Origin of the sequence: Streptomyces sp. NBC_00210 (assembly GCF_045160975.1) — a bacterium.
Taxonomy (GTDB): domain Bacteria; phylum Actinomycetota; class Actinomycetes; order Streptomycetales; family Streptomycetaceae; genus Streptomyces.
Genome location: NZ_CP108120.1, coordinates 914947 through 971513, shown reverse-complemented (window position 1 = coordinate 971513; position 56567 = coordinate 914947). Strand labels below are relative to the sequence as shown.

The following is a 56567-nucleotide window of genomic DNA, read 5'->3' as shown; positions in this document are numbered from 1 at the left end:
TCGTCCCGTACCCCTGTACGCCTTCCCGGCCGAAGACGTCCGGATGGATCTGCTGCGAAGGACCGAGCGGCCCGCCAACCCGCGGCGTCACGGGGGAGCGACGGTCTTCTGCGACCTTGCGCTCGCCGAACGGACCGTCCAGGCGGCGGCGTGGACCTATCCCAGCAAGGAGCTGGCCGGTTACATCAGCTTCGAATGGTTCGGGCGCGAGGTGCTCGACCACTGGTACGAAGAGGACGAGGAGATCTTCGTGCACCCGCGTGACCCGTACAAGCGGGTGGACGCGCTGCCCAGCACCCGGCACGTCCAGGTCGAGATCGAGGGCACCGTCGTCGCGGACACGCGTACGCCGGTTCTGCTGTTCGAGACGCACCTGCCGGTCCGCTACTACATTCCGCGGGAGGACGTCCGCCTCGATCTCTTCACCCCAACCAGTGCGCGAACCCGCTGCCCGTACAAGGGTGTGGCGACCGACTACTGGTCGTGGGCGGGCGACGCCGACGTGCGGCCCGACATCGCCTGGAGCTATCCCGATCCTCTGCCCGCCGTGCGGATCATCAGGGACCGGGTGGCCTTCTACAACGAGTCCGTCGACATCGTCGTCGACGGAGAGCGGCAGCAGCGTCCGGTCACCTTCTTCAGCAAGCCGTCGCCCTAGAGTTCTGGATGACAACTCGGTTCCACATTTCAGCCGGTGGGCCGCCGGCGGGCCCGGTTCGTGGAGTACCGGATCACCGGGCTGGGCATCGCGGCGCTCGCATCGTCAGGGACTGCTGGTGCCGGCGGCGCCGAGGTGGGCGGTTTTCGTGCGCGTCTGCCTGGTGCTGCGCCCGATCCGTCGGCGCTCGACGATGTACGCGAGCGCGTTGAGGGCCAATATGGCCGCGGCGAGTGCGGGCTGAGGGGCGAAGGTCCTCGGCGGGTCGACGAGCGCCGTGCCGGGGTAGAAGATCGCCGACAGCTGAGTGATCCAGTACAACGATGCGACGCCGGCGGCGAGTTGGAGCCGGGAGTGCGACCAGGCGCCGCGGCGCATCCACAGGGCGTACAGACCCACCAGGCCGAGCGCAGCGCCGAGGCTCATGGTCTGGGCGTTGTGGAACTTCGCGTGCGGCGTCCAGCCGGGGTTGTAGATGTGCGTTTCATTCCAGTCCGCCACGTACGCGAGGCTCATCGTGGCGAGCGAGGTCAGGGTCAGCATGGCTCGCCCTGTACTGATCTTGGGCATGGGATTCCTCCGCAGGGATGCGGCAGGCCGGCCAGTAGGCTGCCTGCCGGTCAGGGGCCACTTCACGTGGTGTGCCTCGATGAGCGCGGCCGCGCTGCTGTTGTCAGGCGGCCTGGGCGGTCATCGCGCGGCCGCGGGCGTAGATGAGTGCCTGCCGGAGGCGGTGCCCATGTAGGTGGGGGAGCCGAAGATGATGGCGTCGGCTTCGTCCAGGAGCGCCCACTGCCCGTCCGTGAGCGCGGTGACGTCGAGCAGATGGACCTCGCTCCCCTCCACGGAGGCAGCGCCGGTCTGGACGGCGGTGGCGAGCTGGGCGGTGTGGCCGTAGCCGGAGTGGTAGGCAACGGCGATCGAGACAGCGGACACGGTCAATTCTCCTTGAAACTCGGGCGGTTGGGGTAGCGGCGCCTTCAGCGCGCCGCCATGCAGGCAGGTGGCAAGGTCAGGCCGCAGCGGTCGTGACGGTCAGAGCGCGGCCGGTTGCGTACTGGTAGGAGGCCGCGATGACCTTCTTGGCCACCTCGAGCTCGGCCTGGTCGCGGGGGGCGTAGAACATGACGACATTGACGCCGCGGTCGTACAGAGGGTGCTTCTCGCCCCACCCGGAGGCCAGGAACGCGGGGTGGTCGGCCGGGTCCAGAGCCAGGTGGAGGCTGCCGTCGGCGTGCAGGTGCGCGAACTCCGCGTTCCCCCGGGGCAGGAACAGCCGGGCGCCCTCGGCCGGGGCGACGTCGCTGAGGAACACCGCCCAGGTGCTGGGGACGGATATCTCGCTGCGGCCCGGGACGATGCCGGGCAGCGCGGTGGCCATCCACTGCCGCAGTTCTTCCTTGATCTGCCGCTGGCTGGTCTGGGTGAACTGCAGGTGCGGGACCTCGGGCCCGGTCTCGGGCCGGTCGCCGTCACGCTCGGGGAGTGCCGGGAACGTCATGGTGGTGCCTTCCTTCCCGTAGGAGACCGTGCCCCAGGAAAGGGGCTTGGTCCGGTTCGGCGGGAGTGCCGGGCTGCTGTCTTCAGCAACACCACCAGGCTACTTTCCTCGGTATAGTGGTTACCTCAGGGATAGTGCCCCGCGGGTTCGCGGGCCGGGCGGTAAGGAGACGGTCATGGCCGAGCCGGTGGATCAGGCATGCCCGATCAATCCGGTGGTTGACCTGGTGTTCAGCCGCTGGACCACCCCGATCCTGTGGGTGCTCGAACACCATGGGCGGCTGCGTTTCAATGAACTGCAGCGGCTCGTGTCGACCATCACCCCCAAGGTCCTCACCCAGCGTGTGCGTCAGCTGGAACGTGACGGCATGATCGTGCGCACTTACCACGCGGAGATCCCGCCCCGGGTGGAATACGAGATCAGCGACCTGGGCCGAACCCTGGTGCCCGTCTTCGACACCCTCGTGGGCTGGTCCGAGGCGCACCTGCCACAGGTTGCCGCCGCCCGACGCGCCTATGACGCCGCACGGGAGGAAGAGGAAGCCTGGGCCGAAGGCTGACTGCGGTTCCTCTCCAACCCCGCGGTGGCGCAATCCGGTCGTCCTCTGCCTCTGCCCGTGCCGCGAGGGCATCTGCGGCACATGGCCGGCGACGGGTGATCCCTCCTTGGAAATACCGCGGTATCGGCCTCAAGATCGTGCGCATATGCATAGTTGGTGATTTCGAAAAGGGAATCCCGAAGCGCGTTCGAATTCACCGTTTCTTCACGGGTGCTAATGCGGGGCGTTCGGTGGAGCTGTCCGTTCTCACAGGGAAGACAGGTGTTGAGAGAGGGGTATTGCACCCCCGATTAACTGACGCGTAGTGCCGGGGAATCGTCGCACCGCTCCACTCCTTCGCATCGCAACTCATGTGACCACGACAGGAGTGCCCATGCCCTTCATTCCCAGGGCGTCATGGCCGGCTGATCACCGTGACGAGGTCGTCGCAGGTGTGCTTGTCGCGGCGGTGGTCGTTGTCCTTGGCTACGCCTCCGGCATCGGCGCTCCCGGGGCCGGGGCCGTGAACAGCGCTTCACCGCCGACTACCTACCCGTCGGCGCCGCCGTCCGTCTCGCCGCCCGCGGCAGGCGCCGCCGAGGCGGATACCCCCGCAACAGACGTGCCCGGCACCGGTAGTGGGTGGCAAGGCGGGGGCGTAGGCGGGATGTTGCCGGTGACGGACAAGCCCGACGGGGGATCCGCGCACGATCACAGTTCTCAACCTGGGGGCCACGCAGGCCACCCGACTGGTCCCGGCGCGCCGTCGTGGCCCAGTCCCCCGCCGTCCGAGTCGCAGGCCTGCCAGGACGGCGAAGTGCACCTCGTGCAGCCCCTGCTCAATGGTGTCGTCGCGCCCGTGAAGGGGTTGCTGGACAGTCTCCTTGTGCCGGGCGCCCCTTCAGCTTCGGCCTCGCCCGCGGCGGCGGCCTCCGCTCCGCCCATGTGCACCGGCCTCATGCCCGGCGTCGTGTTCCCTGGCGTGCCGAGCGCCGGCGTGGAGGCGACGCCATGACCATCCGCCGGGCGAGCGTCGTCCTGCTTGTGCTCATCGCTGTGCTGCTGTGCGCGCCAACGGCCTCCGCCCACACCGAACTCACCTCCTCCACGCCCAAGGACGGCGCGCGGCTCGACCACGTCCCACCCATCGTGCAGCTCACATTCAGTGAGCCGGTCGATCCGGCGGAAGTGCGAGTGACGGCAGGCGGCAGGAAGCTGGCAGTCACCCGGCCCGACGCCCGGCATCCCCGAGCCGTCGCAGTGGCCGTCCCGAAGTCCGTGGGCGCCGCGGGCAAGCGGCTGACCCTGGTGTGGCGAGTCACCGACGAACACGACGGCCACGCCACCGCAGGCAAACTCTCCTTCCAGGTACGCGCCGTCGCCGCGGGGCCCGGCGACGAGGATGCTGTCCCGGCGCCCTCCCGCATGCTGCGGGAATCCGTCACCGCCGCACGCTGGGTCGAATACCTCGCCCTCGCGCTGTTCGTCGGCGGCCTCGGATTCCTTACGTTGCTCTGGCCGCAGGGCAGCGAGGACCGTCGCGCCCGCACCGTCCTCACCCTCGCCTGGGTGTGCGGGCTCGCCGCAACGGTGGCCGGTACCGGGCTGCAGGGCGCGTACGCCGCCATGGGGTCACTCGGCGACGCCCTCGACCCGGCGACGTACGCCGATGCGCTGGCCGGAGAGGCGGGGATCGCACGGGCCGCGCGAGCACTGCTCTGGCTGCTGGCCACCGTCGTACTGGCCGCCGTTCTGCAGGGCGGTGAGCGGACCGCCCGCTCGCCGGGCTGGCGGGTGGGCGCAGCCGTGGTCTGCCTCGGGCTGCTGCGCACGGTCGGCATGTCCGGGCACGGCACCGAGGGCACCCACTCCGGCTGGGGTGCCGTCGCCGATCTGGTGCACCTGCTGGGCATTTCGTTGTGGATCGGCGGCCTCGTGCTGCTGCTGACCGGCGTACTGCCGCGGCGCCGACCGGACGAGCTGGCCGCGGTCGTGCACCGTTACTCCACGCTCGCGGGGGTGTCGGTGACGGCTGTCGCGGCGGCAGGAGTGGTGCTGTCCTGGCAGGTCCTCAGGTCCTTCGGGGCGCTGTTCGACACGTCGTACGGGCGGCTGCTGCTGGTCAAGGTCGCGCTGCTGGCCACCGTGCTGCTCGTCGCGCAGCGCAGCCGGAGCTGGGTGCGCACTCGGCTCGACATCGCCGTACTGCTGCGGGGCGACCGCACCACCGTACGGCCCTTCGTCTACTCGGTTGCGGCTGAGACGGGCCTCGTGCTGGCCGTCCTCGCTGCGGCGAGTCTGCTCGTCACGGCCGCCCCCGGTCGCTGACCGTCCCAACTGCCCTTTCTATGCGAGGAGTTCGTGCTGCTATGCAGGATGAAGACACCCGGCGCCGCAGGGCGCCATCCCGGCGAGGTAATCGCGCGCTACTGATCGGCGGCCTGGCTGCCGCAGTCACCGCCGTGACATGTCTGGCGCTGCTGCAGTCGGCGAGCGGAACCCCGGTGGCGGACACCGCCGCCCCCGCCGCCGCGCAGGCGGCACAGCCCGCGGCGGCAAAGCCGGCCGATCACACCATCGTGATCAAGAACATGGCCTATGCACAACCAAAGCTGACGGTCACCGTCGGCCAGACGGTGAAATGGGTCAACGAGGACTCGGCGCCACACACGGTCACGATCACCAGCGGCCCGGAGAAGTTCGACTCCGGCAACCTGGACAAGGGCGAGAGCTGGTCGTTCACCTTCACCAAGGCCGGCACGTACTCGTACTACTGCGCCGTGCACCCGGACATGAAGGCGCAGATCACTGTCGTCGACAAGAGCTCCGGCAGCTCCGGTGGATCGGGCACGGGTGGCTCGGGCTCCGGGGGTTCGGCCTCCGGCGGCGGGTCGACCGGCGGGAGCGGTACGGGCGGTTCAACTGGTGGCCACACCGGTGGCACGTCGGGCGGCTCCGACTCCGGCGGCAGCCACTCGGGAGGTGCGACGGGCGGCGGTGGCTCGACGGGTGGCAGCGGTTCCGATGAGCAGTGCCACAGCGTCCAGCAGGTCCTGGTGCCGATCCTTCAGCACCTCAAGTCCGCCCACCTGGAGGAGTCGCCGGGCGAGCAGATCCAGGACGCGCTGAATCTCGACAGTTACATCAAGATGCACACGGTCTGGCTCGAATCGATCCTCACACCCGCGGTCGACGGCGGTGGCGCCACCGCGGACGGGACGCTGAGCGTGCTGCTGCAGCACGTCAAGTCAGCCCACCTGGAGGAGTCGCCCGGCCAGCAGATCCAGGACATCCTCAACCCCGACGCGTACGTCAAGACGCACACCGTGTGGGCCGAGCACCTGTTCGCTCCCACCGAGAAGTACCTCACACAGTCCTGCTGAGGGTCACCGAGCCCGGCTGAGGGTCACCGGGTTCTGCCAAGAAACACGCCGGTACGACGAGTGGCGGGCCGGCCGAGTCACAGTCGGCCGGCCCACCACCCCGCCATTGTCCCTCCGCCGCCTACAGAGGTACCCGGATGACCACCGAAACCTTGCCCCTGCCCCCCGTTCCGCACTCTGGCGAAGGCACGCGCCGCCTTCCCCGCCCCGGCACCTACACCGCCGGTCCCGGCCGCTGCATCGTCGAACTCACCGCCCGGTACGGCCCGTTCGTTACGCTGCGCCGCCGCCTCACCTCGTCCGACGCAACCCTGACCGTGCCCGCCGACACCGACCACTGCGCCCTGCGCCTGGAGCTCAGCGGCGGACCGCTGCGGCCCTCCGTACTCGTCTTCGAAAGCGACGGTGGCGAACCGGCCGACGACGGATCCCGTCTCGTCTGCCCCGGCGAGCTGACACTGCGCGGCAAGCCCGTCCCCGCCGGCCTCCCGCTGCGCATCGTCGATTGCACTGCCGAGCGGCTGCTCGTCACCGGCACCACCCAGGTGTCCTACCGCCGCCTGCGCGCGGCCACTGGTTTCACGCTGCCTCGTACCCGTCCCGCAGACCGGCTGCGTCTGCTCGTCGCCGCGGAGTTCACATGACCGCCCACCCCACGACCACCGCTCTTCTGCGCGCCTTTCCGACCGGCATGCTCCTGATGGCAACAGCCCTCATCGGCCTCCCGTCCACCGCAGCCCACGCCGCAGGCCAGTACCAAGTCCGCATGTCCGGCTACGCGTTCACCCCACGCACCCTCACCGTCACCGCTGGGTCCACCATCACCTGGACCAACCAGGACACCGCACCCCATGACGTGAAGACCACCTCCGGCCCGCACTCCTTCCACTCCCCGATGCTCGACAAAGGCGACAGCTGGAGCCACACCTTCACCAGCCCTGGCACGTACGGCTACCTCTGCACTGTCCACCCCGGCATGACGGGACAGCTCGTCGTGAGGGCGGCCGCTGCGCCGAGCCCCGCGGCCACTCACTCGCACATGCACGAGCCCGCCGCGCAGCACCAACACGCCAAGACGCCCGCTGCCGCACCGGCCGCCACACCCCGCAGCAGCACCCGCCCGCCCTCCCCCTCCGCGGGCTCATCACCGCCCCCCACGGCTTCATCGGCACCGGCCCAGGCGCAGCCCGCCTCCATCACCCAGCCCGCCGCTTCCGCCAACCCGCTCCGGCCACTGCTGATCCTCACCGGAGCCGTCGCCGGAGTCGCAGTTCTTTGCCTGCTCCTGGTGGGCTCCCGCTCGGCAGCCGCCCGCCGGATGGAAGTGAGCGAAGACGTGTGAGCCGTCTGGCGCTCCTTGCCGTTGCTCGCTGGGCCTGGGTGGCCAGGGAGGCGGGTCAGGCTGCCCTCACCGCATCGGCCTGGGCCGGGGCTCAGGTCTGCCCGCCAGGGTTTCCCGCGCGAGTGGAGAGTCGTCCGCGGTTGGCCAGCCGGGACAGACGCTGGTGTTCCCGGGTTGCCCAGCGTCGTACACGGTCGGGGTCGAGCGCGGTTCCGTGGCCCACGTGGAGGCGGGTGGGGTTGAGTGCGAGCATCTCGCGCAGGCTGGCGAGGTTGCGCAGGGGGTCGTCGTGGAAGGGCGGGTTGGCCGGTTTTCCGGGGATGACGCCCATGAAGGAGTTGGCTATGAGGTCGCCGGCGACGAGGTCACCGGTGTCGGTGAGGACGGAGACCGAGCCGGCGGTGTGTCCGGGGGTGGGCATGATGCGGGCCGCGATCCCGAAGTCGTCGAGGTTCGTCTCGCCGCGGACCAGCACGTCCGGTTCGAAGGGGTCGGTCTGGACGTGCAGATTCTTGTTCCGGTCCAGGAAGCGGCCCATCGGGCCGGTCGGCAGGTACGGCTCGCGGGCCCGGCCGGTGCGGAACGGTTCAAGGTCGGCGACGTGGCCGGCGACCGGGGCGCCGGTGAGCCGGTGCAGCTTGGCTGCCGAGCCGAAGTGGTCGATGTGGCCGTGCGTGATGACGATCAGCGCGATGTCCGTGGGATCCACTCCGTGCCGGGCGACCTGGTCGTAGATCGTGCGGGCGCTCCCGGGCATCCCGGCGTCGACGATGACGGGACGTCGGCCCAGCAGGAGGTATGCGTTGATGGCTCGCTTGCCCAGGATCGGGATCGGAATGACCTTCGTGTGAGGCATGGTGTCCTTCATCGGGTGGTTGCCGGTGTGCTTTCGGGCAGTTGCGGTACTCGCCGCGAGTCGGCGGACGCTCCCAGCCAGGGGGTCGTGCGTACGGCTGTGATCGGCCGGGGCCGGTCCGGGAGATGACACTCGACCGGGGCTGCCGGACGCCGCGCGGCGATCTGTGTGGGTCGGTGTGCTGGCCCGCCTAACGGAAGCGGCGGCGGTACTCGGCCGGAGTGGTCCGAACCCGGCGTTGGAAGGATCGGTGCAGGGTTTTCACGGAGCCGAGGCCGCTGGCGGTGGCGATCTCCGGCAGGCTCAGGTCCGTCTCCTCCAGCAGTCGGCGGGCTGCCTCAAGCCGGGCGGTCTCGACATAGGCGGCGGGAGTGCTTCCGGTGCGCCGACCGAACAGGCGCGAGAAGTGACGCGGACTCAGGTGCATCCGTGCGGCGAGGGCTTCGGCCGAGAGGTCCTCGTCGAGATGCTCGCCGATCCACCGGCACAGCACCTCAATCCGGTCACCTGCGGGAGCCTGGACGGAAAGGGGCACGCTGAACTGGCTCTGCCCGCCGGAGCGCTTCACATACATGACCATCATGCGGGCGGTGGCGAGCGCGAGTGCCTGGCCGTGGTCCTGGGCCACCATGGCCAGGGCCATGTCCATCCCCGAGGTGACACCCGCGCAGGTCCACACCCGCCCTGACCGGATGAAGATCGGATCCGGGTCGACGCTGATCTGCGGGTGCTCGGCGGCGAGTTGCTCGGCGGTGAGCCAGTGGGTCGTGGCCCGAAGGCCGTCCAGAAGCCCTGCCGCGGCCATCAGATGCGCGCCGGCACAGATCGACCCGATCCGGCGGGCCCGGGGCTCGGCCCGGCGCAGCCAAGCGGTGACCCTCATGTCGACCACCGCCTCGACGCTGCCTTCGACCTGGGTGATCGCACCGGAAACCAGCAGGGTGTCCACCCGGCCGTCCACCTCCTCCAGGGTCAGATCGGACATCAGCCGAACGCCGCTGGAGGTGCGTACATCACCACCGTCAGCCGTCGCGATCTGCACCTGGTAGCCGGGACGGCCCTCTCCGGCGACGCGGGAGGCCACCGAGAACACCTCGGCCGGCCCCGTGACGTCCAACACTTCGACGCCGGGGAAGGCGACGATGACGACTCTGTGCGGTGCGGGCATGTGCTGATGATTTCGCCTCGCCGCTGCGGTCCGCAATGACGAGCTTGTCTCAGATCCGGCCATCGGGACAGGCCCTGGGGCTGTCCGCGACTCCGTACACCGCATAGGCTGGCCGGGCAGCTGGTTCGCTCCCCGTCAGCCAGGCGGGGTGCGTCGCAAGAGGGAACCCGGTGGAAATCCGGGACTGCCCCGCAGCGGTGAGCGGGAACGACCGCCGTCATACGCACTGGACCCGGCCGGGTCTGGGAAGCGCCGGCAAGTAGGTGTCTGCCCCTGGCAGATGTGCCCGCGAGTCCGAAGACCTGCCCGTTGCCCCGCGCGCGACCGTTCGTGCGCGGAGTTCCCGGTGACCTCGAGGGCGGGTCGGCGCACACATCAGGCGATCACGCGCGGCAGCAAGCACGTGGTTCGCCCGGTCTGCCATCCCCTTCGCGTCTTCGACCCGTCCCGGGCCGCTTGACCAAGAGCTCGCGAAGGAGAGTCTCATGACCAGCAAGTCCACAGCCGCGGCAGCACGGGCCACCGTGCACGGCTACCCCCGCCAGGGCCAGGGGCGGGAACTGAAGAAGGCCATCGAGGGCTACTGGAAGGGCCGCGTCAGCGCCGCCGAACTCCAGCAGACCGCCTCCCAACTGCGCGCCGCCAGCTGGCGCCGGCTGGCCGACGCCGGTATCCACGAGGTCCCGACCGGAGACTTCTCCTACTACGACCACGTTCTGGACACCAGCGTCATGGTCGGCGCGATCCCCTCCCGGCACCGCGCTGCCGCGGCGGCGGACGCCCTCGACGGCTACTTCGCGATGGCTCGCGGCACCCAGGACGTGGCGCCGCTGGAGATGACCAAGTGGTTCGACACCAACTACCACTACCTTGTTCCCGAGCTCGGCCCCGACACCCTCTTCACCGCCGACTCGACCAAGCAGCTCGCCGAACTGAAGCAAGCCCTCGCCCTCGGCCACACCGCACGCCCGGTCCTGGTCGGCCCCATCACCTACCTCCTGCTGGCCAAGCCCGCCCCCGGCGTCACCGCAGACTTCGTCCCGCTCACCCTGCTCGACCGGCTGCTGCCCGTGTACGCCGAGGTACTCACCGACCTCCGTGCGGCCGGCGCCGAGTGGGTGCAACTGGACGAGCCCGCCCTGGTCCAGGACCGCACTCCCGCCGAGCTGAACGCCGCGGCCCGCGCCTACCGCGATCTCGGCGCCCTCGCCGACCGGCCCCAACTGCTGGTCGCCTCCTACTTCGACCGGCTCGGCGAGGCACTGCCCGTCCTGGCCAAGGCACCCATCGAAGGCCTCGCCCTCGACTTCACCGAAGCCGCCGCCGCCAACCTCGACGACCTCGCCGCTGTCGGCGGACTGCCCGGCAAGCGGCTGGTCGCCGGCGTCGTCAACGGCCGCAACATCTGGATCAACGACTTCGAGAAGTCCCTCGCGACCCTCGGGACCCTCCTCGGCCTCGCCGACCGGGTCGACGTCGCCGCCTCCTGCTCCCTGCTGCACGTCCCGCTGGACACTGCGGCGGAGCGGGACCTCGATCCGCAGATCGCCCGCTGGCTCGCCTTCGCCCGCCAGAAGACCACCGAGGTCGTCACATTGGCCCGGGGTCTCGCCCAGGGCACCGGCGCCGTCACGGCCGAACTCGCCGCCAACCGTGCCGATCTGGCATCCCGGGCCGGCTCGGCGATCACCTACGATCCTGCGGTCCGCGCCAGGGCTGCCGCCGTCACCGACGCCGACGGCCGCCGCTCCCAGCCGTATCCCGAACGGGCCGCGGCCCAGCGTGCCCATCTCGGGCTGCCGCTGCTGCCGACGACCACCATCGGCTCCTTCCCGCAGACCACCCAATTGCGCCTGGCCCGCGCCGATCTGCGTGCGGGACGGATCGACACCGCCGCCTACGAGGAGCGGATCAAGGACGAGATCCGCGACGTCGTCTCCTTCCAGGAGAAGGCCGGCCTCGATGTCCTGGTGCACGGTGAGCCCGAACGCAATGACATGGTCCAGTACTTCGCCGAGCAGCTCACCGGCTATCTGGCCACCCAGCACGGCTGGGTCCAGTCCTACGGAACCCGCTACGTCCGCCCGCCGATCCTGGCCGGCGACATCTCCCGCCCCGAGCCGATGACCGTGCGCTGGACGACGTACGCCCAGTCGGGGACCGCCCGCCCTGTCAAGGGCATGCTCACCGGCCCCGTCACCATGCTCGCCTGGTCCTTCGTCCGCGACGACCAGCCACTCGGCGACACCGCACGCCAGGTCGCGCTCGCGCTGCGCGACGAAGTGAACGATCTGGAGGCAGCCGGGACGTCGGTCATCCAGGTCGACGAGCCGGCCCTGCGCGAAACGCTGCCCCTGCGTACCGCCAACCACACGGACTACCTCGTCTGGGCAACCGAGGCATTCCGCCTCACTACCAGCGGCGTTCGGCCGGACACCCAGATCCACACCCACATGTGCTATGCCGAATTCGGCGACATCCTGAAGGCCATCGACGACCTCGACGCCGATGTCATCAGCCTGGAGGCCGCCCGCTCCCACATGCAGGTCGCGGGGGAACTCGCCGTCGCCGGCTACCCCCGTGAGGTCGGTCCCGGCGTCTACGACATCCACTCCCCGCGTGTGCCCAGTGCGGACGAGGCGGCCGTCCTGCTGCGCAAGGGACTTGAAGCCATCCCCGCCGAGCGACTCTGGGTCAACCCCGACTGCGGCCTGAAGACCCGCGGCTGGCCCGAGGTACGGGCCTCGCTGGAGAACCTGGTGACGGCAGCCCGCAAGGTCAAGGGCGAGGTGCCCGCCGTGACCTCCTGAGACGGCAGTGGCCGGGGCGAACACACGGGGTGTCCGCTCCGGCCGCGGTACGGGACGCGAACCGGGAGGTGCCGGCTACAGAAGCAGATATCTGGAGCAGCACATGGCGGCAGGTGTCATGGACCGATCCGCTTGAGGATCCGCTCGTGTTCCTCGTCGGGTACCCGGGCCCCGGAGGAGGGAAGCAGCTGTGGGATCCCGTCGATGATCGGATAGCGCCGGCGCAGCCGCGGGTTGTAGAGGACCTCCTCGGGCAGGAGCAGCGTCAGCTGCCCCTTGTCGATCGGGCAGGCGATGATCCGGAGCAGCGGATCGTCAGGCTTCATGGGCCAACTCCTTCGCCGGGGTGGGGGGTTCGTCATGACGCGGAAGCATCAGCAGTACGGAGACGGCGAGTGCGGTGCCGCCGAGCCGCAGCGCAAGCCGCAGCGGGTCTTCCGGCAGGGACTCGCCGAAGGCGAACGTGCCGAGCGCGGCGGTGAACAGACAGGTGACGGTGGTGCACACGGGCACGATCAGGGATGCCCGGCAGCGCTGCAGCGCGGTCTGGGACAGGATCAGTCCGGTCACCGAGGTGACGAGCAGGAGGTACGGATAGGGGGACTTCAGCAGGGCGAGGACCGAGTGCCCGATGCCGTGGGTCGTCAGATGGCCGGAGACACCCTTGATGGCGAGCGAGCTGACGCCGTACAACAGGCCGACGGCGACGCCGTATTCGACGCCTGCTGTCGGCAGCCGGTGGCGGCGGCGGGTCCGGCGTTCCACGGAGCGGTAGAGCCACAGCCCCGCTGCGAGGGCGGGCAGGCAGATCAGCAGGACACGGCCGGCCGCGGCATGACCGCCCACGGCGTCGGAGCGCTGCAGGGAGGCCACGACCATCAGCAGGGCGAGGGTGATCACGACCACGCCGCGTCGCTCGCGGCCGCTGGGGCGCTCGCCGAGGACGACCGAGGAGAGCAGCAGGAGCAGCACGAGACCGGAGACGAAGATGCCCTGCGCAGCCGCGATGGGAAGGGTGCGGTAGACGGCGAGCTGTGCCGCGAAGCCGGCGGCGAGCGCGAGCGAACCGACGAGCCACAACGGGCTGCCGATGAGCAGCCGTACCACTCGGGCCGGTTGTCCCGTGCTCAGTCTCGGCAGGCCTGACAGTGCCCGCTTCTCGAGGACGAAGCCGGTGCTGTAGAAGACGTTGGCCAGCAGAGCCGATGCCACCCCCCACCACATGGCGCTACACCCGCCTGGCGTGCACCAGGAGGATGGAGGCCAGGGATGGTGTGGCACAGGCGGCGCGGTCCACCAGGCGCAGGGGGCGCGGGACACCGTGGAAGGGCGCGCCCGCCAGGGTGACCACCTCGAAGCCCGCCGCGGTGAGGAATTCCCGTAGAGCGCGGGCGGTGAACAGGCGTAGATGCCCCACCACTTGGGATCCCGGGCGGCCGTGAATGCCGCGCAGGCTGACCTCCGAGAACACGGGCTGCACCCCGAAGGCGAGCAGCACCCGGTTGTGCCAGGCGGCCAGGTTCGGGGTGGAAAGCATCAGATGGCCGCCCGGTTTGAGGATGCGGCGCAGTTCGTCCATGGCACTGTCGGGATCCACCAGATGCTCGATCACCTCGCTGAAGAGCACGGCATCGGCGCTCGCGTCGGCCAACGGCAGGCCGCCCGAGGTCAGTTCACCCCGCACGACATGGTTCATCCGGGTCGCGGCCCGGCGCAGCGCGTCCTGGGACCAGTCGATACCGACGATCCGGTGATCGCCAAGCAGTGGACCCGCGGTGGCCGCCGCGGTGCCGTCGCCGCAGCCGACGTCGACGACGAGGGCGGACTCGGGGGGCAGTACCCGGGCCAGCATCACTGCCTGGCGGCGGCTGCGCTCGTCTCCGGAGGCGACGGGGACTGCCGGGTTCTCGTAGAACTCGCGCAGTCCCGCGGGGAGAGTTCCCGTCATGGCCTGTCCCCTCCTGAAACGGCCGGCAGAGCCGCCATGGCGGCCAGACCGTCCGTGAAGAAGTCGCAAAGCCGCTGCCCTGCCGCGTCGTCGAGCAGAGCGCGCGACCAGCGCAGCGCCAGATGCAGCCGTCCTCCCGTGCTGGCGGTGGTCACGGTCAGCCCGCGCGGCATCGACGCGGGAGCCGAGAACCAGACGGCCTCCGCCCGGCCCGCCTCCGCGAAGTCCAGCGGGTACGGAATGCGGCCGATGTTGCTGAGCAGCGTCGTCGAGGTCCAGGGAGCGGCAGCCCACCGAATGCCACGGGTCAGGGCGGCCCGCATACCGACGGGCAGGGCGGGCGCGGTGAGGAGGGTGGCGGCATGGCCGAGTTGAGGGCGGGGTGCCGACTTCAGGGCGCGCGTGCGCTCCGCGGTGCGGTGCAGCAGGGCGGCGAGACCCTCGGGGCCGGGCTCCGGCGCGCACTCCTGCGCCCCGAACCCGACTTCCACGAGGCGGGTGCCGTTTCCGATGGGCATGTCGGCGCCGCGGGGCCGGTCGTCGACGGGCATGGTGATGCGCATCGGGCGGGGCGGGGCATCGTGCAGCCGGTTCCAGCGGGCGATCATCAGGCAGGTGGCGACGAGGAGTTGGTCGTTGACGGTGTAGCCGGCCCCGGCAGGCCGGCGAGGCACCGGCAGATCGGCGAGCAGCAGGCCGTTTCCGCCGGCTCCCCGGACATCGGTCGCCGGGGCCACACGTGCGGGCCTGGTCGGCCCGCCCGCGCGGCCGGGCGGCGGAGGCCCCGGCCGCCCCGTCGAGCCGACGGGATTGCGTACGGGGGCGGTGGGACGGACGGCGTCGCCGCCGTACAACTCGGCGGCCGTGGCCAGTACGCGCAGACAGGCGGGCCCGTCCAGGGCGGTGTGGTTGAGCGTCAACAGCAGCACACAGGAGCTGCCCGTCGACGACGGCCGGACCACCTCCAGCCGGACGGGTGGGGAAAGGGACAGCGGCGGAGCCTCGGCCAGCGCTCTGGCCCTGGCCCGCTCCAGAGCACCGGGCCCCGGTGCCGGGAAGCCGACCGGATCCACGTCCGGGATGGCCGTCAGCTCCCATTCGTAGCGCCGTCGGTACCAGGGGCCGGGTGCCTCGCGCACCAGAATCCGCGGGTGCCGGAGCAAGGCCTCGCCGAACGCGGCCCGAAGCCGCTGCGGATCCGGCTGCCGGGGCAGGTGCACCTCTATGTGTACGGTCTCGGGCTCCTCCTCGCGCAGACAGTGCCGGGAGATCTCGTCGACGACCGGGAACGGAATCCGGCCCGGAGCAGGCTCGGGCGGCCGCCCGGGCCGGGCGGGTTGCAGGGCGGTCATCTCGGCGGAGCCTCCCTCGGGTTGAGCGGTGCGCTGCCCGGCGGATCGGCGTGGGGCGGTGCGTTGCCGGGTGGTTCAGCGTGAGGCGGTGCGTTGCCCGGTGGTTCAGCGTGGGGCGCAGGGCCCGGAACGGGGCGCCCGGCAGGGCCGTTTGCCGACCGCACTCGCTGAGGCAGGGGCTGCGGGCCCGGTGCCGCGGAGCCAGGCGTCGCCCGTACCCGCCGGTCCACGGTGACCACGGCCGCGCACAGCGCGATGAGCGCCAGCAGTTGGGCCGTCGGGCTGAACGCGCCCTGACCGGCGGAGACCGGATCGCCCGCCCCGGTCGCGGTCGTGATCCCGGCGCCGGCCATCGCCACCAGTGCGATCGGCACCAGCAGCGCATGCCGCAGGCGGGCAACTACCGCAAGCGCGGGGACGATCAGAGCGAAGGGACCCGCCACGACCGCGACCACGAGAGTCAGTGCGACGCAGCCCAGAACCCATCCGGGCGCCGGTGGGGCCGTCGCCGCGGAGGCCGGAGTTGCGCCCCGGCGGCGTATGAGTGCGAGAGCCGCCAGCAGCGCCAGCGCCACCGCGCCGCCGATCATCCCGACGTCGTAGAGCAGCACGGGTTCGTACTCGAGTTCCACCGTGCCGCCCGCGCCCGCGGGGATCAGCCAGGCCTGCTGCCAGCCGTCGATTCGCAACGGGATGAGCTTCTTGCCGTTCAGCGTGGCTTTCCAGCCGTCGTTGGCGTTCTCGTACATCTGGAGGTACCCGGCCTCGCCCCCGCCGACGGTGACGGACCGCCGGTCGCCGCGCCAGTCGGTTGCGGTCGCCGCACGCTGTTGGCTCACGGCGGACGCCTGGGTCTCGCCGCGGGTCAGTGTGATGTCGGTGAGCGCGAGGGGACCTTCGTCGCCCGCCTCCACCTGGTGCAGCCCGGGGCCCAGCGGCAGGGTGCTGTCCGGTGCCCGGCAGAGCGTGACCTCGACGGGCCGGCGCTCGGTCAGATCGCGCACCGTTCCCGACGCGCTCGTCGCGTGCAGCGTGCCGTCGACGGCGACGGGCGGACCCTCGCCGCACGGCACGGAGAACCTTGAGCGCGAGTCCGGCTGCGGTGTGCGCAGGTCGGCGAGTGCCGGAACGTACACCTCGCTGAGTCCGACCGGCAATTGCATCGGGTTGTCGGCAACGGGGTTGTGGACGGTCAGTGGCGCGGCCCGGCTGATGGTGATGTCGAGCCGGTCCGTGGTGATCGGCTCGAAGCGGGCCAGGCCGTTCTCGTCGACGGCGGCCGTCACGGCGCCGTTCGGGGCGCTGATCAGTATCTGCTCGGGCCGGGTGGAGAGTCCGCCCGCGGCCGCGAGGACGATCTCGTCGATGGTCTTCCGGCCGGGCCAGCGCAGATGAATGACCGGCCGGTCGCCGGCTATCCACGCGGTGGTCAGGTCCTCGTCCACGAGATTGCGCGGGCTGAGGCCGTTTCCGAGCCGGCTGGTCGAGTCGGCGGTCGCCGTGATCCGCCGCCCCTGCCGCGGATCGGCGCCCGTGACGAGCCGGTCCAGCGCCTCGCCCGGCACCGGCAGCGCCTTGGCCGTGATCGCGAAATCTCCGCCCCGGCCGACGCCGAACCGGCGGTGCAGGCCCTCCTCGGCCGAGACTGGCGAGAGGCCGCCCGGGTCGCTGCCGCGATGGAGCGAGAAGACCTCGCCCCGGGCCTCGTTGTCGTGCGCGTCGGTGGGAAGCCGGAGCAGCCGGGTGACCTGGACACCGGGGACCGAGACCTCGCTGAAGCCCGCGCCGCCCAGTCCGGCCTTGGGGGACTGGGCCGCCAGGACGGTGATCTTCAGCCACTTGGCCTGCCCCGCGGGTGCCTTGACCGGCTGCGGGACTCCGTTCGGTGCCAGCGGGCTGTCCTCGAAGCCCTGGTCGGTCTCGACCCGTACGAGTGTGGGGGCGGCCCGCATTCCGTCGCCGGGCAGCGGGGTGAGCTGCAGCGAGGCGGGGATGCCGGTGGGCGAGGAGAAGCCGATTCGGAGCCACTGGCCCGCGGCGTTTCCCGCACTGCCCTCGGCCCACGCGGTCCCCGGGTTCCCGTCCAGGGCGTTCACCGGGTCGTACTGCGGCAGGTGGAACAGCCAGTTGCCGCTGCTGGAGGCGGTCACCGAGGCGGCGCCCCGCAGGACGGCTGTCGTCTGGTGCCCGGTGCCCTTCGTCGGCAGGATCTGCCGCGGTTGCCCGCCCGGGTCCTGCAGGCTCCCGGTGGGGTTCCGTTCGTCCGCGGTGTATGTGTACGAGGTGTTGCTGTTGACCAGTCCGAAGCGGGTGTCGGCGCGGCGCAGCCCGTCCGCGACGTACTGCGCGGCGGGTGTGCCGAGCCCGGGGTGGTTGTCCCCGGTGAGCACGGTGGGCCTGTCCCGCAGGCGCGGATCGGCGGACAGCTGCAGCAGCGCTTCGGGGCCGCCGCTGACCACCGCGGTGTCGGCGACCGCCTGCAGGCCGACCTGTCCTGGCCGCCGGGTGTTGCCGGTGGGCTCGTAGATCTCGACGGCCTGCATCCGCGGGAAGATGCCCTGGACCTGCAACGGTGTGCCGCTGGGGATCCGGCCGCCGGTGAGTACCGGATTGAATCCGGCGACCCGCCGGTACCCGGAGGCTTCCAGGGTGCGCTTCACGGTGATCGGCGGGACGTATCCGATCTGGTCCGGGTCGAGGTCGTTGCGTACGACGACGAAGTAGAGGCCGGCGCGTGACAAGTAGTCGCGCAGGCCGGGCACTTCACTGCCGCTCATGAGGGCCTGCTCCACCGCGTCCATCGCACGGCGCGAGCCGGGCGTCCCGAAGGGCACGAAGTCGCGCTGCGCCCAGCGGGAGTCGCCGAGCACGTCGAAGGGCTGGTCGATGGGAGAGCCCCAGGTGTAGAGGCCGTGGGCGGTGGCGGGGACGACGAGGGCGCGGCTGTCGGGGGAGTTGTTCTCCAGCCAGTGGGCGGCCTGCGTCCACTGGCCGGGCAGCTTCTTGAAGGCGCCGGGCTGCAGGATCGTCCCGTTCACATATGGCCAGGCCAGGCCCGGCAGGACCAGGAGCGCGGCGATGAGGGGGGCGTAACGCCGGGCGGGGAAGGGCCGGGCCCCGCGGCTCTCGCTCGCCGTCGACACCAGGTGCATCAGCCCGAAGGCGAGCGCGAGAGCGAGCCCGGGCTGGAACTTGTAGACGCTCCTGAAGGGCCGCAGCGTTCCGTTCAGCCAGTCGCGGACCGGATCGTGGAAGGGAGCGCCGAGGGAACCGCCGTATCCGGCCAGCGCGATCAGGACGACGGCCAGCACGGTGAGCAACAGCCAGCGGCGCTCGGGCAGATCGCGCCGGGCCAGGCCCGCGAGCCCCAGGGCGGCGGCGAACGCCGAGCCGAGGATCGTGACCGACGCGGTCGCCACGGTCCAGCCGGCGGGCAGCCAGGCCTCGCCGAAGTGGAGGTAGGCGACCCAGTTGCCGGCGCCACGCAGCAGTTCGGTGGCCGACATCGTGCCGGTGGTGGTGTCGGCCTGTTCGACGTAGGGCATGAAGTCGTTGCCGTAGACGCCGAGCAGCAGCAACGGGACCACCCACCAGGCGGTGGCGAGCACCACACCGGAAATCCACCAGGCGATCAGGGCGCGCTTGCGGGGACCTGCCGGGCGGCTGAGCAGATAGAGCCCCACGGGCAGCAGCGCGGCGAGCGTCGATGCCGCGTTGACCCCGCCCATGAACGGGATCAGCAGCGCGGACGTGGCCGCGGCCACCCGTGGGCTGCGGGTGCCGGTGAGCGGCAGCAGCACCCAGGGAAGCAGTGCGCCCGGGAGCGCGGCCGCCGATGTGGAGCCGACGACGATGGTGAAGGTGGGCCACAACGCGTAGCCGACGGCGCCCAGCAGCCGGGTCCGTGCGCTGCCGATGTCCAGGCGCTCGGCAAGCCGCAGGGCGCCCCAGAACGCGGTGGCCACGATCAGCGAGAGCCACAGCCGCTCGGCCAGCCACACCGGAATGCACCCGAGGTCGGTGAGTGCGTAGTACGGGAGGGTCGGGAAGGCGTATCCGGCGTACTGGTTGGAGAGCCCGCCGAATCCGGCGCGGCTCTGCCACAGCTCCCCGAGGTCGCCGATGAACTTCCATGGGTCGGCGACCACCCCGAGCTTGGTCTCGAAGGTCATCCTGCCCGGTGACACGGAGAGGAACGCGACGAAGACCGCGGCCCAGAAGGCCAGCAGCCACGATCTGCGGCGTGGCCCGCCGGCCGGCGGCGGGGGTGGCGGCGCGGTGGGCCGGGGCCGGCCGGGCCGGCTCGGGGGGAGGGTCAACGTCGTCTCAGCCACGGGTGGCTCGCAGTGGGCTGTTCATCGCTGATGCCGTTTCTGTTCGGCGCCGGAGGATGAGGAGGAGGTTCCAGGTGGCGATCTCGCGCAGGCCCGGAACGCGGGTGACAGCCTGCGCGAGGAACGGCCAGTACCGCGAGCGGGCCGTTACGAGGGACACGTCCTCGCGGGCGCGTACCTGACGCAGGGTCGGACCGATGTGGATCGCGAAGAGGTTCTCGCCGAGGGCGTGCTTGGCGGGGCGCCCGGTCCGTCTCAGGTACCGGCGGCGGGCGCGGTCCGCGCCCAGGTAGTGCCAGGGCGCCCATTCGTGACCGCCCCAGGGGGAGAGCCAGTTGGTGAACGAGACGTAGATCAGCCCGCCCGGCCGGGTGACGCGGATCAGTTCGCTGAGGAAGGTCTGCGGGTCGGCGACGTGTTCCAGCACGTTGGAGGAGAAGCAGATGTCGGCGACGCCGTCGGCCAGGGGCAGCAGATAGCCGTCGGCGACCACCGAGCCCGCGGGGACGGTGCCCCGCGCGCCCAGTTCCCGCAGATCGGGCTCGAAGAGGTAGCTGCGTGCTCCACGCCGCCGGAACTCCTCGGTGAAGTGGCCGCGTCCGCCGCCCACGTCCACCACCAGCCGGTCGTGCAGGGGCATCTGCCGCTCGAGCTGCTCGGCCGCGTCATGGGCGAGCAGGGTGTAACACCGCTCCGGGTCGGTCTGCTCGCCCAGGAACGCCCGGAAGAGAGCGAGGGACCTGCGGATGGAGGGGTCCTTCACAGCCGAATCACCTCCACTGCAGCGTGGCCTCCGTGTCCGCCGCCCGGACGGCCTCCGAGGCAGCCGCCCGGAACTGCCGGACCGTGGCGCCCCAGCGAAAGTGCGCGGCCCGCTGCCCGGCCGCCCGGCCGAGCGCCTCGCGCCGCTCGGGGCTGAGCGCCAGCGCGCACCAGGCCGCGGCGAACGAGCTCTCGCCGCGGGCCAGTACGCCGGTGACGCCGTCGTCGATCGAGTCTCTGAGTCCGGGCACGTCGAAGCCGATGGCGGGCGTGTACCGGGCCGCGGCCTCGGTCACCACCAGCCCCCAGCCCTCGACGAGCGAGGGGTGCAGCAGCACCCAGGCCGCGCACAGCAGCCGGTGTTTCTCCGCCTCCGAGACCCGCCCGGTGAAGGTGACGCCGGGCCCGGCGAGGGCTTCCAGCCCGGCCCGTTCCGGCCCGTCACCGACGATGACCAGCCGACCGCCGGTGACCGGTCTGACCCTCTCCCACAGACGCAGCAGCAGCTCGATCCGCTTGTACTCGACGAGGCGCCCCACGGCGAGGAACAGCGGCTCGGCAGATGTGGGAGCGAGCGGGCCCGGCTCCTCGACACCGTTGTGGACGAGCCGGATCCGCTCGCGCGGGACGCCGAGGCACTCGAGCGCGTCGGCCGTGGAAGGTGAGACGGCGACCAGCAGGTTGCCGCTGTGGGCACGGGTCAGTGCCCAGCGCTCGAGCCTTTTGCCCAGCCGGGCGGCGGGGCCGGGGAAACGCTCGGTCCAGATGTCGGTGTGGACATGGTTGACCAGGCAGAGTGTCGGTCCGCGGTGCCACAGCGGGGCGAGGTACGGCATGCCGTTGCACACCTCGACGAGCAGGTCGCAGCCACCGACCTGCCGTTCGAAGGCGCGGCGTGCGCGCAGGAAGTGTCCGGCGTCCCCGCCGGCCGAGACCACGCGGTAGTCGCGCAGGGCGGCGGGACCGCCGCACAGGAGCGTGACCTGGTGTCCATGAGTGGTGAGCCCGTCGGCGATGCGGTCGATGAGCAGTTCGGAGCCGCCGGCGGCCGGGTTGCCGAGGTCGCGGCGGGCGAGGAAGACAATCCGGCGGGGATGCGGGGGAGGGCCGGAAGGAGGGTCGTGCTGGGGGGACTTCGGCAGGTGGTGGGGGAGTGGCGCGCGCAAGGTGGGGGGTACGTGCTGGGGCATTCGAGCTCCAACTCGCCTCGGAGTGCGGGATGTCGGGGGATGGCGGTTGTGCGCGAGCGGTCTGCGGCGGGGTGGGTTGGTAGTGTCCGTCCCGCTGTTCGATGCCGCTACTCACGGTGGTGACAAATTTGGCCTGCTTTGAAGCTGACGCTCCATCACATTGTGCGCATTACGAGGGATTTGGGCGTTCCCTACCGCGCACGACGAGTACGAGACCCACGGCCGCCAGCACGAGTCCGGCCGCTCCCGCACCGATCGGCGCGGTGACACCCAGCGCCCGCAGTTGGCCGCTGTCCGACTTCGCGAGCGCCACCGTCTCGCGCTGAGTGTCCGCGGTGAACTCCAGCCCCGCGCTGTCCAGCAGGACCACCTTCGCCTCATCGGCACCGGGAGCGCGCAGCGTCTTGCGGGGTGCGATCCTCGCGTTCATGATGCGGCCGGTCCGCCGGTCGACGACGAGCTCGATGCCCTTGTTGGCGTACCACTCCTCGGCATGCACCTGGCTCTGCTTGGGCAGGCCGAGCAGCCGGCCCGGTATCTGGCGGGTGCCGGTCCGGGTGTCCTTCACGGATCCGGTGAACCGGTAACCCTCGTAGCCCGCGACCTTCTTGGTGCCCTTGAACTCCAACCGGACAGTGGCTCCGAGCGTGTTGTCCCACCAGAGGTAACCGCGCTTTTGCACGTTGAAGGGGAACTTGAGATAGGCCTCGCCCTGAAACTGCGGCGTCTCCCCGCAGCAGTGCACCGGAGCGTTGGTCCGGCGGTCGGTCACCCAGCGCTCCAGCGTCCACTGGTAGGACCTGCGCGGGTCGCGCAAGGCCAGCGTGTCCGGCGTGTCGATGGCCGTGGACACATCCCACACCGCCCGCCCGCTGCGCTCGCTCGCGGCTACATCGCCCAGCACGCGCCGGGTGATGGTGATCGGTTTGTCCCTGACGGGTCTGAGGTTCTTCGTGTCGAAATATTCGCCGGTGCCGGTTAACACCGTGGTGACATCGACATCGGTCGGGGTGCGTTCGGCGCGCGGTTCCACGTACCGGGCGAGCAGCCCAGCCAGTACGAGCAGAAAGACGCCGACACCCAACAGGACCAGCGACAACGGCGAAGCGGTACGACGCATTCGGGCACTCCCTGGGAGCGAGGACGGGTTCAGGTTGGTGCGCGTCTGTACGGCCCGGGACCGTATGCGTCCTCTTGACGGAGTGTCAATGACACTCGCAGACTGAGCAATCGCCGAGCCGGAGCCGTGGGGCGGGGTGCCTTCCGACCGAAAGGCTCGCTGAACCATGCACAGACTGATCGCCGCCGTGCTGACCACCATGGCCGCCGCCGCCCTCGCCGTGGGGGCAGCCTTCGGCATCGTTGCCGCCCTGAACGCCACACCCGAGCAGCCCAACGTGCCTCTCGTCTCCTTCGAGACGGGGCGGCCGACAGCATCCCCGCAGCCGTAGCCGACCAGCAGCGAGGGAGGAACCCATGCCCGTGCGCACGGCGTGGCGGGACGTACCCCGCCTGCGGGCACGCAGATTCGCATCGCTGGCCATGGCCGAGGTGCCCGCACTCGCCCAGGTCATCCTGGTCGAGATCCGCAAGGAGTTCCCCGGCCTGCCGCTCGTCGTCGACGACTCGGGCGAGCCCATGGCGCTGATCGGCATCCGCCGGGCGCTGGAGGACTTCGTGGAGCACCTCGTGGTGGAGGATGACCGGCCGCACGGGCCTCAGCTCGAGGTCTTCCAGGAGTTCGGCCGCGGCGAAGTGATGCAGGGCCGCAGCCTGGACTCGCTCCAGGCCATCTACCGGCTCGGCGTGCGGCTTGCCTGGCGTCGCCTCGCCGAGATCGGTCAGCAGGTCGAGATCCCGCCGCCCGCCATGTACGAGCTGGTGGAGTCGGGATTCGAATTTCTCGACGGGCTCGTCGCACAGTCCGTACGCGGCTACGTCGAAGCCGCCGCCCGCCAGGCCGGCGAACGGCTGCGGCTGCAGCGGCGGTTGATCAGCCTGATGCTCAGCGAGCACCGCACGGACCCCACCGACGCCCTCGCCGAACATGCCGAGCGCATCGGCTGGCCGCTGCCCGAACAGGTCGCGGTCGCGGTACTGCTGCGACCGGCACCGGAGTCCGTCGCACCCGCCGTCGGCCAGGACGTGCTGCTGGACATGGAGTACGAGCAGCCGCGCATGGTCGTCCCCGAGCCGTACGCAGCCGGCCGGCCGGAACTCCTGGGGCGCGCGATGACGGGCTGGTCCGGCGCGATGGGACCGCCGGTGCCGCTCGCCGAGGCCGCCAAGTCGCTGCACTGGGCCGGTGCCGCCGTACGCCTGATGGAACGCGGGCTGCTCCCGACCGGTCAGGTCCTGCAGTGCACGGAGCACACCGAGGCACTGGTCCTGCTGCCGCCCGAGGAGCTGATCGAGGATCTGGCCCGTCGCTGCCTGGCGCCGCTCGACCAGTGCGCCCCCGCGCACAGCCGGCGACTCGTCGAGACGCTGCTCGCCTGGCTGGAGACGCGTGGTGGCGCCCCTGAGGTCGCGGCACGACTCGGCGTCCATCCGCAGACCGTGCGCTACCGATTACGTCAGATCCGCGAACTGCTGGGCGAGGAGGTGGACGATCCGGACCGGCGCTTCAAGCTGGAGCTGGTGTTACGGGCCCGCCGCCTGCGCGATGCGGGGGTGGCCCGTTACGGGTGAACCTGCGTGGCGGTGGAGGGTGACGCGGAGCGGGAGTGCTGCGCCGGCCGCTCGGGACCGCTCTCATTGCTGCGGAAAGGACGGAGCCGCCGGGGCCGGTCCCAGGGTCGTCGTGCCGGGAGCTGCCCGGTGGCCCAGTCCCGTGCGGTACGCGTCGAGGGCGGCCTCGGTCCGGCCGCTGCGGCGCAGCAGGTCGCCCAGCAGACGGCACAGGTCGGCGAGGTCACCGCTGGCCCCGCTGCGCTCCAGCAGGGCCAGCGCCAGGACGTAGTGCTCCTCGGCGGCCTCCACCTCTCCCCGCTCCTCGGCGATCAGCCCGAGCAGCCGGTGCGCGCCGCCCGCGTGCACCGCGCCGTGCCGGTCGCCGAGTTCCAGTAGCGCCGAGAGCAGTTCGGCCGCCTCGTCGTGCCGCCCGAGCCGCCGCAGCACATCGGCCAGCTCCACCTCCACCTGGGCGGTGTAGAGCACGGCGCGCTTGGCGGCCAGCATGTCCCGGGCGGTGCGCAACTCCTTCTCCGCAAGCGTGAGGTCGCCGTTCTGTGCCTGGACGTAACCGCGCATCCAGTGGCAGTGCGCGAGATCGGTCCGCAGCCTCAGCTGCCGGTAGATCGTCTGCGCCTTGGCGAGTGAGGCGTCGGCGTCGGCCGTGCGCCCTTCGGCGAGGAACGTACGCGCCACCTGCCGGTGCATGCTCGCCACCAGCGCCGGGTCGTTGACCTGCGGCGCCAGGGCCAGGGCGAGTTCGGCGGCGTGCGCCGCGCGGGCGTGGGCGCCCATGTCGATGTACGGGCCGATGACGGCGGCGTACAGCAGTACCAGCGCCTCGGGGTCGGCCAGGCCGCTCGCGCCGAGTTCGTCGATGGTGGACTCGAGGAGATAGCAGGCGTAGCGCAGCTCTCCGGCCAGGAGGTGCGCGATGGCGCGGCCCCGGATCGCGCGGGCGCGGCGGGGCAGTGGTTCACCGGCCAGTAGCCGCTCCGCCGCCTCGAAGTGACGTCCGGCATTGGCCAGTTCGCCGGTCTCCAGAGCGCAGTCGCCGAGTCCGAGCAGCGCCTCGGCCTGCTCGGGAGTGAGGTCGAGGTGTTCCGCGTCGGTGAGGAGCCGGCGGTAGCTGACGGCAGCCTCGTCGGCGGCGCCGGTGGCGAGCTGCTGCTGGGCGTCGGTGAGGGCGAGCCGCAGCTCGGTGGCCAGATGGGCGGGGCGTCCGGTGGACAGCTCCTCGAACGACGTGCCGAGCCGCTCCGCGAGGAAGCGCAGCGCGGTCTCGGAGGGCCGGACCTTGCCGGACTCCAGTGTCGAGACGTACGCGGGCGTGTACGAAGGCTCGGCCAACTGCCGCTGTGTCAGCCCGCGTTGGTTACGCAGTTGCTGCACCCGGCGACCGATTTCGGCCGGTTCATCCATGGGACCCCCAGGTTCTTGAACTCCCCAGTATTCAGGGGCGTCAGGGATTGCGCACGTCCTGTTCCACCCCCTAGTTTAAGCCTCCAGTTCATCGCACTTACTCGCTCACTTAACTTTCGTATCTTCGCATCAGGGGGAGGACTTCATGCGTTCAGCACGGCGCAGAGTTATCGCGGCGGTCGGCGTGGCCGCTGCGCTCGCGGCCGCACTGGCCACCGCACCCGGCAGCGCGGCCGCGGATCCGGCACCACCCAGCGGGGCCGGGGTCGAGGTCGAGATACCCGGCCCGGAACACGGCACAGCCGCCGGATCCGGCCATACGCACGTACCGCAGAAGGGCCGGGACCGGACACCCTCCCGGCTCTCGGCGGCCGAGGAGGACGCCGACGGCGAGGTCACCAAGCTGATAGACAACGGCTCCACCGCCGACCGGCTGGACATCGTCGTCGTCGGGGACGGCTACACCGCCGCCGAGCTGGACCAGTTCCACATCGACGCCAAGGAGAAATGGGCCGAGGTGGCGGCCGTCGAGCCGTACACGACCTACCAGAACCTCTTCAACGTCTGGACGGTCGACGCGGTGTCGAACCAGTCCGGCGTCTCCGGCGACCCCGGGAAGGACGTCGTCCGGGACACCGCCCTGGGCTCGTATTTCTGGTGCGACGACACCGAGCGGCTGCTGTGCATCGACCAGGCCAAGGTCGACGGGTACGTGGCGAAGGCGCCGGAGGCCGACTTGGTGCTCGTGCTCGCCAACAGTGCCAAGTACGGCGGTGCGGGTTACAACGAGCCGAGCGCGACCCTCGGCTACGAGGGCATCTCGACCGCCTCGGCGGGCAACGACAAGTCCGGCCAGGTCGCCATCCACGAGACGGGCCACTCGTTGGGCAAGCTCGCCGATGAGTACTTCTACCCCGGCTACCCGGGCTACGAGCAGTACACGGGCGCCGAGCCGGACACTTCCAATATCTCCACGCTGGCCGCCGGGGACATGTCCGGGCAGCGCGCCAAGTGGTACCGCTGGCTCGGCGAGGAGTCGCCGGACGGCGGCACGGTCGGCACGTACGAAGGCGGGGGCTACTACGTCAAGGGGCTGAACCGGCCCACCGACAGTTCCCTGATGCGTGTCCTCGGCAAGCCCTTCAACCTGCCCGGTGTCGAGGCGATGATCGCCGGCTTCTACCGCCATGCGAAGATCGTCACCCCCGTCACCCCCACGGAACGCTCCCTCCGGCTGCGCGACACCGCGAAGGCCGCCGTACCCCGGCTGACCGGCGTGGACGGGCGTCAGCTCAGGATCCGCTGGTATCTGGACGGCAGGGAGTTGAAGCGCTTCGCGGGCCGTACCCAGGTGCGGGTGTCGGACCTGGCGCTGCGGCTGATCGATCAGCGCCCGCACACGTTGTCGGTCACCGCGCAGGACCGTACGCCCTCGGTGCGGGACCCGAAGATCGCCGCGACGCTGAAGTCCTCCACGAGCTGGAAGATCCGGCTCTGACACCACCCGCAGGATCCGGAGACCGCACCGCCCAAAGGTGCGGTTTCCGCTGTTGCGCGGGCCCGGTAGCAGGCGGATTCTGGACGTGATGAAAGCGGGCCGGTGGGGCGCCATGAGCGCAGGGAAGGCGGCTGGGAACGGCGATTTCCGTGGCCCCCTGGACGTGACCAGGGCGGCCACGATTGTGCTGGACAGCCGCGGCACCGTCATTGGCTGGAGTCCCGCTGCACAGCGCCTGCTCGGCTACCGGCCGCACGAGATCATCGGGCAGCCGCTGAGCACATTTCTGAAGCCCGCGACCGCGACCGAGTCCGCGACCGCGCCCGCACCCGTCGATCGTTCGGCCCTGCCGATCGTCTCGCCGTTGGAGGAGGGTGACGAATGCGTCGCCGTCCACCGGAACGGCCACCGCCTGCTGCTCGTCACCGCGGTCTGTCCGCTGTCCGACGAGGGAGTGGCCGAACGTGTCCTCGTGGCGGCGGAGCGCGAAGGGCTCATCGAGTGGGAGTCCCAGCTGGCCATGCTGCACGGTCTGGCCACCCAGTCGCCCGTCGGCCTCGCGATCCATGACACTGAGCTCCACCTGACCTGGTGCAACGCGGCATACGAAGAGGAGATCGGGCTTCCGTTCGCCGCGTTCCGCGGCAAGCGGGGCGATGAGCTGTACCCCGAGGGCAGATTCGTGACGCCCGGGTATCCGGAGACACTCGATGCGGTCATCCGGCACGTACTGGAGACCGGCGAGCCGTTCCTCGACCTGCACTTCCGCGGACAGCAGCCCAGCGACCCGGGGCCGGATCACCTGTGGTCCTGCTCCTATTACCGGCTGCAGGATTCCGACGGCTATGTCTTCGGCGTGTGCGAGGACGCCTTCGACATCACCGAGCGCTACCAGGCCCAGCAGCAGCTGAACCTGCTCGTCGAGGCGGGCCGTCAGGTCGGCACCACGTTGGACGTCGTCATCACGACGGAGGAGCTGGCCGGGGTGGCGGTCCCCGAGTTCGCCGACGCTGTCGAGGTCGACATCGCCGCCGCGGTACTGGAAGGGGAGCTGCCGGACGCCGCCGGCGTGGCGGGGACGCAACTGATCCGCACCGCCTCCCGCTCGGCGCCTGCCGACGGCACCGCCTCGACCCCTGCCGACGGCACACCGGCGGCCGTGGAGCAGCTGGTTCGTCCGCCGGGCCCGGTGACGTACCCGACCGGCTCGCCCCAGCTCCGCAGCCTCGCCTCGGGCGGGCTCGTCCTGGACGAAAACACCCTGGTCGTGCCGTTGCGAGCCGGTGGCAACGCCCTGGGGCTCGTCACTTTCGTACGCCGCAGCGGGCCCGGCATCTTCGACAGCGGTGCCGTCGCCCTGGCGGACGAGCTGGTCACCAGGGCAGCAGTGTGCATCGACAACGCCCGCCGCTTCACCCGCGAACGCGCCGCGGCCCTCGCCCTCCAGCGCCAGCTGCTCCCACAGCACCTGCCGCCGAACTCGGCGGTCGATCTGGCCCATCGCTACCTACCCACCGACGACCTGACCGGTGTGGGCGGAGACTGGTTCGACGCCATCCCGCTGTCCGGAACGCGCGTCGGACTGGTGGTCGGCGACGTGGTCGGCCACGGGCTGCATGCCGCGGCCACCATGGGCCGGTTGCGTACCACCGTACGGGCGCTCGCCCCCTTGGACATACCTCCCGACGATCTTCTCAAGCGGCTCGACGACCTGGTGGGGCAGTCCGCTCAGGACTCGGCGGACGTCCGTGACACATCCGCCGACAGCGACGACGTGGCCACCGGAGCGACCTGCCTCTACGTGGTCTACGACCCGGTGTCGCGGCGCTGCACCATGGCCCGCGCGGGCCACCTGCCGCCCGCGGTCGTCCACCCCGACGGCCGTGTCACCTTCCCGGATCTGCCGGCCGGCCCGCCACTGGGGCTGGGCGGGCTGCCGTTCGAGTCCATCGAGATGGAACTGCCGGTGGGCAGCCTGGTGGTGCTCTTCACGGACGGTCTGGTGGAGTCGCGCGACCGGGACATCGACGAGGGGATGGAAATCCTGGGGAGGGTCCTCGCCGACAACCACGGGTCCCTGGAGGACCTGTGCGATCGAGTCGTCTCGGAACTGCTGCCGGCCGGCACGACCACCGATGACACGGCACTGCTGCTGGTGCGCACCCGTGAGCTCGACGCCCACCGGGTCGCCGCCTGGGACCTGCCGGCCGAACCGGTCTCGGTCGGCCGTGCCCGGGAGCTGGTCGCCGACCGGCTGCGCGACTGGGGGCTCGAGGAACTGGTGTTCTCCACCGAGCTGATCGTCAGCGAGTTGGTCACCAACGCCGTCAGGTATGCCGAAGGCCCGCTGTACCTGCGGCTCATTCACGACCGCACGCTCGTGTGCGAGGTCGCGGACACCGGCCACACATCCCCGCACCTGCGCCACAGCGCGGACGACGACGAAGGCGGGCGAGGTCTGTTCATCGTGGCCCAGCTCGTCCAGCGATGGGGGACGCGCTACAGCCGCTCGGGCAAGACCATCTGGACGGAACAGGCGCTGCCCGGGCCGGACGACCGAACGGCCATGCTCGCCTGAGCCGGGCAGGAGTGCGCGGTCGCTCCCAGGCGTGCCTGCCCGCGGGTATCGGAGCACCCTGGAGTTATGGTCCGAGCCAACGAGGAGGTCGAAGCGCTGCTCCAGGAGTACGCCGACCTCATCGCGATCAGCGGCGGGGACGCCTTCAAGGCACGTGCCTACGAGAAGGCCGCCCGTGCCATCGGCGGCTACCACGCGGACGTCTCGAAGCTCGATGCCAAGGGCCTGCGGGAGATCCCCAACGTCGGCAAGTCGATCGCCGACAAGATCGTCGAATACCTGAGCTCCGGCCAGATCTCCACCATCGAGGAGACGAGGACGTCGATCCCCGCGGGCGTCCGCGAGCTGATCGCGATCCCCACACTCGGGCCCAAGAAGGCGATGGTCCTCTACGAAGAGCTGAACATCTCCTCCGTCGACCAGTTGCTGGACGCCATCCACGAGGAGCGGTTGCGCGACCTGAAGGGCTTCGGTGAGAAGACCGAGGAGAACATACTCCACGGCATCTCCCTGATGCAGAAGGCCGGCGACGGCCGGATCCTGATCGGCGCCGCCATGGACGTCGCCGAGCAGATCGTCGCCGAGCTGTCCGGGATCCCCGGATGTGAACGGTGCACCTACGCGGGCTCGCTGCGCCGCATGAGGGAGACGATCGGGGACATCGACATCCTGGTGGCGGCGGAAGAGTCGGCGCCGTTCATGGCGGCGCTCGGCGGCTTTTCGCACACGGCCGAGGTCGTCGCGCACGGGGAGAAGAAGACGTCCATCCGTACCACCAAGGGCCTCCAGGTGGATCTACGGGTCCTGCCACCCGTTTCCTGGGGAGCAGGACTGCAGTACTTCACCGGTTCCAAGGCGCACAACATCCGCACCCGCGAGATGGCGGTGCGCAGCAAGCTCAAGCTGTCCGAGTACGGGCTCTTCGACGCCGAGAGCGGGAGGACGATCGCCTCGGAGACGGAGGAGGAGATCTACGCCCGGCTCGGCCTGCCGTGGATCCCGCCGCCCCTGCGAGAGGACCGGGGCGAGATCGCGGCCGCACTGCGCGGCGAACTCCCCGCCATCCTGGCCGACGGTGACATCAAAGGTGACCTGCACACCCACACCGACCTCACCGACGGCCTCGCCTCCTTGGAGGACATGGTCGCGGCCGCTGCCGCCCGCGGCTATGCGTACTACGCCATCACCGACCACGCGCCGAACCTGTACATGCAGCGTATGACGGACGAGAAGATCCTCGCGCAGCGTGAGCGCGTACGGGAACTCGACCGGAGCCACCGCGGGATGCGGCTGTTGCACGGCACGGAACTCAACATCGGCCCGGAGGGCGACGTCGACTGGCCCGACGACTTCCTGAAGGGCTTCGACCTGTGCGTGGCCTCCGTGCACTCACACTTCAACCAGAGCCGGCAGGCCCTGACCCGCCGCATGGTGCGCGCCTGCGAGAACCCGTACGTTGCCGTCATCGGCCATCCGACCACCCGGCTGATCGGCAAGCGGCCCGGCATCGACGCCGACTTCGACGCGGTCTTCGAAGCATGCGCACGAACGGGGACCGCCCTGGAGATCAACGCGCATCCGGAGCGCCTGGACCTGAGCGACGAAGACATCCTGCGGGCGAAACGGTACGGCGTGAAGTTCGCGGTGAACTCCGACGCGCACTCCATCACGCATCTGCCCTATATGCGTTACGGGGTTGGCACGGCCCAGCGTGGATGGCTGACGAAGGACGAGGTCATCAACACCTGGCCGCTGACGAAGCTGCGCCGATTCCTGCGCAAAGGACGCGCTCGGGCGTAGGAATCATGAGTGCCGCGGGTGAACTGGCCGTGGGGCACCGAGCGTGGGCAGGTCCGCCGGACGGCGGCGGTGCCACGCCTCGTAAGCTGACCCGCTATGAACACCAGGGGGGCCGACAGACGGCTCATCGACGGCCGTTTCGAGCTGCTGGACAGGCTCGGCAGTGGCGGCATGGGTACCGTGTGGCGGGCTCGCGACATTGTGCTGCACCGTGAAGTGGCGCTGAAGGAGGTGCGCCCCGCGGATCCGGCGATGCAGGATGCGGACCCCGCCCGCGCGCGCATGCTGAGCGAACGCGTACTCCGCGAGGCCCGGGCGCTCGCGCGCCTCGCCCACCCGCAAGTGGTCACCATCCACCACATCGTGGAAAGCGCCGACAGCCCCTATCCGTGGATCGTCATGGAGCTGGTCCGCGGGCATTCCCTGCACGACCGGCTCGGCCAGGGCCCGTTGGCCGTCCCCGAGGCGCTGACGGTCGGCCGGGGTGTGCTGGCCGCCCTCCGGGCCGCCCACGCCGAGGGCATCCAGCACCGGGATGTGAAGCCCGCCAACGTCCTGCTCCGACCGGACGGCAGCCCCGTCCTGACGGACTTCGGCATCGCTGCGTTGCGCGAGTCCACCAGCCTGACGGCTACGGGCGACCTCATCGGCTCGCCCGAGTACATCGCCCCCGAGCGCATCCGCGGCGAGGAGGGCAACCCGGCCTCCGACCTGTGGTCCCTCGGCATGCTCCTCTACGTCGCACTGGAGGGGGGACATCCCCTGCGGCGCGCCACGAGCATGTCGACGCTGGTCGCGGTCCTCGACGACCCGATTCCCGCGCCGGTGCGGTCCGGAGCGCTCACCCCCGTACTGAACGCCCTGCTTGTACGAGATGTGGCAGCGCGTCCCGACGCGGCGCAGGTGGAGCGGATGCTCGCCGAAGCCGGCAGCGATGCCCTCCGCCGGCCGCCTGCGCCACCGGCCGTGGCGCCGTCCGTACCGCAGGCCACAGCGCCGGTGCAGCCGGTGCAGTCCGGTCCGTACGGCTCCTACGGCCCGCCTCCCTCGGACATCGGCCGGCCCGGCTTCGGCCCTCCGCTGCCCGTCGGCACCGTTCCCGATGCGCTTGGCCGGCCGCCGCGGAAACCGTGGAGGAGGACGGCGGTCGCGGTGAGCGCCGCCGCTGCGATCACCGCGGTGTCGGTGATCGTGCTGAACGTCATTCCTGACCAGCATGGTTCGGCGGGGGCGAAGGCGAAGCCGAAGGCCACGTCCACATCCACCAGCGGTGCCAGGGGCGGCGCGACCGGCACCCCGCAGCCGGACAAGGTCTCGCTGCCGCCGTCCAAGGAGACCAAGAACCTGCTCACACCTGCCGGGGTGCGGGACGCGATCAAGGCGTTGAAAGCCAAGACGCGGACCACGAAGTTCTTCGAGTTCACCGTGTACAAGGACTATGCGATCGCCGAAGTTCCGGTCCAGGGCAGCCGGAAGAAGTACGACCGCTACGTTTTCCGCAACGGCTACGCTGCGAGCGAGGGCCCGGGTGGCACGGTCTTCGACTCCGATTCGGGTCCGATCGATGTCAGCAAGGTCAATTGGGACACTCTTCCCGCGCTCATCAAGAAGGCCGACCAGGAACTCGGTATCTCCCGTCCGACGATGCGTTACGTCATCGTTCGCGGCCCGGTTTTCGAGGCGGTGCCGACAGTGAACGTGTATCTCATTGATGAATACAGCTCGTCGGGGTATCTCGCCGCGGACTTCAGCGGTTCGGTGCTGAACAAGGTGGCCGCCGAGAACTGACCGCCGGCCGACTTCCTGATGGGGCCGCAGGCTGCGGTCCACGTGCACCCGTCCTCGAGCCCGCTGTCGATCACAGCCGGCGCGAGCCCGATGGCGGCCGCAGCCGGTGCGGAAGCGGCGGGTCTGGACGTTGTCGACGTGCGGCAGGAAGCGCTCCGGATGGAGTTCCACGACATCGCGGCGGTGGTCCACTTCCTCCGCAAGGTGATCTGGACAGTCCCGGGCTTTACGGTCGATGCCTACCGCGACCGTCTGGCCGAGCTCCATGTCTTCATGGAGCGCCACGGACCGTTCGTGGCCTACTCGCAGCGCTTTCTCATCGAGGCCCGGAAGACCGGCTAGCCACGGAGGACCCGTCCGTACGGCGCAGCACGCCCGGTACTCAGGCACCTGATTGCCGCAGCCCGTATCCGGCCCCGGCGCGTCGCCGCGATTGATTCCGTGCGCCGGGGGTTACCCATGTACCGCGAACCGGCACAAACGGGACGCATGGGAACAGGATCGTCGGGAGAGTGGTGCATGCCCCTTCGAAGGCGCAAGGCACGGTTGAAGGCAAGGGCCGAGGATGCGGCCGTCCGCGGGTTCACGGCGGTGGACGGCCGGCTGCCCGTCGCCGAGCTGGCCAGGCAGTTGCTGCGCAAGGCCTTCCCCGACCATTGGTCCTTCCTGCTCGGTGAAGTGGCCCTGTACTCCTTCGTGGTGCTCATCCTGACCGGCATCTATCTCACGCTCTTCTTCGACCCGAGCATGGTGGAGACCGTGTACACCGGCCCCTATGAACCACTGGTGGGCCAGCGGATGACGCAGGCCTACACCACCACCCTCACCATCAGCTTCGCCGTGCGCGGAGGCCTGCTGATCCGTCAGATCCACCACTGGGCGGCGCTGGTCTTCCTCGCCGCCATCGCCGTCCATATGCTGCGGATCCTGTTCACCGGTGCTTTCCGCAAGCCGCGGGAGGGCAACTGGATCGTGGGCGTATCGCTGTTTCTCCTCGCGCTCCTGGAAGGCTTCGCGGGCTACTCCCTGCCCGACGATCTGTTGTCCGGAACCGGTCTCAGGACAGCGGCCACGATCGTGGGGTCCATCCCGCTCGTCGGTACGAACCTGGAGATGGCGATCTTCGGCGGACAGTTCCCGGGCATGGTCATCATCCCCCGCCTGTACATCGTCCACGTCCTGCTCGTTCCCGGCCTCCTCGTGGCCCTGATCGCCGCTCACCTCTTCCTGATCGTGTATCTCAAACACACTCACTGGGCCGCTCAGGGCAAGACCAACAAGAACGCCGTCGGCCAGCCGATGTTCCCTCAGTTCACCGCGAAGACCACCGGGTTCTTCCTCATCGTCTTCGGCGTCCTGACACTTATGGGCGGGCTCGCGCAGATCAACCCCGTGTGGAACTACGGCCCCTACCGCGGCGACCAGGTCTCCGGTGACGCACAGCCGGACTGGTACGTCGGTTTCCTGGAGGGCGCGATGCGGCTGATGCCGCCCTGGGAGACCAACATCGCGGGACACACGATCATGTGGAATGTCTTCATTCCCGCGGTGGCGCTGCCCGGCGTCGTGTTCACGATCCTGTTTCTCTACCCCTTCTTCGAGAAGTGGGTGACGGGCGACCGCAGCGAACACCATCTGTGCGACCGGCCACGCAACCGTCCGGCCCGCACGGGACTCGGCGTGGCGGCCGTCGTTTTCTACGCCGTGCTGCTGGCGGCGGGGGGCAACGACGTCCTGGCCTTCTCCTTCCGTGTGTCCGTCAACACCATGACCTGGATCCTCCGGATCTCACTCGTTCTCGCTCCGCTGCTTGCCTTCGCCGTGACCAAGCGCCTCTGTCTCGCTCTTCAGGTGCGTGACCGACGACTGCTGACCGAGGGGGAGGAGAGCGGTCAGGTGACTCAGTCGCCTTACGGCGAACTCGGGGAGAGCCATCGCGACCTCGATCCGGCCGCCCGCTACCGCCTCTTGATGCGAGAGGTCCCCAAGCCCCTGGAACTGCCCGAAGTGGGCCCACTCCCGCGTCGGCGGCGCCTGAGGGCCGCGCTGAGCAGCTGGTATTACGGCGACCGCGTCGATCTGCCTGCCACGGACGAGCAGCGGTCCGTCATCGCCGAGCGAACGGCGCCACCGGAGCCGGTCGGCGACCGTCAGGAGTGAGACCCTGGCTTTCCCGTACCGGGCGGAACCCTCCATCCCGGCCAGGCGAACTGGAACACCATTCCGCACACTCCCGCCAGCGCCATACCCAACCCGATCAGAAAGAGCCACAGTCCGAAGACCGTTCCGAGTGCGAGTACGGCCGCACCGGCCGCGATCTGCACCGGCCAGGCGCTGTGCGGAGGAAAGAAGTCCACCAGCCCAGCCCGTTCGCGTACGTCTCCCTCCTTGCGGTCCTCGGGGCGGAGACCTTTGCGGCGGTAGTTCATGGCGAAGACGAAGGCAACGAGCGACGCCATGAGGAAGGCGACGGTGAGCGCCGCCGTGCCGGCCGGATCCTTGGACCATACGGCGTAGAGAACATCGGTCAGCAGAAAGAACGCCGCGACCCCGGCGAAGAGGATGGCCTCGGTCTTCATGCGCTCGCGTCCCCCAGGGTGTCCGTAGCCGGTGGGGTGCCACCCCGGTCGATGGATGGTTTCTCCGTCACGGCGGGGTGGTTCAGGTCGAATACCGGGGAGTCGGATCGTACGCGCGGCAGAGCCCGGAAATTGTGACGCGGTGGCGGGCAGGAAGTCGCCCACTCCAGCGACCGGCCAAAGCCCCAGGGGTCATCCACCTCGACCCTGGGCGCGTACCGATGGGTGCGCCACACGTTGTACAGGAACGGCAGCGTGGACAGGCCCAGCAGAAACGAGCCGATGGAGGAGATGGTGTTGAGGAGGGTGAAGCCGTCGGCCGCCAGGTAGTCGGCATAGCGTCGCGGCATTCCGCTCTCTCCCAGCCAGTGCTGGACCAGGAAGGTGGTCTGGAAGCCGGTGAACAGGGTCCAGAAGTGGATCTTCCCGAGCCGCTCGTCGAGCATGCGCCCCGTCCATTTGGGCCACCAGAAGTAGAACCCGGCGAACATCGCGAAGACCACCGTGCCGAAGAGCACGTAGTGGAGGTGGGCCACGATGAAGTACGAGTCGGTGAGGTGGAAGTCCAACGGGGGTGAGGCGATCAGCACTCCGCTGAGGCCGCCGAGCAGGAAAGTGACGAGGAATCCCATCGACCAGAGCATCGGCGTCTCGAACGAGAGGCTGCCCTTCCACATGGTGCCGATCCAGTTGAAGAACTTGACCCCCGTGGGCACGGCGATGATGAACGACATGGCCGCGAAGAACGGCAGCAGCACGGCTCCCGTGGCGAACATGTGATGGGCCCACACGACCGCCGAGAGCATGGTGATGGCGATCGTGGCACCGACCATGCCGACGTATCCGAACATGGGTTTTCGGCTGAACACGGGGATGATCTCGCTCACCACACCGAAGAACGGCAACGCGACGATATAGACCTCCGGGTGGCCGAAGAACCAGAACATGTGCTGCCACAGCAACGCCCCGCCGTTGGCCGAGTCGAAGACAAGGGCCCCGAACTTCCGGTCGGCCTCGAGAACGAGCAGTGTGGCGGTGAGCACCGGGAAGGCCAGCAACGCCAGGATGGACGTGAAGAGCACGTTCCAGGTGAAGATCGGCATGCGGAACATCGTCATCCCGGGCGCGCGCAGACAGACGATGGTCGCGACGAAATTGACGGCTCCCAGTGTCGTACTGAGCCCGGAGAGCACCAGGCCCATGGTCCACAGGTCACCGCCGGGGCCCGGCGAGAACACGGCACTGTTCAGCGGGGCATAGGCGAACCAGCCGAAGGCTGCCGCGCCGCCCGGGACGACGAATCCGGACACGACGATCAGCCCGCCGAAGAGAAAGAGCCAGTAGGTCAGCGCGTTGAGGCGGGGGAAAGCGACGTCGGGTGAGCCGATCTGCAGCGGCATGACTGCGTTCGCGAACCCGGCGAACATCGGCGTGGCGAACAACAGCATCATGATCGTGCCGTGCACGGTGAACAGCTGGTTGTACTGCGCGGCGCTGACGATCTGCAGGCCGGGGCGGGCCAGCTCCGCCCGCATCAGCATGGCCAGCAGCCCGGCCAGCAGAAAGAATCCGAACGCGGTGACCATGTAGAGGTTGCCGATGACCTTGTGATCCGTGGTCGTCAGCCAGCCCATGAGCCGGACGCCCGCACTGATCCTTCGGTTGGTGACTGGCTCTGCCGACGTGGCTTCCTGCTGGTCCTGCGACATCGATTCCCCGTCCGCCCTGGTACGGCAACTTCCGGCTTCGGCATCGATGGTGGAGCCTCGGATCACGGATGGCGTGTACGACTGGCGGAGGAAGCCCCGAATTTCGTCAGTTCACCGGCTCGGATGAGACATTTCGCGATATACCGGCAGTCATCCAGATCCGTGCCGGAGATATCCGATTCGTGGCCGGAACGTGATGCTCAAGTTTTCCTCAGATGTAATGACGCCGAGCGGATTGTGTCCTTACTGTCCTCCCATTCGAGGAGGCGCCGTGGAGTTCTCCGGCACCCCCGCGCAGCGAGCGCACCGAGGGCTGCCTGTTGAAGATCTTGTACAACTGACACGCGACGCCCCCTGGCGATGCCCTTGGCTCCCCATGCCGCCGAATCTGTTGAATCTGCTGAACCAAAGGACGTCCCACCATGAAGCCGCACAAGTCCGCCACGGCCGCGGCGATCGCTGTTCTTGCGATCGCCCTCACTGCAACCGCCTGTGGTGGCACGTCCGACAACGCCGATGGCAAGCCCACCGGCGGTGTGGACGGCGTGGCTCGGCCGTCACTGCCCACGTACAAGGTCGCCACCAACGTCAAGATCGACTCCCCGACCCTGCGGAAGGCCCAGAAGGCCGGCAAGCTCGTCATCGGCGCCAAGAACGACCAGCCGTTCCTCGGCTTCGAGGAGGGGGGCGGCAAGCGGTCCGGCTTCGACATCGAGATCGCGAAGATGATCGCCGCCGACCTCGGCTTCTCGCCCGACATGATCGAGTTCAAGACGGTCGACACCAGCGTCCGCGAGAGCACCATCGCCCGGGGCGAGGTCGACCTGTACGTCGGCACGTACACGATGAACGACGAGCGCAAGAAGAAGGTCGGGTTCGCCGGTCCGTACTTCATCGCGGGCGCCGACCTCCTGGTCCGCAAGGGCGAAAGGACGATCGGGGGGCCGTACTCGCTGCAGGGCAAGACGGTCTGCTCGGTCAAGGGCTCGACCGCGCTCCGGGAGATCCAGAAGCCCGACTACAACACCAAGACCGTCGCGACGGCCAAGTACACGGAGTGCGTACAGAAACTGCTCGACGAGAAGGTCGATGCCGTCACCACCGACGACGCCATCCTCATGGGATACGCCGCCCAGCGCCCGGGGAAGCTGAAGGTCGTCGGCCAGCGGTTCACCGAGGAGCCCTACGGCATCGGCATGAACAGGGATGACAAGGCCCTGCGTGAGGCGGTGGCGGACGCCATCGAGGCGCACGACGTGAACGGCGACTACCGGGCGGCATTCAACGCGACGCTCGGTCTGTCCGGTTCCAAGTACTGGGGACCGCCGATGGTCGAGCGCTACTGACACGACGCACGCGCCGCGCCCCCAACAGGGAACTCCGGCTGCGGTGCCCTCGCGCCAACCCCCGTTGCACAACCGCGTGTTGGGAAGATCGGCGATCGGCCCACCCGGTCGTGGATCGGGGGTAATCTCACCCCGACGGAGCTGGGCAGCCCGCACGTATGCGGGAGAGGCGGAGAGCGCGCTGTGGTGAGTGACAATCGGTCCGAGGCAGCCTCGATACCCTTCGATGTGCCGACCTCGGCACGAGCCTACGGCTGGATGCTGGGTGGCAAGGACAACTACGACATCGACCGGAGCTTCCTCCTGTCCACGTTGCCGAGCTTCCCCGAGTGCGTGGACATCGCCCGGCAGAACCGCCAGTTCCTCTTCCGCGCGGTGCGCTACCTGACGCAGGAGGCGGGAATCCGTCAGATCCTCGACATGGGCTGCGGACTGCCGACCGACAACAATGTCCACCAGGTCGCCCAGCGCTTCGCCCCGGACGCCCGCGTCGTCTATGTCGACATCGACCCGATCGTGCTCGCACACGGCCGGGCGCTGCTGGCCGACGACGAGTCCACCACCGTCATCACGGCTGACATGCGCGACCAGCAGTCCGTGCTCGACCACCCCGAAGTGCGTCGACTGATCGATTTCCGCGAGCCGGTCGCGGTGCTGTTCCTGTCGGTGGTCCACCACCTTCTGGACGCCGACGATCCCCGCCGGATCCTGCGCACTGTTATCGACCGAGCGGCACCGGGCAGCTACCTGGGCCTTTCCCAGGTCGTCGCCGACGATCCGGCCAGGGGCGCCGAGATGTCCACGCACATCTCGGGCAGTGGTATCCCCTGGCAGACCCGCACCCCGGCCGAGTTCGACGCCTTTCTCGACGGGCTGGAGCCGGTGGAGCCCGGCCTGGTCAATCTGGCTGCCTGGCGCCCGGACCCCGACCAGCCACCACTCGCCCCGGTGCAGCAGCCCCTGGCCCCGTACCTGGGCGCCACCGAGAACAACAAGAGCATCTACGAGTACGGCGGGGTACTGCGCAAGCCCTGACGGTGCGGCAGTCCGTCGGCCTGTCGATGTGGGCGGCGCAGCGTCCGGGCCGGGCCGGGGGAGCGCCGGGCCCGGCTATCGATGTGTGGTGACCTCGCCGTTCTTGCGCTCCGTGGTGGGTTCTCCGCGGCGGACGGAACCGGGTGCGCGCGGGGTGGGGTGGTCCGCTCGCGCGGCGGAGGTCAGCTGCCAGGGGACGCTGATGACCATGACGCCCGGGGTGAAGAGCAGGCGGCTCTTGAGCCACAGGGCGGACTGGTTGTGCAGCAGGGTTTCCCACCAGTGGCCGACGACGTACTCGGGGATGAAGACCGCGACCACGTCCCTCGGGCTGTCGCGCCTGATGGAGCGTACGTACTCGACGACCGACCGGGTGATCTCGCGGTAGGGCGAGTCGAGGACCTTGAGCGATACCTCGATGCCGTAGGCCCCCCACTGCCGTTGCAGCTCGAGTGCCGCGTCGCGGTCGACCGCGACGGTGAGAGCTTCCAGGTGGTCCGGTCGGAAGGCGCGGGCGTAGGCCAGGGCGCGCAGGGTCGGTTTGTGGATGGTGGACACGAGCACGATGGCCAGCACCCGGGAGGGCCGGACCATTTCGCCGCGTGGGTCGGTGACCGCGAGTTCGGCGGCGACGGAGTCGTAGTGGCGGCGGATGCCGCGCATCATCACGAACAGCACGATCGCGGCGAGTACGGCCAGCCAGGCGCCCTGGGTGAATTTGGTGGCCAGCACGATGATCAGGACCAGGCAGGTGATGACCGCGCCGGTGGCGTTGATGACCCTGGCGATCTGGTGGCGGCGGCGCAGCGCCGGGTTGGTCTCGGTGCGCAGTTCGCGGTTCCAGTGCCGGACCATGCCGGTCTGGGAGAGGGTGAAGGAGGTGAACACGCCCAGGATGTAGAGGTGGATGAGGCTGGTGACGTTGGCTTTGTACGCCCAGAGCAGCAGGCCGGCCACGATGGCGAGGGCGAGGATGCCGTTGGAGAAGGCGAGCCGGTCGCCGCGGTTGTGGAGCTGGCGTGGCAGGTAGCGGTGCTGGGCGAGGATCGAGGCGAGCAGCGGGAAGCCGTTGAAGGCGGTGTTCGCGGCCAGGATGAGCACCAGGGCGGTGGCGGCCTGGATGAAGTAGAAGCCGACGCTGTTCTCGCCGCCGAAGACGGAGGCGGCGAGTTGGGCGATGACGGTGCGCTGCGTGTAGTTGGCGCAGTCGGTCAGGCCGGTCAGTCTGCAGGCGTCGTCGGTGATGTGCACCTTGGCGATGATTGCGAGTGTGGTGACGCCGACGAACATGGTGATGGCGGTGATGCCCATTGCGGCCATGGTGGTGGCGGCGTTCTGGGACTTGGGCTTGCGGAAGGCGGGCACGCCGTTGGAGATCGCCTCCACACCGGTCAGGGCGGTACAGCCGCTGGAGAACGCGCGCAGGACCAGCATCACCAGGGCGAGACCCGCCAGGTTCGCGTCCCCGGGCTGCGGCGTGATCCCGTACGCGGCGGACTCGGCCACCGGCGCGTCCCCCATCAGATAGCGGAACAGGCCGGTGCCGACCATGATCAGCACGCCGCCGATGAACAGATAGGTGGGGGCGGCGAACGCCTGGCCGGACTCGCGCACACCGCGCAGGTTCATCGCGGTCAGGACGGCGACGAAGATGAGCGCCATCAGCACGCGGTAGTCGACCAGGGCGGGCACCGCCGAGATGATGTTGTCCACGCCGGAGGCGACCGAGACGGCCACGGTCATCACGTAGTCGACCAGCAGCGAGGCGGCGACGACCAGGCCGGCCGAGGGGCCCAGGTTGGTCGAGGCGACCTCGTACGAGCCGCCGCCGCTCGGATAGGCGTGCACCACCTGGCGGTAGGACAGCACCACCACGGTCATCAGGGTGACGACCGCGCCCGCGATATACGGCGTGAAGTGCAGATAGGCCAGGCCGCCCAACGTGAGCACCAGCAGGATCTCCTGGGTGGCATAAGCCACCGAGGACAGCGGGTCGGAAGCGAAGATCGGCAGGGCGAGCCGCTTGGGCAGCAGCGTCTCGCCCAGCTCCTCGCTACGCTTGGCACGGCCGATAACCAGCCGCTTGAGTATCCCGGTCACATTGAGCACGGCGCGAGCGTAAGCCGCCCCACCAGCCCAAAAGCACCCTCACCGGGGCCGGAGGGGCATCAAGAACTCGTTAGGATTCCACGAGAGTTCGTACATATGGCGTAATCGCGCCATATCCCTACGCCGGACGGCCCGAGTGCAGGCTCTCCAGTCGCCGTTGCAGCACCTGAAGCGCCCCGCGCTGCCGACCCGGAACGCTGCGCCGCAGCCTGACGAGCAGTGGTGCCAGCGTCCGCGCCCGCTCGGGATCCCGGATCTGCTCCCACTGGTGATGGGCGCGGTCGACGGCGCCCTCGACGTCGGGATCGTCGGACGACTGCTGACGGGCCAGCCGGGCATCGGCGGCAGCCATCCACAACTCGCAGCTGAGTCGCGGATCGCGGGCCAGCCGGGCGAGATCGGCCCGCACTTCCAGCCAGTGAATGGCCTGCACGGAGCCGGGCCCGTGGACCCGCAACTCCTGCTGCTCCCAGGCAGCCGCCGCGGCGGCGGCCTCGGCATGCCGCCCGGCCTGCGCGGCGGCGAGAATCGCGGGGTGGGGGTCGTCGACCGGGGGAGTGGCTTGCACGGCGGTATCGAACTGCGGCGGGGCGGCCGCGCTTTGCCGGGCCGCGGGCGCGGCTTGTGCTGCGCGAGCCTGGGCATGTGCAGGGGCCTGCGCGGGGGTGGGCGTCACCTGCCCCGCCATCGCCGGCGCGACCCGCGCCGCCGATGGCGCGTCGATCGCCAGTAGCAGCGACTCCTCCGTGCCCGCCCGTGCCGACGCCTGTTCGTGCAGTGTCGCCAGGGCCGGCCGCGCGCCGCTGCGCCAGATTGTCGCGTATGCCTTCAGATAGTCGGGAATCGCCGCGTCCCGCCGTTGCGTGACGGGGACGACACGCCCGTAGACCCGGACGCCGGGACCGAGTGCAAGCCCCTTCGATGCGACGTACCGCCATGCCTCGGCATCGGCCGCCAGATCGACGACCACCGTCGTCGTGCCGGGACGCCGGATCGCCGCTTCGGCGGCGACCCAGTGCCAGGGAAGCGCCGTATAGCGCATGGTCGCCGGCGTGGTCCGGGCGAGTGCGAGGTGCAACAGACGCTGTTTGCGGTCCAGTTGGAGCTGACCCGCGATGTACAGGAACAGCGGTCCCTCCGCCGCCGCGGCCGCCCGGATGCGGGTGAGGACGGTCTGCGGATCGAGAGGATCGGCGAGTTCGACCACCGTCGCCGCCGGTGTGCCGGTCAGCGCGCTTGGCGGGACCGCGGCGAGCGCGGGCAGCACGGAACTCGCGTCGACGAGACGCCCCTTGCCGACCGGCGCGGCCGCAATCAGCAGCGCGGTTCCCGGCGCCGCTGAGTCCCCTCCGGTGATCACCACACCCAGCACCGTAGCCGACTCCAGTGACTGCCCCTGCCTGAAGGCCACTTCACGCGTGTGCCGCCGAGTCGAACTCGACGCGGCCGCCGCTGATTGTGGTGATGAGCCTTGCCGGGCGGTGCGGACGCTGCTATTCCATTCGGTTAGGAAAGTTTCCTTTCAGTTCATTGTCCGTAGTTGGTCGTCCACCGTCCCCAGTCCTCCCAGCCAATGGAGATCCCATGAGACGGGCTCAGTTCTGGTTACGCTCGCTCGGCGGCGTCGGCACAGCCGTCACCGCTCTGCTCCTCGGCCTCATCGCCGCACCACCGGCCCCGGCCGCCGCCGTCACCCACGAGGCCGAGAACGCGGTCATCTCGCAAGGTGTCGTGGAGTCCAACCACACGGGCTTCACCGGCACCGGCTTCGTCAACTACAACAACACCACCGGCAGTTATGTCGAGTGGACGGTCGACGCAGCCCAGGCCGGCACCGCGTCGCTGACCATCCGCTACGCCAACGGCACCACCGTCAACCGGCCGATGGACATCACCGTCAACGGCGCCGTCACCGCCCCGGCCCGCGCCTTCCCCGGCACCGGCGCCTGGACCTCCTGGGCGACGACCACCGTCACCGCCGGTCTCAAGGCCGGTGCCAACACCATCCGGGCCACCGCCACCACCGCCAACGGCGGTCCCAACGTGGACCATCTCGCCATCGACGCGGGCGGGCCGGGACCCGGCCCCGGCGGCAAGACCCCCGTCGAGATCAACGGACAGCTGGAGGTCTGCGGCACCAAGCTCTGCAACCAGTACGGCAAGCCCGTCCAGCTGCGCGGCATGAGCACCCACGGTCTGCAGTGGTACAGCCAGTGCGTGACCTCCGGCTCGCTCGACGCCCTGGCCACCGACTGGAACGCCGACGTACTGCGCATCTCCATGTACATCCAGGAGGGCGGCTACGAGACCAACCCGCGCAAGTTCACGGACCTGGTCCACTCGATCATCGAGCAGGCCACCGCGCGCGGTATGTACGCCATCGTCGACTGGCACATGCTCAGCCCCGGCGACCCGAACCACAACCTCTCCCGCGCCAAGACCTTCTTCACCGAGATCGCGCAGCGGCACACCAACAAGAACAACCTGCTGTACGAGATCGCCAATGAGCCCAGTGGCGTGAGCTGGTCGAAGATCAAGAGTTACGCCGAGCAGCTGATCCCGGTGATCCGGCAGAACGACCCGGACACCCCGATCCTCGTCGGCACCCGCGCCTGGTCCTCGCTCGGTGTCTCCGAGGACGCGGACGAGACCGAGATCGTGAACAACCCGGTCAAGGCGACCAACATCATGTACACCTTCCACTTCTATGCGGCCTCGCACGGCACCGAGTACCTGAGCACCCTCTCCCGAGCCGCCGACAAACTCCCCATGTTCGTCACGGAGTTCGGGACCCAGACCGCATCCGGAGACGGAGGCAACAACTTCAGCAGGTCCCAGCAGTATCTCGATCTGATGGCGAGCAAGAAGATCAGCTGGTCCAACTGGAACTACTCCGACGACGAACGCTCCGGCGCCGTCTTCAAGGGCGGCACCTGCGACAGGAACGGCCCCTGGACCGGCACCGGGCCGCTCAAGCCCGCCGGTGTCTGGGTCCGCGACCGGACCAGGACCCCGGACGACTTCCCGACCGGCTGACCCTGCCCTGCCGATGCCCTGCCGATGCCCTGCCGATGCACGGCCGATGCACGGCCGATGCACGGCTGATCCTGCCCGGTTCCTCGCCCGGATTCGTTCGTTGCCGGGCTCCGTACGCTCCCCGTCCGCCCATGTGATCCCATGGGCGGACGGGGACGTACAGAACAGGAGCAGCAGTGACCAGCTACCGCCAGCCGGGAATCGTTCTCACCGACCGGCGCTTCACCGTCCCGCTCGACCACGCCGTCCCGGCGGGGGAGCAGATCGAGCTGTACGGCCGCGAGATCGTCGCGAGCGAACGGGCCGGCGCCGATCTGCCCTGGCTGGTCTATCTGGAGGGCGGACCCGGCTTCGGCGCCCGCCGTTTCCACGGCAAGCAGGCCTGGCTGGGACGCGCCGTTCAGGAGTACCGCGTACTCCTCCTCGACCAGCGCGGCACCGGTCGCTCGACCCCGCAGAACCGCCAGACCCTGCCCCAGCGGGGCGGAGCACAGGCACAGTCCGAGCACCTCGCCCACTTCCGGGCCGACAGCATCGTGCGCGACTGCGAGACCATCAGGCCCCAGCTCACCGGCGGCGCGCCCTGGACCGTACTGGGTCAGAGCTTCGGCGGATTCTGCGCCACCCACTATCTCTCGACCGCCCCCGAAGGCCTGCGCACGGTGATCATCACCGGCGGTCTGCCCGCCCTCGGCGGCCACGCGGACGACGTCTACCGGGCCGCGTACCCGCGTATGCAGCGCAAGGTCGAGGCGCACTACGACCGCTACCCGCAGGATGTGCGACGGGCGCGCCGCATCGCCGCGCACCTCGCCGAGCACAAGACCGTGCTGCCCGGCGACTACACACTCACCACCGAAGCCTTCCAGTCCCTCGGCATCCTGCTCGGCGGCGGGGACGGCAGCCACCAGCTGCACTATCTTCTCGAGAACGCCTTCGTACGCACGGGGGGAGGGCATGAACTCTCCGATGCCTTCCAGGAGTCCGTGCGCGCCACGCTCTCGTACGCGGCACATCCGTTGTATGCCGTGCTGCACGAGGCGATCTACGCCCAGGGCGCCGAGCCGACCGCGTGGGCAGCCGAGCGGGTCCGGGCCGAGTTCCCGCAGTTCGACGCCGCCGCCGCGCTGAACGGTGACGAGCCGCTGCTGTTCACCGGCGAGACCGTCCACCCCTGGCACTTCGACGTGGACCCCGCCCTGCGCCCGCTGCAAGAGGCCGCCGACATCCTCGCCGCCCGCAGCGACTGGACTCCGCTGTACGACCCCGCGCGGCTCGCCGCCAACGGGGTGCCCGTCGCCGCCGCCGTCTACCACGACGACATGTATGTCGACACGCAGCACTCGCTGGACACCGCGCGGGCCATCCGCGGACTGCGCACCTGGATCACCGACGAGTACGAGCACGACGGGGTGCGCGCGGGCGGTCCGCGGGTGCTCGACCGGCTGCTCTCCCTCGCCCGCGGGGAGGCCTGACACTCAGTCACCGCTCTATCCTGCGCAGATGACCGAGCAGCTTCAGCCCATGCCCGACGACTGGCAGCGCGCGCTTGCCGTCGTCGCCCACCCCGACGACCTCGAGTACGGCTGCGCGGCGGCAGTCGCAGGATGGACCGACGACGGCCGGGAGGTCTCGTACCTCCTCGCCACCCGCGGTGAGGCGGGCATCGACACCATCGAACCGGCCACCTGCGCCGCGCTGCGCGAGCAGGAGCAGCGGGCGAGCGCGGCGGTCGTCGGCGTGTCGACGGTGGAGTTCCTCGACCACAAGGACGGCGTGGTCGAGTACGGCACCGGGCTGCGCCGGGACATCGCCGCCGCGATCCGCCGGTACCGCCCCGAGCTGGTGATCACGCTCAACCACCGTGACACCTGGGGCGGTACCGCCTGGAACACCCCGGACCACCGGGCCGTCGGCCGCGCGACGCTGGACGCGGCCGCGGACGCCGGAAACCGCTGGATCTTTCCCGAGCTCATCTCCGAGCAGGGTCTTCAGCCGTGGAACGGGGTGCGCTGGGTGGCGGTTGCGGGCTCCACCACGCCCACCCACGCGGTCGACGCGACGGCAGGCCTCGAGCGTTCCATCAGCTCGCTGCTGGAGCACCGCAGCTATATCGAGGCGCTGACGGACCAGGACCCGGAGAAGTACTGCCGGACCTTCCTCACCGGATACGCCCAGGGCGCCGCCGAGCGCTTCGGCGGCCGGCCCGCCGTCACCTTCGAGCTGTTCGGCCGCTGACCGACGGGACGGCGGCCAGCGGTCCGATGGATCGTCGTCATCGGCTGAGCGCGGCGGCCGCCCTGTCCAGATCAGCCATGACGAGTTCGTTGTTGATGGTCGCCCCGGCCCGGTAGCCGGCGCTTGCGGCATTGACCACCTGCTCGGCCGGGCCGACCGCATTGCCCGCCGCCCACACCCCGGGCACGCTGGTCCGCCCGGTCGCGTCGACCGAGACGTACGGGCCGAAGGGCGTCTCGTTCGTCTCGGCGCCGAGCGCGGTCAGCAGCCCGTCCCGGGGAGTGAAGCGCGGCGCCACGAAGAGCACGGACCGCTCGATGATCCGGCCGTCGGCCATCCGGACGCCCGTCAGGCGGTCCGCCTCGACCGCCAGCCCGGCCACCTCCCCGGTCACGACCACAATGTTCGCCGCGGCCAGCCGCCGCCCGTCCTCGTCCGACAGGGTCTGAACGGTGTGCAGGAAGAGCGTGACGTCGCTGGACCAGTGCGACAAGAGCAGTGCCTGGTGCGCGCCCGCGACCGGCGAAGCGATCACCCCGAACGGGCGGCCCCGGACCTCCCAGCCGTCGCAGTACGGGCAGTGCAGCACATCCCGGCCCCAGCGCTCGGCGACCCCCGCGATGTCCGGCAGCTCGTCGACGAGCCCGGTCGTCACGACCAGCCGCCGCGCATGGACCGTGCGTCCGCCCGCGAGCCGCACATGGAATCCGTCCGCGCCGTCCGGGACCGCGCCCGACACCCGGTCCTCGGCCAACTCCACTCCGTACGAAGCGACTTCGCGCCGTCCGACCTCCAGGAACGTGGCCGGGCTCATGCCGTCACGGGACAGATAGCCGTGCATGTGCGCGGTCGGGGCGTTGCGGGGCTCGCCCGCGTCGACCACCAGGGTCCGCCGCCTGGAGCGGCCGAGGATCAGGGCGGCGCTGAGCCCCGCCGTACCGCCGCCGACCACCACTACGTCGTATGCGTTCTTGTCCATGCCCGGACTCTCGCCCCGGCCTCGCGTGATTGACAAACTTCCTTGCCGTTTCTGCAATGGAGGTATGGATGAGGACGCACGGCTCGATGCCGTACTGAACGAGGTGGGACCGCGGCTGCGCAGGATCAGACGGGAGCGCGGGGCCACGCTCGGCCAGCTCTCGGAGGTGACCGGGATCTCCGTGAGCACCCTGTCCCGGCTGGAGTCGGGCGGCCGGAAGCCCAGTCTTGAGCTGCTGCTGCCCATCGCCCGGGCCCATCAGGTGCCGCTCGACGAGCTGGTCGGCGCGCCGCCCGTCGGTGATCCGCGGGTGCGGGCGAAGCCGATCGTCCGCCACGGCAGGACGATGCTGCCGCTCACCCGCCAGCCGGGCGGCCTCCAGGCGTACAAAGTGGTGGAGCAGCCCGGCGGCGGCGAGCTCGAGCAGCGGACGCACGAGGGGTACGAATGGCTGTATGTGCTGTCCGGTCGGCTGCGGCTGCTGCTCGGCGATCACGACGTGGTGCTGGGTGCGGGGGAGGCCGCGGAGTTCGACACGCGTGTCCCGCACGGGTTCGGCCCCGCGGGCGAGGAGCCGGTGGAATTCCTGAGCCTGTTCGGCCCGCAGGGCGAGCGGATGCATGTGCGGGCGAGACCCAAGCGCGGCTGAGAGGGGTCTTCCCGATGAGCAAGCGACCGCTTAGTATGCGTCGCAGCGTGGTACTGCCTACGGTTTGTGGAGGCCCTGAAATGCAGGCATGGCGAGTGCACCAGAACGGCGAGCCGGGCGAGGTGATGCGGCTCGAAGAGGTGGACCGGCCCACGCCCGGCGAGGGTCAGCTGCTGCTGAAGGTCCGAGCCGCGAACATCAACTTCCCCGACGCGTTGCTCTGCCGCGGCCAGTACCAGGTGCGACCGCCGCTGCCGTTCACGCCGGGCGTGGAGATCTGCGGCGAGACCGAGGACGGCCGCCGGGTGATCACCAACCCCGCGCTGCCGAACGGCGGACTCGCCGACTATGTCGTCGCTGACGCCGCAGCGGTGCTGCCCGCGCCCGAGGCCCTCGACGACGCCGAGGCGGCCGCCCTGCACATCGGCTACCAGACGGGCTGGTTCGGGCTGCACCGTCGCGCGCACCTCCAGGCGGGCGAGACGCTGCTCGTGCACGCTGCGGCGGGCGGCGTCGGCAGCGCGGCCGTCCAGCTCGGCAAGGCGGCCGGCGCACGCGTCATCGGCGTCGTCGGCGGCGCGGACAAGGCGCGCACCGCACGGGAGCTCGGCTGCGACGTCGTCATCGACCGCCGCGAGGACGACATCGTCGCCGCGGTCAAGGCGGCCACCGGCGGCCGCGGCGCGGACGTCGTCTACGACCCGGTCGGCGGCGACGCCTACGCCAAGTCCGTGAAGTGCATCGCCTTCGAGGGCCGGATCGTGATCGTCGGCTTCGCCAGCGGCACCATCCCCAGCCCTGGCCTCAACCACGCCCTGGTGAAGAACTACTCGATCGTCGGCCTCCACTGGGGGCTGTACAACCAGATGGATCCGGCGGCGATCCTCGGCTGCCACGAAGAGCTGACCAGACTCGCCACCGAGGGCGCCATCAAGCCGCTGATCAGTGGACGCGTCGCCATGAAGGACGCGGCCGACGCCGTCCAGCGGGTCGCCGACGGCACCACCACAGGCCGCCTGGTCGTCATTCCGGAAGGAGAGAGCCGATGACGGACGCCGCCGAACTGCGCAGCCGTACCGAGGAGTTGCTGGCCGCGCACCCCCCGGCCGACACGGACCGTACCGACTTCCTCAAGGCACGCTTCGATGCCGGGCTCGCCTGGGTGCACTACCCGAAGGGACTCGGCGGCCTCGACGTCCCGCGCTCCTTGCAGGCCGTCGTCGACGCCGAGCTGACGGCCGCGGGCGCGCCCGACAACGACCCGGGCCGCATCGGTATCGGCCTCGGCATGGCCGCGCCGACGATCCTCAAGTACGGCTCCGAAGAGGTGAAGCAGCGCTTCCTGCGGCCGCTGTGGGTCGGCGAGGAGGTGTGGTGCCAGCTGTTCAGCGAACCGGGCGCGGGCTCGGACCTCGCCGCGCTCGGCACCCGCGCCGTCAGGGACGGCGACGACTGGGTCATCAACGGGCAGAAGGTGTGGACGTCCAGCGCCCATGTGGCCCGCTGGGCGATCCTCATCGCCCGCACCGACCCTGATCTGCCCAAGCACCGCGGCATCACGTACTTCATCTGCGACATGACCGACCCCGGCGTCGAGGTGCGGCCGCTGCGCCAGATCACCGGCGAGGCGGAGTTCAACGAGGTCTTCCTCACCGATGTGCGCATCCCCGACGCACACCGGCTCGGCGACATCGGCGAGGGCTGGAAGGTCGCCCAGACCACCTTGATGAACGAGCGTGTCTCCATCGGCGGCAGCCGGCTGCCGCGCGAGGGCGGCATGATCGGCCCGATCTCGGCGACCTGGCGCGAACGCCCCGAGGTGCGCACCCACGACCTGCACCAGCGGCTGCTGACGCTGTGGGTGGAGGCGGAGGTCTCGCGCCTCGCCGGGGAACGGCTGCGCCAGCAGCTCGCCGCGGGCCAGCCCGGACCCGAGGGCAGCGGCATGAAGCTCGCCTTCGCCCGCCTCAACCAGGAGATCAGCGGTCTGGAGGTGGAACTGCTGGGCGAGGAAGGCCTGTTGTACAGCGACTGGACCATGAGCCGCCCCGAATTCGTCGACTTCACCGGGCGGGACGCCGGCTACCGCTATCTGCGCTCCAAGGGCAATTCGATCGAGGGCGGTACGAGCGAAGTGCTGCTGAACATCGTCGCGGAACGCGTACTCGGACTGCCCTCCGAGCCGCGCAACGACAAGGACGTCGCCTGGAAGGATCTCGCGCGATGACTGACCTGCTGTACTCCGAGGCCGAGGACGACCTGCGCGCCGCCGTACGCTCCCTGCTCACCGACCGCAGCGATACGACGTCCGTGCTCGTGCGCGCCGAGGACGGCGCGCCGTACGACGCCGAGCTGTGGAAGGCGCTCGCCTCCGACATGGGCGCTGCCGGTCTGCTCGTACCCGAGAAGCTCGGCGGCCAGGGTGCGAGCCACCGCGAGGCCGCGGTGGTACTGGAGGAACTGGGCCGCGCGGTCGCCCCCGCGCCTTACCTCACCAGCTCGGTGATCGCGACGGAGACGCTGCTGGGTCTCGACACCGAGACGCCGGAGGTCGCCGAGCTGCTGACCGCGCTTGCGACCGGTCGCAGGACCGCCGTGCTCGCTGTGCCACTGTCCACGTCGCCGCACGGCCCGCTTCCGGTTGACGCATCCACCATCACGGGGGTGGCGGACGCTGCCGCTGCCGATGTGCTGCTGGTGCTGAAGTCGGACGGGCTGTACGCGGTCGAGAAGACAAGCGTCACTGTGGATGCACAGACCCCACTCGATCTGACCCGCCCGCTCGCCGCCGTCACCCTCGGCGACCGGGCGGCCGCCACCCGCCTGGCAGATGCGGGGGCCGCCGAGCGGGCCGTACGCCGCGGACTGCTCACCGGTGCCGGGCTCCTCGCCTCCGAGCAGCTCGGACTCGCCGAGTGGTGCCTGGAGGAGACCGTCCGTCACACCCGCGGGCGCCACCAGTTCAACCGGCCGATCGGCTCCTTCCAGGCGCTGAAGCACCGTATGGCGCAGCTGTGGCTGGAGGTCGTCTCGGCCCGCGCCGCGGCCCGCAACGCGGCGGACGCCCTGGCCACGGACAGCCCGGAGGCCGCTCTCGCGGTGGCCGTCGCGCAGGCGTACACCTCCCGGGTCGCCGTGCACGCTGCCGAGGAGTGCGTCCAACTGCACGCCGGCATCGGCATGACCTGGGAACACCCCGCGCATCTGTACCTCAAGCGCGCCAAGTCGGACGAGATCGCGCTCGGCACGCCCGGCCGCCACAAGGAGGCCCTGGCCGAACTGGTCGACCTGCAGGCTCCCTAGCCGCGCTCGCCGGCTCACCGGCCGCCGCACCGAGAACCGGCGCGGCGGCCGTTGTATGTCATGCACGCTGACGGTCCGTCACGACTGAGCCGCAAGTGACGGATGGCCGAACTCTTCGCGCTGCTCTGCCCATTGGGCTGCCCGGGACGGATACTCACCGATGTCCCTCCCGACCCGCAGAGCCCGGAGGCACCATCGTGCTGACCACCCGTCGCAGAGCCGTCACCACCATCGCCGCCGCACTGGCCGGCAGTGTCGCCGTGCCCGCCTACGCGCAGGCCGCCGAGAAGAACGGCGGGCGCAGCGGCCCACGGCCGCTGCGCCGGGCCCACGCCCACAACGACTATCTGCATGAACGGCCCCTGCACGACGCCCTGTCGCACGGCTTCACCAGCGTGGAGGCCGACATCTTCCTCGTCGACGGGGAACTGCTCGTCGCCCATGAACCGGCGGACCTCGACCCGGCCCGCACCCTGCGCTCGCTCTACCTCGACCCGCTGCTCGGCCGAGTGAGGGCCAACCACGGCTCCGTCTACCGTGGTTACCACCGACCGGTCCAGCTGCTGATCGACATCAAGACGGACGGCATCGCCGCGTATCTCGAACTCGACCGCCAGCTGCGGCACTACCGGCGGATGCTGAGCAGCTACGCGTACGGGCATGTCTGCCTCGGCGCCGTCACCCCGGTCATCTCCGGCGACCGCGCCGCCCGCGTGCCCATGGAGGCGCAGAGGGTGAGGTACGCGTTCTACGACGGCCGCCTCGAAGACCTCGGCAGTGCCGCCCCCGCCTCGTTCATCCCGTTGATCTCCAGCAACTGGACGCAGAGCTTCAGCTGGCTCGGTACCGGCCAATTCCCCGCCGCCGAGCGGGAGAAGCTGCATGCGATCGTCGACGAGGCCCACGGCAACGGTCAGCGTGTCCGCTTCTGGGCCACCCCTGACGTGGCCGGTCCCGACCGCGACGCCCTGTGGGGCGAGTTGCTCGCCGCCCGCGTCGACCACATCAACACGGATGATCTCGCCGGCCTCGAGCGCTTCCTCCGCTCCCGCGGCCATTAGCCAGGCCCGGGCAGAGAGCACCCGTACGGCGGACACGCCAGTCGGCCGTACGGGGCCTCGGCTGCGCCAGACTGACCGCCGAATGCCGCAATCCCGGCGCGGCGGAGGAGGTTGGCGATGGCCATTTCGATCTCGGTGGTGCTCCTGCTCACGGTTCTCGCAGTGATCTTTCTGCGGAACGGTGGGCTGAAGCTCTCCCACGCGGTGGTCTGCGCCCTGCTCGGGTTCTATCTCGCGAGCACGAGCATGGCGCCGACCATCCAGGAAGGAATTGCTGCCACCGCCAACGTGGTCGGCAGCCTCAGGCCGTGACGTCTGCGGGCAGCTCGAAATAGCTGCCGCAGTCGTCGTCCACGTGCACCACATGTCTGCCGACGCGGACGATCTGAGCCGTCCCCACCCGCCAGGATCCGCAGGCACCTTCGCAGTCCGCCAGCGGCGCCCACACTTCGCGGAACGTACTTCCGTCCGCGTTCACACCCGTCTCGACCATCCCGGCGCCCGAGGGCTCGAGTCTTCCCACGTCCTCGCCGGGCTCCCCGACGTCATGGTGGAAACGGACCTCGCCGCCTTCGTACGCCGTGACGCCGGCGAAACCGCGGCTGTCCGCGTAGTAGGCGTCGATCTGAAGCCAGACCACGTGCTCGTTCTCCAGCAGTGGTCCGCCGTTCCGGCTGATTCCGGCGCGCAGCCAAGCGCCGCGGGTGGGGGCGTTCACGCCCACCAGCATGTCAGGCATGCTCGACGCCTTCGGACCGAGGCTGATCAGCCGTCGACCACATGGGACCGGATCAGGAATCGCACGCCCTCCGGCGCCTCCAGCGAGAAGCCGCTGCCCCGGCCCTCGACGACATCGACGACGAGCCGGGTGTGGCTCCACAGCTCGTACTGGCTCCTGGACATCCAGAACGAGACCGCCTCGTCGACGCCCTCCACCCACAGGCTCTCGAGCAGGACGTCGGACTGGCCCGTACGGAACTCCCCGTCCGGGTAGCACATGGGCGCGCTGCCGTCGCAGCAGCCGCCCGACTGGTGGAACATCAAAGGACCATGGGCGGCCCGCAGCCGCCGCAGCAGTTCGGCGGCGGCCGGGGTCAGCTCGACGCGCGGGGACTGTGTCATCCGGTCAGCAGAGCACCGGCGAGGTTGCAATGCCGTTGCAGCCCCCGCGCGGAAGATTCTTCCGCGGGTGTGTCGATTGGGCGCGATCCCGTTCGACATACCTGTGAAGGCGCCCGCGGGGGCGCACCGCGCACCAGGAGGAACGGCCATGCGAAAGCTCATTCACTGGGTTCACACCTCGCTCGACGGACACATCGACGGTCCCGGCGGAGCCTTTGACTGGCCGGTACTGGGACCCGAGCTCGCTGCGTACGGCGACGCGCTCCACGAACGCGTCGACACCTTCCTCTACGGGCGTGTGGTCTGGGAAATGATGTCCGGCTTCTGGCCCAACGCCGAAGCGATCTCGGACGATCCGCACGACCTCGCCTTCGCACCCGTCTGGCGGCGCACACCGAAGATCGTCTTCTCCAGGTCGCTGCCGCAGCCCGAGGGGGAAGTCCGGGTGATCCGCGGCAACCTCGCCGAAGAGGTCGCGGCCCTCAAGCAGAGCCCGGGCAAAGATCTGCTGCTCAGCGGCGGCTCGATCCTGCCGGCCGCCCTCACGGAGCTCGGCCTTGTCGACGAGTACCACATCGTCGTGCACCCGGTGGTCCTCGGCGGCGGCAGGCGGCTGTTTCTGGAGTCCATGGACCGACTGACCTTCGAGCTAGTGGAGTCCCGGACCTTCGACTCGCGGACGGTGCTGCTCCGCTATCAGCGCCCGGCGGGATGATTCCCTGGCCCCGGCACGTTGAGGGGGCAAGCGTCTTCGACGACGAGTCATCGACGATGGGACGGAAGAAAACCATGCCTCTTGAGGGTGAGTACGAGCCGAGCACGCAGAAGTGGGTACGTGACCAGGTCGAGCTGTACGAAAGCTCCGGCGGCGCCAAGGGGACGACGCTGCGGGGTATGCCCGTCATCGTCCTCACCACCAAGGGCGCAAAGAGCGGCAAGATCCGCAAGTCGCCGCTGATGCGCGTGGAGCACGACGGCGCCTATGCGGTGGTCGCGTCGCTCGGCGGCGCGCCCAAGAATCCCGTCTGGTACTACAACGTGGTCGCCGACCCGCAGGTCGAACTGCAGGACGGCCCGGTGCGCCAGGACATGACGGCCCGTGAGGTGACCGGGGACGAGAAGGCCGTGTGGTGGAAGCGCGCGGTCGAGGCGTATCCCGACTACGCCGCGTACCAGAAGAAGACGGAGCGCGAGATCCCCGTGTTCGTCCTGGAGCCGGCGGCACAGTAGCCCGGAGCGCGGAGGGGCCTTGGACCGGCACGCCGGTCCAAGGCCCTTGGCACGCCCGCCGCGCGGGTCAGTGGCTGGCCGAGATCGCCGCCACTATGGCGTTGGTGAGCCGGCTGACGTACGCGTCGTCGGTCGGCCCGCCGACGGCCAGCATGCGGAAGTACAAAGGAGCGCCGAACAGGTCGATGGCGAGGCCCTCGTCGATGTCGGGCGGCAGTTCGCCACGGTCCGCCGCCCGGTGCAGGAGCATCGAGACCGCGGCGCGGCGGGGTGCGAGAACCGCCAGATGGAGCGCCTCGTGCAGGGTGCTGTTGCGCGCCGATTCGGCCAGCAGATCAGGGATGATCCTGCCCACAAGAGGATGCCGCAGAGAGTCCATGGTCTCTTTGACGAACCTCTCGACATCGCCGCGGAGTGACCCCGTGTCCGTGGTCGTGGGGATGTGTTCGGCAGCCGCCTCGGACACCAGGCCCACCACCATCGCTTCCTTGGAGGGCCAGCGGCGGTAGAGCGCGGCCTTGCCGACGCCCGCGCGGCGGGTCACGGCCTCCATGGACATACGGGCGTACC

At 69.8% G+C, this 56567-nt stretch carries 48 protein-coding genes, 2 pseudogenes and 1 riboswitch (2 of these 51 only partly in view); of the genes and pseudogenes, 28 read left to right on the top strand and 22 right to left on the bottom strand.

What is annotated here, in order from left to right; genetic code table 11:
* Positions 1–658, top strand: partial view of a DUF427 domain-containing protein gene (locus OG729_RS04340; protein ID WP_405804393.1) — the 3' portion only. Its footprint begins 164 nt before the window's first position; the window shows 658 of its 822 coding nt (coding positions 165–822); the start codon falls outside the window, past its left edge; its stop codon occupies positions 656–658.
* A 105-nt stretch (positions 659–763) separates the two neighbouring features.
* On the opposite strand, the gene OG729_RS04335 is transcribed toward OG729_RS04340, so the two are convergent.
* The 3 genes and pseudogenes from OG729_RS04335 to OG729_RS04325 all read right to left on the bottom strand — a co-directional run bounded on the left by OG729_RS04335 (position 764) and on the right by OG729_RS04325 (position 2159).
* On the bottom strand, positions 764–1228 hold the full coding sequence (locus tag OG729_RS04335) for a DUF6640 family protein (protein WP_405804392.1): 465 nt from the start codon (positions 1226–1228) through the stop codon (positions 764–766).
* A 153-nt stretch (positions 1229–1381) separates the two neighbouring features.
* Positions 1382–1594: pseudogene (locus OG729_RS04330) on the bottom strand (flavodoxin domain-containing protein); the annotation flags it as partial.
* A gap of 76 nt (positions 1595–1670) precedes the next feature.
* Positions 1671–2159 (bottom strand): luciferase family protein, encoded by a 489-nt coding sequence (locus tag OG729_RS04325; protein WP_360865506.1) that lies wholly within the window; start codon positions 2157–2159, stop codon positions 1671–1673.
* Positions 2160–2334: 175 nt separating this feature from the next.
* Between OG729_RS04325 and OG729_RS04320 the strand changes: the two genes are divergently transcribed.
* The 5 genes from OG729_RS04320 (at position 2335) to OG729_RS04300 (ending at position 7422) form a co-directional block, all read left to right on the top strand.
* Positions 2335–2718, top strand: a complete 384-nt coding sequence (locus OG729_RS04320) for a winged helix-turn-helix transcriptional regulator (protein WP_405804391.1) — start codon at positions 2335–2337, stop codon at positions 2716–2718.
* A gap of 990 nt (positions 2719–3708) precedes the next feature.
* The gene (locus OG729_RS04315) at positions 3709–5025 is read left to right on the top strand and encodes a CopD family protein (protein ID WP_405804389.1); all 1317 of its coding nucleotides are present in this window, start codon (positions 3709–3711) and stop codon (positions 5023–5025) included.
* Positions 5026–5066: 41 nt separating this feature from the next.
* On the top strand, positions 5067–6080 hold the full coding sequence (locus OG729_RS04310) for a plastocyanin/azurin family copper-binding protein (protein WP_405804388.1): 1014 nt from the start codon (positions 5067–5069) through the stop codon (positions 6078–6080).
* A gap of 137 nt (positions 6081–6217) precedes the next feature.
* Positions 6218–6724 carry a hypothetical protein gene (locus tag OG729_RS04305; protein WP_405804386.1) on the top strand — a complete coding sequence of 169 codons (507 nt, stop codon included), beginning with the start codon at positions 6218–6220 and terminating at the stop codon, positions 6722–6724.
* Positions 6721–7422, top strand: coding sequence for a cupredoxin family copper-binding protein (locus OG729_RS04300; protein ID WP_405804384.1), 702 nt, complete (start codon positions 6721–6723; stop codon positions 7420–7422). Before OG729_RS04305 ends, OG729_RS04300 begins: the two co-directional genes overlap by 4 nt.
* A gap of 91 nt (positions 7423–7513) precedes the next feature.
* On the opposite strand, the gene OG729_RS04295 is transcribed toward OG729_RS04300, so the two are convergent.
* Together OG729_RS04295 and OG729_RS04290 are read right to left on the bottom strand one after the other, a co-directional pair.
* Entirely contained in the window at positions 7514–8278 is a 765-nt protein-coding gene (locus tag OG729_RS04295; RefSeq protein ID WP_405804382.1) for an MBL fold metallo-hydrolase, read from the bottom strand.
* A 190-nt stretch (positions 8279–8468) separates the two neighbouring features.
* A complete protein-coding gene (locus OG729_RS04290) occupies positions 8469–9446 on the bottom strand; it encodes a GlxA family transcriptional regulator (RefSeq protein WP_360865495.1) in 978 nt (325 codons plus the stop codon).
* Positions 9447–9603: 157 nt separating this feature from the next.
* A riboswitch (cobalamin riboswitch) is annotated at positions 9604–9750 on the top strand.
* A 181-nt stretch (positions 9751–9931) separates the two neighbouring features.
* Here OG729_RS04290 and metE point away from each other — a divergent pair.
* Positions 9932–12256: a 5-methyltetrahydropteroyltriglutamate--homocysteine S-methyltransferase gene (gene metE, locus OG729_RS04285; RefSeq protein WP_405804380.1), complete on the top strand. Its 2325-nt coding sequence runs from the start codon at positions 9932–9934 to the stop codon at positions 12254–12256.
* A gap of 116 nt (positions 12257–12372) precedes the next feature.
* On the opposite strand, the gene OG729_RS04280 is transcribed toward metE, so the two are convergent.
* The 8 genes from OG729_RS04280 to OG729_RS04245 form a co-directional block, all read right to left on the bottom strand.
* A complete protein-coding gene (locus tag OG729_RS04280) occupies positions 12373–12582 on the bottom strand; it encodes a Trm112 family protein (RefSeq protein ID WP_360865490.1) in 210 nt (69 codons plus the stop codon).
* The gene (locus OG729_RS04275) at positions 12572–13480 is read right to left on the bottom strand and encodes a DMT family transporter (RefSeq protein ID WP_405804378.1); all 909 of its coding nucleotides are present in this window, start codon (positions 13478–13480) and stop codon (positions 12572–12574) included. Before OG729_RS04275 ends, OG729_RS04280 begins: the two co-directional genes overlap by 11 nt.
* A 4-nt stretch (positions 13481–13484) precedes the next feature.
* Entirely contained in the window at positions 13485–14204 is a 720-nt protein-coding gene (locus OG729_RS04270; RefSeq protein WP_405804377.1) for a class I SAM-dependent methyltransferase, read from the bottom strand.
* Complete coding sequence (locus OG729_RS04265) at positions 14201–15556, bottom strand: condensation protein (protein WP_405804375.1); 1356 nt, start codon at positions 15554–15556, stop codon at positions 14201–14203. The genes OG729_RS04270 and OG729_RS04265 overlap by 4 nt, the downstream gene beginning before the upstream one ends.
* Complete coding sequence (locus tag OG729_RS04260; RefSeq protein ID WP_405804374.1) at positions 15553–19890, bottom strand: alpha-(1->3)-arabinofuranosyltransferase family protein; 4338 nt, start codon at positions 19888–19890, stop codon at positions 15553–15555. The genes OG729_RS04265 and OG729_RS04260 overlap by 4 nt, the downstream gene beginning before the upstream one ends.
* Entirely contained in the window at positions 19883–20653 is a 771-nt protein-coding gene (locus tag OG729_RS04255) for a class I SAM-dependent methyltransferase (RefSeq protein WP_404727230.1), read from the bottom strand. The genes OG729_RS04260 and OG729_RS04255 overlap by 8 nt, the downstream gene beginning before the upstream one ends.
* 7 nt (positions 20654–20660) lie before the next feature.
* Positions 20661–21842, bottom strand: coding sequence for a glycosyltransferase family 4 protein (locus OG729_RS04250; protein ID WP_405804372.1), 1182 nt, complete (start codon positions 21840–21842; stop codon positions 20661–20663).
* A gap of 169 nt (positions 21843–22011) precedes the next feature.
* Positions 22012–22962 (bottom strand): DUF3068 domain-containing protein, encoded by a 951-nt coding sequence (locus OG729_RS04245; RefSeq protein WP_405804371.1) that lies wholly within the window; start codon positions 22960–22962, stop codon positions 22012–22014.
* A gap of 166 nt (positions 22963–23128) precedes the next feature.
* Here OG729_RS04245 and OG729_RS04240 point away from each other — a divergent pair, with 166 nt between their 5' ends.
* Both OG729_RS04240 and OG729_RS04235 read left to right on the top strand, forming a co-directional pair.
* Complete coding sequence (locus OG729_RS04240) at positions 23129–23293, top strand: hypothetical protein (RefSeq protein WP_360865470.1); 165 nt, start codon at positions 23129–23131, stop codon at positions 23291–23293.
* Positions 23294–23318: 25 nt separating this feature from the next.
* Entirely contained in the window at positions 23319–24533 is a 1215-nt protein-coding gene (locus OG729_RS04235; protein ID WP_405804369.1) for a PucR family transcriptional regulator, read from the top strand.
* Positions 24534–24596: 63 nt separating this feature from the next.
* On the opposite strand, the gene OG729_RS04230 is transcribed toward OG729_RS04235, so the two are convergent.
* On the bottom strand, positions 24597–25937 hold the full coding sequence (locus OG729_RS04230) for a tetratricopeptide repeat protein (protein WP_405804367.1): 1341 nt from the start codon (positions 25935–25937) through the stop codon (positions 24597–24599).
* 145 nt (positions 25938–26082) lie between these two features.
* On the opposite strand from OG729_RS04230, the gene OG729_RS04225 reads away from it, so the two are divergent.
* From OG729_RS04225 to OG729_RS04200, 6 genes and pseudogenes are all read left to right on the top strand, one after another.
* Entirely contained in the window at positions 26083–27435 is a 1353-nt protein-coding gene (locus tag OG729_RS04225; protein ID WP_405804365.1) for a M64 family metallopeptidase, read from the top strand.
* 112 nt (positions 27436–27547) lie between these two features.
* Positions 27548–30013 carry a SpoIIE family protein phosphatase gene (locus tag OG729_RS04220; protein ID WP_405804363.1) on the top strand — a complete coding sequence of 822 codons (2466 nt, stop codon included), beginning with the start codon at positions 27548–27550 and terminating at the stop codon, positions 30011–30013.
* A 66-nt stretch (positions 30014–30079) separates the two neighbouring features.
* On the top strand, positions 30080–31813 hold the full coding sequence (gene polX, locus OG729_RS04215) for a DNA polymerase/3'-5' exonuclease PolX (RefSeq protein WP_405804361.1): 1734 nt from the start codon (positions 30080–30082) through the stop codon (positions 31811–31813).
* 96 nt (positions 31814–31909) lie between these two features.
* Positions 31910–33601: a serine/threonine-protein kinase gene (locus OG729_RS04210; protein ID WP_405804359.1), complete on the top strand. Its 1692-nt coding sequence runs from the start codon at positions 31910–31912 to the stop codon at positions 33599–33601.
* 9 nt (positions 33602–33610) lie between these two features.
* Positions 33611–33943 (top strand): annotated as a pseudogene (locus OG729_RS04205) (SAM-dependent methyltransferase); the annotation flags it as partial.
* Between the two features lie 177 nt (positions 33944–34120).
* A complete protein-coding gene (locus OG729_RS04200) occupies positions 34121–35761 on the top strand; it encodes a cytochrome bc complex cytochrome b subunit (RefSeq protein WP_405804358.1) in 1641 nt (546 codons plus the stop codon).
* On the opposite strand, the gene OG729_RS04195 is transcribed toward OG729_RS04200, so the two are convergent.
* On the bottom strand, positions 35752–36180 hold the full coding sequence (locus tag OG729_RS04195; protein ID WP_405804356.1) for a cytochrome c oxidase subunit 4: 429 nt from the start codon (positions 36178–36180) through the stop codon (positions 35752–35754). The genes OG729_RS04200 and OG729_RS04195 overlap by 10 nt on opposite strands.
* On the bottom strand, positions 36177–37889 hold the full coding sequence (gene ctaD, locus OG729_RS04190; protein ID WP_360865443.1) for a cytochrome c oxidase subunit I: 1713 nt from the start codon (positions 37887–37889) through the stop codon (positions 36177–36179). Before ctaD ends, OG729_RS04195 begins: the two co-directional genes overlap by 4 nt.
* Before the next feature lie 422 nt (positions 37890–38311).
* Here ctaD and OG729_RS04185 point away from each other — a divergent pair, with 422 nt between their 5' ends.
* Both OG729_RS04185 and OG729_RS04180 read left to right on the top strand, forming a co-directional pair.
* Positions 38312–39235 (top strand): glutamate ABC transporter substrate-binding protein, encoded by a 924-nt coding sequence (locus OG729_RS04185; protein WP_405804353.1) that lies wholly within the window; start codon positions 38312–38314, stop codon positions 39233–39235.
* Positions 39236–39421: 186 nt separating this feature from the next.
* Positions 39422–40270: an SAM-dependent methyltransferase gene (locus tag OG729_RS04180; RefSeq protein WP_405804352.1), complete on the top strand. Its 849-nt coding sequence runs from the start codon at positions 39422–39424 to the stop codon at positions 40268–40270.
* Between the two features lie 75 nt (positions 40271–40345).
* On the opposite strand, the gene OG729_RS04175 is transcribed toward OG729_RS04180, so the two are convergent.
* Positions 40346–42379, bottom strand: coding sequence for an APC family permease (locus OG729_RS04175; RefSeq protein WP_405804351.1), 2034 nt, complete (start codon positions 42377–42379; stop codon positions 40346–40348).
* A 118-nt stretch (positions 42380–42497) separates the two neighbouring features.
* A complete protein-coding gene (locus tag OG729_RS04170) occupies positions 42498–43742 on the bottom strand; it encodes a hypothetical protein (RefSeq protein ID WP_405804349.1) in 1245 nt (414 codons plus the stop codon).
* Positions 43743–43963: 221 nt separating this feature from the next.
* Here OG729_RS04170 and OG729_RS04165 point away from each other — a divergent pair, with 221 nt between their 5' ends.
* The 3 genes from OG729_RS04165 (at position 43964) to OG729_RS04155 (ending at position 47653) form a co-directional block, all read left to right on the top strand.
* Complete coding sequence (locus OG729_RS04165; RefSeq protein ID WP_405804347.1) at positions 43964–45415, top strand: cellulase family glycosylhydrolase; 1452 nt, start codon at positions 43964–43966, stop codon at positions 45413–45415.
* Positions 45416–45591: 176 nt separating this feature from the next.
* Complete coding sequence (locus tag OG729_RS04160) at positions 45592–46890, top strand: alpha/beta fold hydrolase (protein WP_405804346.1); 1299 nt, start codon at positions 45592–45594, stop codon at positions 46888–46890.
* A gap of 28 nt (positions 46891–46918) precedes the next feature.
* On the top strand, positions 46919–47653 hold the full coding sequence (locus tag OG729_RS04155; protein WP_405804345.1) for a PIG-L deacetylase family protein: 735 nt from the start codon (positions 46919–46921) through the stop codon (positions 47651–47653).
* A gap of 37 nt (positions 47654–47690) precedes the next feature.
* Here OG729_RS04155 and OG729_RS04150 read toward each other — a convergent pair whose 3' ends face one another.
* Positions 47691–48632 (bottom strand): NAD(P)/FAD-dependent oxidoreductase, encoded by a 942-nt coding sequence (locus OG729_RS04150; protein WP_405804344.1) that lies wholly within the window; start codon positions 48630–48632, stop codon positions 47691–47693.
* A gap of 64 nt (positions 48633–48696) precedes the next feature.
* Between OG729_RS04150 and OG729_RS04145 the strand changes: the two genes are divergently transcribed.
* The 6 genes from OG729_RS04145 to OG729_RS04120 all read left to right on the top strand — a co-directional run bounded on the left by OG729_RS04145 (position 48697) and on the right by OG729_RS04120 (position 53957).
* The gene (locus OG729_RS04145) at positions 48697–49281 is read left to right on the top strand and encodes an XRE family transcriptional regulator (protein ID WP_360865419.1); all 585 of its coding nucleotides are present in this window, start codon (positions 48697–48699) and stop codon (positions 49279–49281) included.
* Positions 49282–49361: 80 nt separating this feature from the next.
* Positions 49362–50330 carry an NADPH:quinone oxidoreductase family protein gene (locus tag OG729_RS04140; RefSeq protein WP_360865417.1) on the top strand — a complete coding sequence of 323 codons (969 nt, stop codon included), beginning with the start codon at positions 49362–49364 and terminating at the stop codon, positions 50328–50330.
* Positions 50327–51508 (top strand): acyl-CoA dehydrogenase family protein, encoded by a 1182-nt coding sequence (locus OG729_RS04135; RefSeq protein WP_405804343.1) that lies wholly within the window; start codon positions 50327–50329, stop codon positions 51506–51508. Before OG729_RS04140 ends, OG729_RS04135 begins: the two co-directional genes overlap by 4 nt.
* Positions 51505–52584 carry an acyl-CoA dehydrogenase family protein gene (locus OG729_RS04130; protein WP_405804342.1) on the top strand — a complete coding sequence of 360 codons (1080 nt, stop codon included), beginning with the start codon at positions 51505–51507 and terminating at the stop codon, positions 52582–52584. The genes OG729_RS04135 and OG729_RS04130 overlap by 4 nt, the downstream gene beginning before the upstream one ends.
* A gap of 194 nt (positions 52585–52778) precedes the next feature.
* Complete coding sequence (locus OG729_RS04125; protein WP_405811042.1) at positions 52779–53645, top strand: phosphatidylinositol-specific phospholipase C/glycerophosphodiester phosphodiesterase family protein; 867 nt, start codon at positions 52779–52781, stop codon at positions 53643–53645.
* 117 nt (positions 53646–53762) lie between these two features.
* Positions 53763–53957, top strand: a complete 195-nt coding sequence (locus OG729_RS04120; RefSeq protein WP_360865410.1) for a hypothetical protein — start codon at positions 53763–53765, stop codon at positions 53955–53957.
* Here OG729_RS04120 and OG729_RS04115 read toward each other — a convergent pair.
* Positions 53947–54384, bottom strand: a complete 438-nt coding sequence (locus OG729_RS04115; RefSeq protein ID WP_405804340.1) for a hypothetical protein — start codon at positions 54382–54384, stop codon at positions 53947–53949. The two genes, OG729_RS04120 and OG729_RS04115, sit on opposite strands and share 11 nt — an antisense overlap.
* Positions 54385–54410: 26 nt before the next feature.
* Positions 54411–54767, bottom strand: a complete 357-nt coding sequence (locus tag OG729_RS04110) for a DUF779 domain-containing protein (RefSeq protein ID WP_405804338.1) — start codon at positions 54765–54767, stop codon at positions 54411–54413.
* A gap of 148 nt (positions 54768–54915) precedes the next feature.
* On the opposite strand from OG729_RS04110, the gene OG729_RS04105 reads away from it, so the two are divergent.
* Positions 54916–55482 (top strand): dihydrofolate reductase family protein, encoded by a 567-nt coding sequence (locus tag OG729_RS04105; RefSeq protein ID WP_405804337.1) that lies wholly within the window; start codon positions 54916–54918, stop codon positions 55480–55482.
* 74 nt (positions 55483–55556) lie between these two features.
* Entirely contained in the window at positions 55557–55997 is a 441-nt protein-coding gene (locus OG729_RS04100) for a nitroreductase family deazaflavin-dependent oxidoreductase (RefSeq protein WP_405804335.1), read from the top strand.
* A 67-nt stretch (positions 55998–56064) separates the two neighbouring features.
* Here OG729_RS04100 and OG729_RS04095 read toward each other — a convergent pair whose 3' ends face one another.
* Positions 56065–56567, bottom strand: partial view of a TetR/AcrR family transcriptional regulator gene (locus tag OG729_RS04095; RefSeq protein WP_360865396.1) — the 3' portion only. 115 nt of this gene lie beyond the right edge of the window; 503 of the gene's 618 nt are visible here — the last part of the coding sequence; its start codon lies beyond the right edge, outside the window; the stop codon is at positions 56065–56067.

Excerpts from the sequence above, each read along its gene's own strand:
- OG729_RS04335 (WP_405804392.1), bottom strand. The coding sequence starts at position 1,228 with ATGCCCAAGATCAGTACAGGGCGAGCCATGCTGACCCTGACCTCGCTC.
- OG729_RS04325 (WP_360865506.1), bottom strand. The coding sequence starts at position 2,159 with ATGACGTTCCCGGCACTCCCCGAGCGTGACGGCGACCGGCCCGAGACC.
- OG729_RS04320 (WP_405804391.1), top strand. The coding sequence starts at position 2,335 with ATGGCCGAGCCGGTGGATCAGGCATGCCCGATCAATCCGGTGGTTGAC.
- OG729_RS04315 (WP_405804389.1), top strand. The coding sequence starts at position 3,709 with ATGACCATCCGCCGGGCGAGCGTCGTCCTGCTTGTGCTCATCGCTGTG.
- OG729_RS04310 (WP_405804388.1), top strand. The coding sequence starts at position 5,067 with ATGCAGGATGAAGACACCCGGCGCCGCAGGGCGCCATCCCGGCGAGGT.
- OG729_RS04305 (WP_405804386.1), top strand. The coding sequence starts at position 6,218 with ATGACCACCGAAACCTTGCCCCTGCCCCCCGTTCCGCACTCTGGCGAA.
- OG729_RS04300 (WP_405804384.1), top strand. The coding sequence starts at position 6,721 with ATGACCGCCCACCCCACGACCACCGCTCTTCTGCGCGCCTTTCCGACC.
- OG729_RS04295 (WP_405804382.1), bottom strand. The coding sequence starts at position 8,278 with ATGCCTCACACGAAGGTCATTCCGATCCCGATCCTGGGCAAGCGAGCC.
- OG729_RS04290 (WP_360865495.1), bottom strand. The coding sequence starts at position 9,446 with ATGCCCGCACCGCACAGAGTCGTCATCGTCGCCTTCCCCGGCGTCGAA.
- metE (WP_405804380.1), top strand. The coding sequence starts at position 9,932 with ATGACCAGCAAGTCCACAGCCGCGGCAGCACGGGCCACCGTGCACGGC.
- OG729_RS04280 (WP_360865490.1), bottom strand. The coding sequence starts at position 12,582 with ATGAAGCCTGACGATCCGCTGCTCCGGATCATCGCCTGCCCGATCGAC.
- OG729_RS04275 (WP_405804378.1), bottom strand. The coding sequence starts at position 13,480 with ATGTGGTGGGGGGTGGCATCGGCTCTGCTGGCCAACGTCTTCTACAGC.
- OG729_RS04270 (WP_405804377.1), bottom strand. The coding sequence starts at position 14,204 with ATGACGGGAACTCTCCCCGCGGGACTGCGCGAGTTCTACGAGAACCCG.
- OG729_RS04265 (WP_405804375.1), bottom strand. The coding sequence starts at position 15,556 with ATGACCGCCCTGCAACCCGCCCGGCCCGGGCGGCCGCCCGAGCCTGCT.
- OG729_RS04250 (WP_405804372.1), bottom strand. The coding sequence starts at position 21,842 with ATGCCCCAGCACGTACCCCCCACCTTGCGCGCGCCACTCCCCCACCAC.
- OG729_RS04245 (WP_405804371.1), bottom strand. The coding sequence starts at position 22,962 with ATGCGTCGTACCGCTTCGCCGTTGTCGCTGGTCCTGTTGGGTGTCGGC.
- OG729_RS04240 (WP_360865470.1), top strand. The coding sequence starts at position 23,129 with ATGCACAGACTGATCGCCGCCGTGCTGACCACCATGGCCGCCGCCGCC.
- OG729_RS04235 (WP_405804369.1), top strand. The coding sequence starts at position 23,319 with ATGCCCGTGCGCACGGCGTGGCGGGACGTACCCCGCCTGCGGGCACGC.
- OG729_RS04230 (WP_405804367.1), bottom strand. The coding sequence starts at position 25,937 with ATGGATGAACCGGCCGAAATCGGTCGCCGGGTGCAGCAACTGCGTAAC.
- OG729_RS04225 (WP_405804365.1), top strand. The coding sequence starts at position 26,083 with ATGCGTTCAGCACGGCGCAGAGTTATCGCGGCGGTCGGCGTGGCCGCT.
- OG729_RS04220 (WP_405804363.1), top strand. The coding sequence starts at position 27,548 with ATGAGCGCAGGGAAGGCGGCTGGGAACGGCGATTTCCGTGGCCCCCTG.
- polX (WP_405804361.1), top strand. The coding sequence starts at position 30,080 with ATGGTCCGAGCCAACGAGGAGGTCGAAGCGCTGCTCCAGGAGTACGCC.
- OG729_RS04210 (WP_405804359.1), top strand. The coding sequence starts at position 31,910 with ATGAACACCAGGGGGGCCGACAGACGGCTCATCGACGGCCGTTTCGAG.
- OG729_RS04200 (WP_405804358.1), top strand. The coding sequence starts at position 34,121 with ATGCCCCTTCGAAGGCGCAAGGCACGGTTGAAGGCAAGGGCCGAGGAT.
- OG729_RS04195 (WP_405804356.1), bottom strand. The coding sequence starts at position 36,180 with ATGAAGACCGAGGCCATCCTCTTCGCCGGGGTCGCGGCGTTCTTTCTG.
- ctaD (WP_360865443.1), bottom strand. The coding sequence starts at position 37,889 with ATGTCGCAGGACCAGCAGGAAGCCACGTCGGCAGAGCCAGTCACCAAC.
- OG729_RS04185 (WP_405804353.1), top strand. The coding sequence starts at position 38,312 with ATGAAGCCGCACAAGTCCGCCACGGCCGCGGCGATCGCTGTTCTTGCG.
- OG729_RS04165 (WP_405804347.1), top strand. The coding sequence starts at position 43,964 with ATGAGACGGGCTCAGTTCTGGTTACGCTCGCTCGGCGGCGTCGGCACA.
- OG729_RS04155 (WP_405804345.1), top strand. The coding sequence starts at position 46,919 with ATGACCGAGCAGCTTCAGCCCATGCCCGACGACTGGCAGCGCGCGCTT.
- OG729_RS04150 (WP_405804344.1), bottom strand. The coding sequence starts at position 48,632 with ATGGACAAGAACGCATACGACGTAGTGGTGGTCGGCGGCGGTACGGCG.
- OG729_RS04145 (WP_360865419.1), top strand. The coding sequence starts at position 48,697 with ATGGATGAGGACGCACGGCTCGATGCCGTACTGAACGAGGTGGGACCG.
- OG729_RS04140 (WP_360865417.1), top strand. The coding sequence starts at position 49,362 with ATGCAGGCATGGCGAGTGCACCAGAACGGCGAGCCGGGCGAGGTGATG.
- OG729_RS04135 (WP_405804343.1), top strand. The coding sequence starts at position 50,327 with ATGACGGACGCCGCCGAACTGCGCAGCCGTACCGAGGAGTTGCTGGCC.
- OG729_RS04130 (WP_405804342.1), top strand. The coding sequence starts at position 51,505 with ATGACTGACCTGCTGTACTCCGAGGCCGAGGACGACCTGCGCGCCGCC.
- OG729_RS04120 (WP_360865410.1), top strand. The coding sequence starts at position 53,763 with ATGGCCATTTCGATCTCGGTGGTGCTCCTGCTCACGGTTCTCGCAGTG.
- OG729_RS04115 (WP_405804340.1), bottom strand. The coding sequence starts at position 54,384 with ATGCCTGACATGCTGGTGGGCGTGAACGCCCCCACCCGCGGCGCTTGG.
- OG729_RS04110 (WP_405804338.1), bottom strand. The coding sequence starts at position 54,767 with ATGACACAGTCCCCGCGCGTCGAGCTGACCCCGGCCGCCGCCGAACTG.
- OG729_RS04105 (WP_405804337.1), top strand. The coding sequence starts at position 54,916 with ATGCGAAAGCTCATTCACTGGGTTCACACCTCGCTCGACGGACACATC.
- OG729_RS04100 (WP_405804335.1), top strand. The coding sequence starts at position 55,557 with ATGCCTCTTGAGGGTGAGTACGAGCCGAGCACGCAGAAGTGGGTACGT.